61 protein-coding genes and 1 pseudogene (1 of these 62 cut by a window edge) are annotated in these 57,450 nt (G+C 44.6%); 50 read left to right on the top strand and 12 right to left on the bottom strand.

The features are described 5' to 3' along the window. A partial coding sequence (locus tag BBG47_RS30375; RefSeq protein WP_217492494.1) for a hypothetical protein occupies positions 1 to 201 on the bottom strand: 201 nt, incomplete at its 3' end. A gap of 233 nt (positions 202 to 434) precedes the next feature. Here BBG47_RS30375 and BBG47_RS28865 point away from each other — a divergent pair. The 24 genes from BBG47_RS28865 (at position 435) to BBG47_RS03880 (ending at position 22,007) form a co-directional block, all read left to right on the top strand. After that, positions 435 to 1,193 (top strand): SMI1/KNR4 family protein, encoded by a 759-nt coding sequence (locus BBG47_RS28865; protein WP_083189069.1) that lies wholly within the window; start codon positions 435 to 437, stop codon positions 1,191 to 1,193. Positions 1,194 to 1,352: 159 nt separating this feature from the next. Next, positions 1,353 to 2,450, top strand: a complete 1,098-nt coding sequence (locus BBG47_RS03985) for a DUF4303 domain-containing protein (protein ID WP_065290614.1) — start codon at positions 1,353 to 1,355, stop codon at positions 2,448 to 2,450. A gap of 298 nt (positions 2,451 to 2,748) precedes the next feature. Next, a complete protein-coding gene (locus BBG47_RS03980; RefSeq protein WP_065290613.1) occupies positions 2,749 to 3,114 on the top strand; it encodes a VOC family protein in 366 nt (121 codons plus the stop codon). 86 nt (positions 3,115 to 3,200) lie between these two features. Continuing rightward, entirely contained in the window at positions 3,201 to 3,671 is a 471-nt protein-coding gene (locus BBG47_RS03975) for an NUDIX domain-containing protein (protein ID WP_065290612.1), read from the top strand. 5 nt (positions 3,672 to 3,676) lie between these two features. Next, positions 3,677 to 4,243, top strand: coding sequence for a GNAT family N-acetyltransferase (locus tag BBG47_RS03970; RefSeq protein ID WP_065290611.1), 567 nt, complete (start codon positions 3,677 to 3,679; stop codon positions 4,241 to 4,243). 102 nt (positions 4,244 to 4,345) lie between these two features. Then, positions 4,346 to 4,777, top strand: coding sequence for a hypothetical protein (locus BBG47_RS03965; protein ID WP_065290610.1), 432 nt, complete (start codon positions 4,346 to 4,348; stop codon positions 4,775 to 4,777). Positions 4,778 to 4,793: 16 nt separating this feature from the next. Then, positions 4,794 to 5,789, top strand: a complete 996-nt coding sequence (locus BBG47_RS03960) for a 5'-nucleotidase (protein ID WP_083189067.1) — start codon at positions 4,794 to 4,796, stop codon at positions 5,787 to 5,789. After that, complete coding sequence (locus BBG47_RS03955; protein WP_065290627.1) at positions 5,789 to 6,232, top strand: NUDIX hydrolase; 444 nt, start codon at positions 5,789 to 5,791, stop codon at positions 6,230 to 6,232. Before BBG47_RS03960 ends, BBG47_RS03955 begins: the two co-directional genes overlap by 1 nt. 230 nt (positions 6,233 to 6,462) lie before the next feature. After that, a complete protein-coding gene (locus tag BBG47_RS03950) occupies positions 6,463 to 7,011 on the top strand; it encodes a GNAT family N-acetyltransferase (RefSeq protein WP_065290609.1) in 549 nt (182 codons plus the stop codon). Positions 7,012 to 7,050: 39 nt separating this feature from the next. Next, positions 7,051 to 7,533 carry a GyrI-like domain-containing protein gene (locus BBG47_RS03945; RefSeq protein WP_065290608.1) on the top strand — a complete coding sequence of 161 codons (483 nt, stop codon included), beginning with the start codon at positions 7,051 to 7,053 and terminating at the stop codon, positions 7,531 to 7,533. Between the two features lie 240 nt (positions 7,534 to 7,773). Then, positions 7,774 to 8,727 carry a magnesium/cobalt transporter CorA gene (gene corA / locus BBG47_RS03940; protein ID WP_065290607.1) on the top strand — a complete coding sequence of 318 codons (954 nt, stop codon included), beginning with the start codon at positions 7,774 to 7,776 and terminating at the stop codon, positions 8,725 to 8,727. A 56-nt stretch (positions 8,728 to 8,783) separates the two neighbouring features. Beyond that, positions 8,784 to 9,209, top strand: a complete 426-nt coding sequence (locus BBG47_RS03935; protein WP_065290606.1) for a GNAT family N-acetyltransferase — start codon at positions 8,784 to 8,786, stop codon at positions 9,207 to 9,209. Between the two features lie 123 nt (positions 9,210 to 9,332). Continuing rightward, positions 9,333 to 10,205: a GNAT family N-acetyltransferase gene (locus BBG47_RS03930; protein ID WP_065290605.1), complete on the top strand. Its 873-nt coding sequence runs from the start codon at positions 9,333 to 9,335 to the stop codon at positions 10,203 to 10,205. A 79-nt stretch (positions 10,206 to 10,284) separates the two neighbouring features. Then, a complete protein-coding gene (locus tag BBG47_RS29805) occupies positions 10,285 to 10,434 on the top strand; it encodes a hypothetical protein (RefSeq protein WP_155987193.1) in 150 nt (49 codons plus the stop codon). Between the two features lie 13 nt (positions 10,435 to 10,447). Continuing rightward, positions 10,448 to 11,002 carry a GNAT family N-acetyltransferase gene (locus BBG47_RS03925; RefSeq protein ID WP_065290604.1) on the top strand — a complete coding sequence of 185 codons (555 nt, stop codon included), beginning with the start codon at positions 10,448 to 10,450 and terminating at the stop codon, positions 11,000 to 11,002. Positions 11,003 to 11,113: 111 nt separating this feature from the next. Next, a complete protein-coding gene (locus tag BBG47_RS03920; protein ID WP_065290603.1) occupies positions 11,114 to 11,848 on the top strand; it encodes a YfjL-like protein in 735 nt (244 codons plus the stop codon). 205 nt (positions 11,849 to 12,053) lie between these two features. After that, complete coding sequence (locus tag BBG47_RS03915; RefSeq protein WP_065290602.1) at positions 12,054 to 13,628, top strand: hypothetical protein; 1,575 nt, start codon at positions 12,054 to 12,056, stop codon at positions 13,626 to 13,628. Further along, positions 13,625 to 15,580: a TOMM precursor leader peptide-binding protein gene (locus tag BBG47_RS03910; protein ID WP_065290601.1), complete on the top strand. Its 1,956-nt coding sequence runs from the start codon at positions 13,625 to 13,627 to the stop codon at positions 15,578 to 15,580. The genes BBG47_RS03915 and BBG47_RS03910 overlap by 4 nt, the downstream gene beginning before the upstream one ends. Before the next feature lie 271 nt (positions 15,581 to 15,851). Then, the gene (yqeK, locus tag BBG47_RS03905) at positions 15,852 to 16,475 is read left to right on the top strand and encodes a bis(5'-nucleosyl)-tetraphosphatase (symmetrical) YqeK (RefSeq protein WP_065290600.1); all 624 of its coding nucleotides are present in this window, start codon (positions 15,852 to 15,854) and stop codon (positions 16,473 to 16,475) included. 260 nt (positions 16,476 to 16,735) lie between these two features. Next, complete coding sequence (locus BBG47_RS03900; protein ID WP_065290599.1) at positions 16,736 to 18,052, top strand: J domain-containing protein; 1,317 nt, start codon at positions 16,736 to 16,738, stop codon at positions 18,050 to 18,052. A gap of 15 nt (positions 18,053 to 18,067) precedes the next feature. Beyond that, the gene (locus tag BBG47_RS03895; protein ID WP_065290598.1) at positions 18,068 to 18,730 is read left to right on the top strand and encodes a DUF1266 domain-containing protein; all 663 of its coding nucleotides are present in this window, start codon (positions 18,068 to 18,070) and stop codon (positions 18,728 to 18,730) included. A 67-nt stretch (positions 18,731 to 18,797) separates the two neighbouring features. After that, positions 18,798 to 19,847, top strand: a complete 1,050-nt coding sequence (locus BBG47_RS03890; RefSeq protein ID WP_065290597.1) for a helix-turn-helix transcriptional regulator — start codon at positions 18,798 to 18,800, stop codon at positions 19,845 to 19,847. Positions 19,848 to 19,976: 129 nt separating this feature from the next. Beyond that, on the top strand, positions 19,977 to 21,464 hold the full coding sequence (locus BBG47_RS03885; protein ID WP_065290596.1) for an MFS transporter: 1,488 nt from the start codon (positions 19,977 to 19,979) through the stop codon (positions 21,462 to 21,464). Positions 21,465 to 21,515: 51 nt separating this feature from the next. Continuing rightward, positions 21,516 to 22,007, top strand: a complete 492-nt coding sequence (locus tag BBG47_RS03880) for a GNAT family N-acetyltransferase (protein WP_175400475.1) — start codon at positions 21,516 to 21,518, stop codon at positions 22,005 to 22,007. 161 nt (positions 22,008 to 22,168) lie between these two features. Here the strand turns inward: BBG47_RS03880 and BBG47_RS03875 are convergent, their stop codons facing one another. Further along, positions 22,169 to 22,624 (bottom strand): Lrp/AsnC family transcriptional regulator, encoded by a 456-nt coding sequence (locus BBG47_RS03875; protein WP_065290595.1) that lies wholly within the window; start codon positions 22,622 to 22,624, stop codon positions 22,169 to 22,171. A 109-nt stretch (positions 22,625 to 22,733) separates the two neighbouring features. Between BBG47_RS03875 and BBG47_RS03870 the strand changes: the two genes are divergently transcribed. The 3 genes from BBG47_RS03870 (at position 22,734) to thyX (ending at position 24,916) form a co-directional block, all read left to right on the top strand. Next, positions 22,734 to 23,612 (top strand): sulfite exporter TauE/SafE family protein, encoded by an 879-nt coding sequence (locus BBG47_RS03870; RefSeq protein ID WP_065290594.1) that lies wholly within the window; start codon positions 22,734 to 22,736, stop codon positions 23,610 to 23,612. Further along, positions 23,609 to 24,019 carry a DUF1634 domain-containing protein gene (locus BBG47_RS03865; RefSeq protein ID WP_083189066.1) on the top strand — a complete coding sequence of 137 codons (411 nt, stop codon included), beginning with the start codon at positions 23,609 to 23,611 and terminating at the stop codon, positions 24,017 to 24,019. The genes BBG47_RS03870 and BBG47_RS03865 overlap by 4 nt, the downstream gene beginning before the upstream one ends. 180 nt (positions 24,020 to 24,199) lie before the next feature. Beyond that, positions 24,200 to 24,916: an FAD-dependent thymidylate synthase gene (thyX, locus tag BBG47_RS03860; protein ID WP_065290593.1), complete on the top strand. Its 717-nt coding sequence runs from the start codon at positions 24,200 to 24,202 to the stop codon at positions 24,914 to 24,916. Between the two features lie 118 nt (positions 24,917 to 25,034). Here the strand turns inward: thyX and BBG47_RS03855 are convergent, their stop codons facing one another. Continuing rightward, positions 25,035 to 25,640 (bottom strand): undecaprenyl-diphosphatase, encoded by a 606-nt coding sequence (locus BBG47_RS03855; RefSeq protein ID WP_065290592.1) that lies wholly within the window; start codon positions 25,638 to 25,640, stop codon positions 25,035 to 25,037. 224 nt (positions 25,641 to 25,864) lie between these two features. Here BBG47_RS03855 and BBG47_RS03850 point away from each other — a divergent pair, with 224 nt between their 5' ends. After that, positions 25,865 to 26,449, top strand: coding sequence for a hypothetical protein (locus BBG47_RS03850; protein WP_065290591.1), 585 nt, complete (start codon positions 25,865 to 25,867; stop codon positions 26,447 to 26,449). 269 nt (positions 26,450 to 26,718) lie between these two features. Here the strand turns inward: BBG47_RS03850 and BBG47_RS03845 are convergent, their stop codons facing one another. Next, positions 26,719 to 27,615 (bottom strand): alpha/beta fold hydrolase, encoded by an 897-nt coding sequence (locus BBG47_RS03845; RefSeq protein WP_065290590.1) that lies wholly within the window; start codon positions 27,613 to 27,615, stop codon positions 26,719 to 26,721. Between the two features lie 174 nt (positions 27,616 to 27,789). Between BBG47_RS03845 and BBG47_RS03840 the strand changes: the two genes are divergently transcribed. The 12 genes from BBG47_RS03840 (at position 27,790) to BBG47_RS03785 (ending at position 41,255) form a co-directional block, all read left to right on the top strand. After that, complete coding sequence (locus BBG47_RS03840) at positions 27,790 to 28,212, top strand: hypothetical protein (protein WP_065290589.1); 423 nt, start codon at positions 27,790 to 27,792, stop codon at positions 28,210 to 28,212. An 848-nt stretch (positions 28,213 to 29,060) separates the two neighbouring features. Further along, positions 29,061 to 29,522 (top strand): GNAT family N-acetyltransferase, encoded by a 462-nt coding sequence (locus BBG47_RS03835; protein WP_065290588.1) that lies wholly within the window; start codon positions 29,061 to 29,063, stop codon positions 29,520 to 29,522. Positions 29,523 to 29,648: 126 nt separating this feature from the next. Further along, positions 29,649 to 30,254: a histidine phosphatase family protein gene (locus BBG47_RS03830; protein ID WP_065290587.1), complete on the top strand. Its 606-nt coding sequence runs from the start codon at positions 29,649 to 29,651 to the stop codon at positions 30,252 to 30,254. Between the two features lie 86 nt (positions 30,255 to 30,340). Further along, a complete protein-coding gene (locus BBG47_RS03825; RefSeq protein ID WP_065290586.1) occupies positions 30,341 to 30,796 on the top strand; it encodes a GNAT family N-acetyltransferase in 456 nt (151 codons plus the stop codon). A gap of 35 nt (positions 30,797 to 30,831) precedes the next feature. Next, positions 30,832 to 31,713 carry a GNAT family N-acetyltransferase gene (locus BBG47_RS03820; RefSeq protein ID WP_065290585.1) on the top strand — a complete coding sequence of 294 codons (882 nt, stop codon included), beginning with the start codon at positions 30,832 to 30,834 and terminating at the stop codon, positions 31,711 to 31,713. A 358-nt stretch (positions 31,714 to 32,071) separates the two neighbouring features. Continuing rightward, entirely contained in the window at positions 32,072 to 33,088 is a 1,017-nt protein-coding gene (locus tag BBG47_RS03815; RefSeq protein WP_065290584.1) for an NAD-dependent epimerase/dehydratase family protein, read from the top strand. Between the two features lie 2 nt (positions 33,089 to 33,090). Then, positions 33,091 to 34,155 carry a dihydrodipicolinate synthase family protein gene (locus tag BBG47_RS03810; protein WP_065290583.1) on the top strand — a complete coding sequence of 355 codons (1,065 nt, stop codon included), beginning with the start codon at positions 33,091 to 33,093 and terminating at the stop codon, positions 34,153 to 34,155. Between the two features lie 228 nt (positions 34,156 to 34,383). After that, positions 34,384 to 36,015 carry an extracellular solute-binding protein gene (locus BBG47_RS03805; RefSeq protein ID WP_065290582.1) on the top strand — a complete coding sequence of 544 codons (1,632 nt, stop codon included), beginning with the start codon at positions 34,384 to 34,386 and terminating at the stop codon, positions 36,013 to 36,015. 112 nt (positions 36,016 to 36,127) lie between these two features. Further along, entirely contained in the window at positions 36,128 to 37,054 is a 927-nt protein-coding gene (locus tag BBG47_RS03800; protein WP_051240292.1) for an ABC transporter permease, read from the top strand. After that, the gene (locus BBG47_RS03795) at positions 37,048 to 37,911 is read left to right on the top strand and encodes a carbohydrate ABC transporter permease (RefSeq protein ID WP_021257906.1); all 864 of its coding nucleotides are present in this window, start codon (positions 37,048 to 37,050) and stop codon (positions 37,909 to 37,911) included. The genes BBG47_RS03800 and BBG47_RS03795 overlap by 7 nt, the downstream gene beginning before the upstream one ends. 69 nt (positions 37,912 to 37,980) lie before the next feature. Beyond that, positions 37,981 to 40,230, top strand: a complete 2,250-nt coding sequence (locus tag BBG47_RS03790) for a helix-turn-helix transcriptional regulator (RefSeq protein WP_065290581.1) — start codon at positions 37,981 to 37,983, stop codon at positions 40,228 to 40,230. Positions 40,231 to 40,247: 17 nt separating this feature from the next. After that, a complete protein-coding gene (locus BBG47_RS03785) occupies positions 40,248 to 41,255 on the top strand; it encodes a zinc-dependent alcohol dehydrogenase (RefSeq protein WP_065290580.1) in 1,008 nt (335 codons plus the stop codon). A gap of 503 nt (positions 41,256 to 41,758) precedes the next feature. Here the strand turns inward: BBG47_RS03785 and BBG47_RS03780 are convergent. Together BBG47_RS03780 and BBG47_RS03775 are read right to left on the bottom strand one after the other, a co-directional pair. Further along, positions 41,759 to 42,460 (bottom strand): transglutaminase-like domain-containing protein, encoded by a 702-nt coding sequence (locus BBG47_RS03780; RefSeq protein WP_065290579.1) that lies wholly within the window; start codon positions 42,458 to 42,460, stop codon positions 41,759 to 41,761. Positions 42,461 to 42,503: 43 nt separating this feature from the next. Further along, complete coding sequence (locus BBG47_RS03775; RefSeq protein ID WP_065290578.1) at positions 42,504 to 43,286, bottom strand: helix-turn-helix domain-containing protein; 783 nt, start codon at positions 43,284 to 43,286, stop codon at positions 42,504 to 42,506. 239 nt (positions 43,287 to 43,525) lie between these two features. On the opposite strand from BBG47_RS03775, the gene BBG47_RS03770 reads away from it, so the two are divergent. The 6 genes from BBG47_RS03770 to BBG47_RS03745 all read left to right on the top strand — a co-directional run bounded on the left by BBG47_RS03770 (position 43,526) and on the right by BBG47_RS03745 (position 48,120). Continuing rightward, entirely contained in the window at positions 43,526 to 44,035 is a 510-nt protein-coding gene (locus BBG47_RS03770) for a GNAT family N-acetyltransferase (RefSeq protein WP_065290624.1), read from the top strand. 38 nt (positions 44,036 to 44,073) lie between these two features. Next, on the top strand, positions 44,074 to 44,472 hold the full coding sequence (locus BBG47_RS03765) for a RidA family protein (RefSeq protein WP_065290577.1): 399 nt from the start codon (positions 44,074 to 44,076) through the stop codon (positions 44,470 to 44,472). Between the two features lie 13 nt (positions 44,473 to 44,485). Then, on the top strand, positions 44,486 to 44,863 hold the full coding sequence (locus tag BBG47_RS03760; protein ID WP_083189065.1) for a GrpB family protein: 378 nt from the start codon (positions 44,486 to 44,488) through the stop codon (positions 44,861 to 44,863). A 225-nt stretch (positions 44,864 to 45,088) separates the two neighbouring features. After that, the gene (locus BBG47_RS03755; protein WP_065290575.1) at positions 45,089 to 46,993 is read left to right on the top strand and encodes a DNA translocase FtsK; all 1,905 of its coding nucleotides are present in this window, start codon (positions 45,089 to 45,091) and stop codon (positions 46,991 to 46,993) included. Between the two features lie 88 nt (positions 46,994 to 47,081). Further along, entirely contained in the window at positions 47,082 to 47,375 is a 294-nt protein-coding gene (locus tag BBG47_RS03750; protein ID WP_028531575.1) for a hypothetical protein, read from the top strand. Positions 47,376 to 47,385: 10 nt separating this feature from the next. Further along, positions 47,386 to 48,120: a YdcF family protein gene (locus BBG47_RS03745; protein WP_065290574.1), complete on the top strand. Its 735-nt coding sequence runs from the start codon at positions 47,386 to 47,388 to the stop codon at positions 48,118 to 48,120. A 64-nt stretch (positions 48,121 to 48,184) separates the two neighbouring features. On the opposite strand, the gene BBG47_RS03740 is transcribed toward BBG47_RS03745, so the two are convergent. Next, a complete protein-coding gene (locus BBG47_RS03740) occupies positions 48,185 to 48,811 on the bottom strand; it encodes a phosphatase PAP2 family protein (protein ID WP_065290573.1) in 627 nt (208 codons plus the stop codon). A 312-nt stretch (positions 48,812 to 49,123) separates the two neighbouring features. On the opposite strand from BBG47_RS03740, the gene BBG47_RS03735 reads away from it, so the two are divergent. From BBG47_RS03735 to lepB, 4 genes and pseudogenes are all read left to right on the top strand, one after another. Continuing rightward, complete coding sequence (locus tag BBG47_RS03735; RefSeq protein ID WP_065290572.1) at positions 49,124 to 50,323, top strand: MFS transporter; 1,200 nt, start codon at positions 49,124 to 49,126, stop codon at positions 50,321 to 50,323. Positions 50,324 to 50,463: 140 nt separating this feature from the next. Continuing rightward, positions 50,464 to 50,598, top strand: a pseudogene (locus BBG47_RS30595) (DinB family protein); the annotation flags it as partial. Between the two features lie 34 nt (positions 50,599 to 50,632). Further along, positions 50,633 to 51,283 carry a hypothetical protein gene (locus BBG47_RS03725; protein WP_083189064.1) on the top strand — a complete coding sequence of 217 codons (651 nt, stop codon included), beginning with the start codon at positions 50,633 to 50,635 and terminating at the stop codon, positions 51,281 to 51,283. Positions 51,284 to 51,298: 15 nt separating this feature from the next. Then, entirely contained in the window at positions 51,299 to 51,796 is a 498-nt protein-coding gene (gene lepB / locus BBG47_RS03720) for a signal peptidase I (protein WP_065290570.1), read from the top strand. 290 nt (positions 51,797 to 52,086) lie between these two features. Here the strand turns inward: lepB and pgtP are convergent, their stop codons facing one another. The 5 genes from pgtP to BBG47_RS03690 all read right to left on the bottom strand — a co-directional run. Then, the gene (gene pgtP, locus BBG47_RS03710) at positions 52,087 to 53,430 is read right to left on the bottom strand and encodes an MFS transporter (protein WP_021255145.1); all 1,344 of its coding nucleotides are present in this window, start codon (positions 53,428 to 53,430) and stop codon (positions 52,087 to 52,089) included. A 3-nt stretch (positions 53,431 to 53,433) separates the two neighbouring features. Then, positions 53,434 to 54,483, bottom strand: coding sequence for an ABC transporter substrate-binding protein (locus tag BBG47_RS03705; RefSeq protein ID WP_397376515.1), 1,050 nt, complete (start codon positions 54,481 to 54,483; stop codon positions 53,434 to 53,436). Beyond that, positions 54,474 to 55,298 (bottom strand): DUF3919 family protein, encoded by an 825-nt coding sequence (locus BBG47_RS03700; protein ID WP_065290568.1) that lies wholly within the window; start codon positions 55,296 to 55,298, stop codon positions 54,474 to 54,476. The genes BBG47_RS03705 and BBG47_RS03700 overlap by 10 nt, the downstream gene beginning before the upstream one ends. 73 nt (positions 55,299 to 55,371) lie before the next feature. After that, complete coding sequence (locus BBG47_RS03695) at positions 55,372 to 56,814, bottom strand: sensor histidine kinase (RefSeq protein WP_065290567.1); 1,443 nt, start codon at positions 56,812 to 56,814, stop codon at positions 55,372 to 55,374. A 36-nt stretch (positions 56,815 to 56,850) separates the two neighbouring features. Further along, a protein-coding gene (locus tag BBG47_RS03690; protein ID WP_065290566.1) for a response regulator transcription factor crosses the window boundary here: on the bottom strand, positions 56,851 to 57,450 show its 3' portion. 81 nt of this gene lie beyond the right edge of the window; only the last 600 of its 681 coding nucleotides appear in the window; its start codon lies beyond the right edge, outside the window — the gene reads right to left on this strand; its stop codon occupies positions 56,851 to 56,853.

Genomic DNA, 57,450 nt, shown 5'->3' with positions numbered 1-57,450 from the left:
TCTATTTACACAAGATATTTTACGCTCTCCTAGTGGGAAACAAATTTCAATATTCACACACTTGTCCCAATCTATGCTTTGCGGATTCTTCAATGGTATAGCACCAACTTCAACTTTTACGCCATCAGATTCTGTATAAACTACCTTTAGGTCAGTGGTGGATATTTTGAATTCGGGCATTACAGGTTTTAAAATTAACATACTTTTAAATCCTCGCACTATATAATTTCTCAACGATTTCTATCAACATTCAACTTCATTAATTACACCAGATTACTCCAAAAAGTTCAATCGGTTGTATGCACTCAAAAATCAAAATTTGAGTATAAATAAGGCTTTCAACAGATATAAAAACATTGACAGACAGTCTAGATGTAGATTTTAGTAGGTGGGTATGCTACCGTATTTGCAATACAGACAGGAGGTTTTAGAGGATGAAGGATAGGCCTAACCGTGTATGGGTTGATATCGTGCTTGTTAAGTTGCCACCTGATGGCTTGAAGGGGTTTGTACATCTTAGAGAAGCCTTGCAACTCACCACGAATGCCACACATTTATACCAACAATCTAAGTCATTGCCATATACGCTTATGGAAAAGGTGTACTTTGGTACAGCCGACTATTTAGTAAAGCGACTAAAGAACCCAGAGATCCTTCAAATCATCGAAAGGGATGATAGGGAGGAAGTGATATCCGTTGAAGCTCGGATCCCCGAGGAAGCCAAACAGATTCCAGAATTGCCGAAGCAACTAGTAGAATTTATAAATCTTGATATCTGCTTTGATTATATAGGAATGCTTCCAGCATATTACGCAGACGTAAATGATTTTAATAAAATGCAGGAAGGCTATCGCTTTAACTCTCTCTCAGGGGAATTTCTCGTTTCAGATAAAAACGGCGATTGGCAAGATGGCTGGTATGTTTTCGCGGTGAACACGATGGACGATCCTTTTTATATTGACTTTACTCAAAAAGATATTGGCTTTCCTGTTTACTTTTCATATCACGGAACGGGAAAGTGGGTTCCGATTAAAATTGCAGATACGTTAGAACAATTTGAACAGATTTCGAGAGTACTCAAAAGTAAAGATTTAGAGGTTCCCTTTGATTTAAACGAACTGTCTTTAGAAATTGATTTGAATAATGAATTTTGGGATGAAGTGAACGGAACGTGCAAAGAACTGGATCAGTAGTAAGGGCATATATTTACATACACCTAATAAGCAATATGGCGTAGGTAGTTCAATTTTAGCGAACGGCAATAATTATATTTTGCGTGGCGACGTTTGTGTACGACTTGTTTTGGATGTTTTGGGCGAACGCAAAGAATGCTTGTGAAAAGGGGTACCTGGATGAGTTATTTTACTAAAGCTGATTTTAAAAACTTATGGAAGAGGGAAGGATCAGCGTATTTTATCCTGCCACTGCCATCCGATGAAGAATTAGCAGCGTTGGAGCAACGGCTTGGCGTTAAACTTCCCGCTTCTTACATTGAGTTTGTGTCCACATCGCAAAATGGTGGATTACTTAAACGCAATGGCTTTCCTATTCTTGATGGATCCGGCAATACGATTCGGCATGTAAAAATTGATTATATTAATGCAATCGGTCACCGTCCTGGAGATGAAAGTCTTCCAACGCACTATGCCGGACACAAGGCGCGTGATATGCCCCCACTCTTCTATGACATTCCAAATCTATTGGAAATTGGCGGCATCTTGGGTGCACCTTATTATGATTTCTTTGTTTTAAACTATTTGGAGTGTGGGACAAGCGGGGAGCCGTCTGTAGCTTTCATAACTCGAAAAGTTCGACGTGGCAAAAACGGCGAACCTGTCAATGGAAAAGAAGACTGGCGGAATATTAACGAAACATATTATTGGGAATTGACAACCGTTGCCCCTACTTTTGATGCATATATCAAAGACCTTATCGTTATGCCCAAACTGCCCGCCTTTGACTTTGCAGCACTAAAAGCACCATTGAAACAAGCCGCACAAAAATCATTCCGCGAAATAATAAAAGCGCATGGACATGAAGTAATTATCTCTTTTGGCCTGTACGTTGATGATGAAGGCTCTATGGTAGCGGACGCGGCAAATACAAAAGCACATTTCGAAAAACTTGTGGCTGAAGATCCCTCAGATAAGGATTATTTTGCTTACGCCACTAACGAATGGCGTTATGAAGGCACAGATTTTACGCTCGATTTGTTCGAGCCGATTTGCAACGAACTTGCCATGTATAGTGCGGCTTTGGGATCAGATGGAAAAATGAAACGTTTCCGCGATAAGTTGCTTGATCTTTGTACGGACGTATTGGTGGAATTAAAAGCAGAGGATTTCTTCTCCGAAGAATATAATTCACCAGTCTTGCTTAGTGTCGGCGCTTCAAACGGCGATGTTTCTACTGCAAAAAGGAAAAAGGTACGCGCACTTTTGGCATATTGAAAGAGTTCAACTTTTCGCAAATCTATTAAGGTCGTTGGAGCTAAGAAAGATTTTGAACAGCAGAATTAATAAAATTCCGACAAGCCCGAGCAATACGCTCTGGCTTGTTTTTTTGCCAAACCCCAAAAGGTTCATTGACAAAACAGTCCAAAATTACGATGCATATGGTTATCATCGCTTCATCGAAATGATAGTATATACTTCCTTTTGTAGGTAAAGTACACTTGAGAAAGGAAGTTCATGGTAGTCTAAGGCGAATGCAGAGGATAAGATCTGATTTCTTATGATGGAGGTACCTATGACGGTTAAACGAATCGTTGCCAATTTAGATATAGCCGCGTCGAATCTATCGGAAGCCAAGCGTTTCTACGAGGAAATTTTGGAGCTTGATCTCATGATGGATCATGGCTGGATCGCTACTTATGGTTCTAACGACCAAATGAGCATCCAGATAAGCATTGCTTCACAAGGAGGTTCTGACACGCCTGTGCCGGATGTGTCGATGGAAGTGGATGATGTCGATGCTGTACTAGAAAAGATGGAGCGTGCTGGTTTCTCGATTGAATACGGGCCTGCAGATGAGCCTTGGGGAGTGAGGCGCTTCTATGTGCGAGATCCTTTCGGGAAGCTTGTAAATATTTTGGCACATGTGGATCATTCGTAATTGAGCTATCAATGGAAAGATTCTTGCGTGCATAATTGCATACAGGTAGCAAAAGAGCGATAACCTCGGAGAGGAATGAGCTTGGAATGCAGTGTGAGATGCAACAAAAATATCACGTGTTAGCCAGAGGCATTATGTTATCAGGGGAATACCTGCTAGTGGCACATTGTATTGGGATGGACAATACGTTCCTGCCAGGTGGACATGTTGAATTTCGTGAAGGAATGCAGGAGTCGCTGTCTCGTGAAATATTCGAAGAGATGGGCCTACAGTGTGAAGTGAAGCAGTATATTGGTGCGGTTGAAGCGGGTTATGAAGACAACAATGTTTATCATCAAGAAATCAATCATTTATTTATTGCGGATGCGCAGGGCATTGATCATTCTCGAAACCCGGAATCGAAGGAACAACATTTAGAATTTTATTGGATTCATGTCAATGAAATGGACAAGCATAATCTACTCCCGTATCCTGTTCGGGAAGCGATTACACATTGTAAGAGTGGCAATCGAACTCCCTTCTGGGGGAGCGACATTGCATCATCAGGGGAGAGCTGACTAGAATGACAGAGTTAACAATTGATTGTGGCGACATATTACTGCGTGAGTATCGAATGGAAGATGTGGATGCAATATGTGCATTAACGCAGCAGCCTGCTATTTTGGAATTCTTACCGGATTGGAACGCGACGAAGGAGCAAAGGTTGGATTGGATGGCCAACTACGAGTTGGTAGAGAATAAACATTTTCTGCAGGCGGTCGCAGAAGACGGACATATTGGTGATCTTTGCCTACGCTTGGGAATTGTGCTGAAGGAGACAGGTGCATTTATAGGCTGGTGCGTAACAGGGATGAAGGATGAATTGCCGTCTCCGAATCGGGAAATTGCGTATGCAATCTCCCGAGATTATTCCGGGAAGGGATATATGACGCAGGCGGCACGAGCGCTTATCGCCTATTTGTTCGAGAATACGGATGTAACAGAGCTGAATGCTGTAGCGCTATTGAACAATATTTCTTCAAATAGAGTGATCCAAAAGTGTGGGTTTATTCAATATGGTGAGATCGATATCGATGGGAAGGCGCATTTGTATTACAAGCTGCGCAAGTCTGAATGGACTGGGAAGTAGAAGTGTGAAGAAATGAATGTTTAGCACCTGGGGCTTGAAAAGGAACTGGTTCATGATAAGAGAGAGAATAACAATAACGAGAATAAATTGGAGGATCATAATATGGGTACAAACAGCTTGAATGAAATGGTCGCACATCATACGAAGTTGGCCATTCAAATTGCTGAAACGATGGGGCACACGCTGGACTTCAGCAGCGAGAGTATTCATCGGGTGGAGGACATATTGGATAACTACGCGAATGATTATGCGAGTCATGATGATATGATTAAGCCGCTCGATCGAGAGGTGTGGTCAATAGCGGCGATTTGGGGCATCTATGTAGGAGAGATTATGAGGATTGAGCTGGGCGAAGAATGCAGATGGGAAGAGGTTGATGGAGGGTACCTGTTAAATGCTCATGGAGCCCAGGCCAATCCGATAGGGAAGGCATATAAACGCATTGTCAACGGTCCCGAGGATAATATCGTGTCGTTCTATGACATCATTGGGGAGAAAATGCGCGAGCATATCCAAAAAGGACAGGAGATCTAGCAGAGAGGAAAATGATATGGGGTATCACATCCAAGATAAATTGGTAGTGGCTGTAGCGTCGAGTGCGTTGTTTGATTTGACAGAATCAGATGCTGTGTTTCAGGAACATGGTGAAGAAGAATATCGGAAGTATCAGCGTGAGAATGAGAAGCGAGTGCTGGATAAAGGTGTGGCTTTCCCACTTATTAAAAGATTGCTCGGTCTGAACGATGCGGATATCGGCGCTCAAGCCGTTGAGGTCGTTCTGTTGTCCCGCAATGATCCGGATACTGGTCTACGCGTATTCAAATCGATAGAGCATTATGGTCTGCCTATTACGCGCGCGGTATTCGTCACGGGAAATGATCCGTTTGTATATATGGATGCTTTTAATGCGTCGCTCTTCTTGTCTGGCAATAAGGATGATGTGAAGCAGGCCGTTGAGTTGGGATTGCCAGCGGGCTGCGTGTATCCGACTGATTTCGTTGATGATGAGGAAGATGAAGAGCTCCGTATTGCCTTTGATTTCGACGGAATTATTGCAGATGATTCGGCAGAGGCTGTATATGAAAAGGGAGCAATTGAGCTGTTTCATCAGCATGAGCGGTTGAAGGCGGGAGAGCCGCTCCCTGCCGGGCCGTTGCTGCGTTTCTTTCTTGAAATATCCAAGCTGCAGCGGAGAGAGATTAATCGCAGAATCGAGAATCCAGATTACCGGCCGAAAATAAGAGTCGCCATTGCGACGGCACGGAATGCTCCTGCGCATGAACGGGTGATTTCCACTCTACGAAAGCTGGATATTCGGATTGATGAAGCATTTTTCTTGGGCGGAGTTGAGAAGGAGCGGGTACTTAAAATCTTTAAACCGCACATCTTCTTTGATGACCAGGTTGGGCATATAGAAGGAGTTGCGAGAATCGCGCCTTCCGTCCACGTCCCGTTCGGAGTAAAGAATGTTGAGGCAGCAGGCGAGACACGACAGAGCAGAGAACTTGCATCGATCCTCTTAACAGAAGGGACTGGGATGCAGTGATGCAGAGCAGCGTAATAAAACATACTCATCTTGGCGTATATGGCGTGATGATGAGAAATAATGAAATACTGCTAATCAAAAAAGCAAGAGGCCCGCATGCAGGGAAATGGGATCTTCCGGGAGGAAGAATCGAGTTCGGTGAAGAGCCCTATGCAGCGCTTTTGCGGGAAATAGAAGAAGAAACAGGCGTCACGAATTGTTCGGGAACGATACGAACCGCGCTCTCTTACACCCTGATTTATCCCTATGCCGAGGATACGTTAGAAGAGCTCCATCACATCGGCATCATTTACAATGTAGACATACCTAATGATCATGAATTGAGAGTGGGCGGAGATGGGGAGGATTCACTTGGTGCTTGTTGGATTGCCATTGAAGATTTGCCCAAGTGTAAAGTTACTCCTTTTCTAGCCTTATTGTTCGAGCTTGATGCTGACATTTGAATGAAAATGCGAACATTCGTTCTTTTATTTTGTTAGAGAATGTGGTATAGTTAAAATCTGGGATCGGAAGAAAAGAGCGCATCGTGAGATTTCTATCCCTTATATTCCGTTTTTGAATAGCTGCATAACTAAACGTACTGCAACCCACCTTTCGATATTCGCTAGATGTGGGTTGTTTTGCATCCTATTATCAGAAGAGGAATAAGTGAACATCAGACGGGGTGACAATAATGGAAAATACGATCATCAAGCAACATTACATAGCTCAGGAATATCTGATTTGCCAGGCGACATCTGAGCATTTTGAGGCAATGCTGAACATATTTCTAGAGACGGCCGAGTGGCTCAACAGCAAGGGAATAAGACAATGGGGACATTTTCTTGACGGATATGGCAGAGATGATATTACAGCGAGCATTGACAGTGGTTCTGCCTATGTCGTCTTGCAAGGAGATACTGTGATTGGCACGGTTTGTGTTCTCATAGAACCAGAGGAGTGGGATCACCATATTTGGCCTGATACCAATCTAGAGGATTCTGTAATGATTCATCGATTGGCCGTGTCACGGGACTATGCCGGGACGGGGATAGGCAAGCAAATCATAACGTGGGTAGAGAATGGCTTGCAATTTCCTTCTGCAAAGAAGTATATAAGGCTTGATTGCGTTGGTGATAATGAGAAGTTGAATGCATATTACTTGAAACAAGGCTTCGAAAAGGTAGGGAGTACAGACGGTCATAGCAAATACCAAAAGGAAATTGGAGTTGTAGTTTCATAATCGTTGTTTGGATGCTATTTATTGAGGGGAGATGCGGGCATGGAGGCAATACTTGTTGATAAAGGGTCGATGATGGCAGTAGGTGTTTCATTACAAGCGATCTTGCCAATTGAACGGGAAGAAAGAAATATCCCGAAGCTTCACGATGCATTCGAAAGTCGGATAAGTGAAATCGAGCACAGAATGAATAATGATTCGATTGGTATCTTTATCGATCCACCCAATTATGATTACAGAACGGATCCCTTCACATGGATGGCTGCTGTAGAAGTATCTTCATTAGAAAACATTCCCGAAGGAATGAGTTCGATTACCCTTCCTGCCAGCACTTATGTTCGAGCTGCCTATCAAGGGCAACCTCATGAAGCTTATCAAGTCTATGACTTTTTATATAACTGGATTGAGCAATCAACCTATGAACTTGCTGATTCATACGGCATTGAAATTCGAAGAGTATCTGTCGCAGCCTATCAAGGAGAAGAAGTTATCGAGCTGATGCTGCCTATAATATCAGAATCGTGAAGAGCGTGGGGATGAACGCTGTTTGGAATAGCAAAAATCAAATCTTAGATCGAATCGGTACAAACTATGGCGAGCAAGTCTCGAAGTGAGACTGTATTTCATCTATCGAAAGGTATGGAAAGCATATCGTCTGAATGGTCGTCCGATTTATACGCAGTAAGTTATGATTATGACACATAATACAACTGGATCCTATTTTATCTGAATGTCATTTAACTAACTTGAGGGGATCGATGCACTATGATTCGTGTATTGGCTGTGACGGATAAGTTAGAATTGAGAAGGGATATCACCTTAGAGGAGCTTAAGCAGATACAAGCAAAGTGGTACTGGGTCGACTTCAATGAACCTTCGCCTGAAGAAGCGTTGCTCCTGGAGCAGTATTTCCATTTCCACCCGTTGGCAGTTGAAGATTGCTTGCACCATTTGCTGCAGCGGCCGAAAGTTGATCATTATGAAAACACTCATTTTTTTGTTCTGCACTCACTCCACCCTCATACATTTGCGGCGGAAGAAGTGGATTTATTTTGGGGAGACAATTTTATTGTAACGTTTCATTTGAATCCTTCACAGGAAATCGACGACGCATGGAATCGCATTGCGGAGAATCAACAGTTGTTCGAAGCTGGCCATGTGTATGCGGCTCATTTGGTTATCGATAAGTTAGTCGATCAATATTTCCCTGCGGCCTATCAGCTTGAAGATCAATTGTCTGATATTGAATCCAAAGAGGGGAAAGACTCTATCCAAAGCGTGATGGACGACATATTTGAAATCAGATCCAAGCTGTTAAAACTGCGAAAAACGATATTGCCGATGAGGGAATTGATGTACCGAATCATTAATTCCGAGCGTATCGAAGGCGTAAAGACCAACATGCTCTACTTCACAGATATTTATGACCATTTGTTGAAGCTCTCCGAAATGATCGAATCGAACCGTGAGATGACTGCTGATATGAGAGACAGCTATATGTCCTTAAACTCCAATCGAATGAATACGATCATGAAGACATTGACAGTCATAACGACCATTTTTATGCCACTAACTTTCATAGTTGGAATATACGGTATGAACTTTGATAACATGCCTGAGCTTCATTGGAAATGGGGTTATTTTATCGTTTTGGCAGTTCTCGTTGGCGGCGGCATTGGAATGTACGCATGGTTTAAAAGAAAAGGCTGGTTTGATTGAAAAATGGAGCAGGGAATTCAAGAACATAAGAGTCGATATAGGGAGGTCGCAACAACATGAATACACCAGTTAACCTCAAGAGGGATTCGGATTGGGAACAGGTGCGAGAGCTGCTTGCAGCATGTATGTACCCGAACGAAGAGAAGATCAATAGCCAGGTTGTTCTCTACCGGAGCGATGAGTCCCTGTTATTGTATGGAGTTGTCATTCAAGCAGAGCTGGTTGGATTAATTGGTGTACGTGCAGATGCAACCGGAGAAGGCGTACTGCGTCATATCGCGGTAAAGCCGCACCTTCGTGGTCAAGGAATTGGACATGCGATGATCAAACATGTGATGCAGATCCACAATCTTGTTAGACTTGAAGCAGAAACGGATCGAGATGCGGTTGGATTCTATCAGAGAGCTGGCTTTGATGTTACAAGTCTTGGTGAAAAATATCCAGGTGTGGAGCGATTTTTATGCGTGTTAAAGAGTTATTAGGTGTATAATAATGGAATAATTGAATTTCGACTTCAGACCCAGTCCTACAGAAGCATGATCTTGTAAAGCTGGGTTCTTTTATTTCTATTTCTAAAGTGTGTGCTCAGAAAGGTGATAGATTTGATGCCGAATCAGACATTAGCTGTAGAGCAATTGCGTATAACAGATACGCAGGGATTGATAGACCTATCCGCTTCGATCGGTTGGGATTATGATGAACAGGATATTCAGACGATTATGTCATCGGGAACGGTATGGGGACATCGCAATGAGCAAGGCGACATTATTTCTAGTGCCGCTATTCTTACCTACAAGCCTGGATTGTCTACCATTGGTATGGTTATCGTTGATCAACGCTATAGAGGGATGGGCTTAGGGAAGGCGGTTGTTCAAGCTTGTATGGACGCTGTTGATAACAGCGACACCATTATGCTGATTGCAACGGAAGAAGGCCGACCTTTGTATGAAGGCATGGGATATCATACCGTGTCGTACGTCAATAAGCTTGTATGTTCTAGCTACAATTCCACATTATCTAATCGGAGTGACTATGACTCTGAAATGCGTACCATGCCGCTAGGGTTGGAACACTTCCCCGGGATTCGTGAGCTGGATCAGTTGGCCATTGGAGCAGACAGAGAGACATTCCTATCTGCTCGCTGGAAACAGGCGAAGCAGGGGGTAGTTGTACTGGATAACAAAGGTACTCTGATCGGGTATGGATTTGCCGTTCAAGGCCCGAAGTATCTCGTTCTTGGACCAGTGATAGCTGTACGGCAGGAAGCGGCATCAGCCATGATTCATTACTTGGCCGGAGATAACCGGGGCAAGCTGCTTCGTATTGATGTGCCAGAGGAACAACCTGAATTTATCGAGCTGTTGAGACAGGCTGGTTTTGAGAGAGAGACCCATCCTCCGGTGATGATTAAGAATGCACAACAGCTGCCGGCAAGAAATCGTACACTATACGGGATTGCAGCGCAAATATTTGGATGACGGGTGGAACTAGGTCAGAAGTGTCTTGCCCATACGCGTGTAGCTGGTCAACGACAATGTAAACTGAGGTGAAATGAATATGGAGTGGTCTGCTCTTATTATTTCGTTTTTCTTCTTAGCTACACTCGTCAGAATTGAAATTAACACCAAGAAGAAGCTTGATAATGATAAGAAGATAATGAAACAGCTTCAGGATATTTTGGATGAATTAAAGAACATGAAGAATTGAAAGAGGAAGCAAGATGATATCAACATTTCCTAGATTAGAAACGGACAGAATGATTCTACGGCAGCTCAGGTCGGAGGATGCGCCCAATCTATTCGAGAACTTCTCAACGGACGAAGTAACGCAGTATTATAACTTGGATAATTTCGTGGCGATTGAACAAGCCGAACAATTAATAGAGAGATGGAACCAACGATTTGAGGAAGGACAGAGCATTCGCTGGGGAATTGCACTTCGATCGGAGGATAGAATCATTGGGACTTGCGGCTATCACAACTGGCGGAGAGCAGATTGCAAAGCCGAGATAGGATACGAATTGAATCCAAGTCATTGGAATAAGGGCCTGATGACGGAAGCATTGAACCGCATAGTCGCATTTGGATTTGAGGAGATGCAATTAAACCGAATCGAAGCCTATGTGTTTGGAACAAATACGGCTTCACAAAAACTGCTTGAGAAGTCCGGATTCCACCAAGAAGGATTGCTGCAGGAGTGCTATCGCAAAAATGACAGGTTTATAGATGCTATTCTATTTGCCAAGCTTCAAAAGGATCATGCAGAAAACATATAAAAGATGAAGTGATACTGTACACCCCTCACTCGCATGTAGTACACGAATCAGTTACGCGGAGAAGTGAGAACAATGAAGCTAGTGTGTACAATTTGGTTAGGTAGGTGTTGCATGAAGAAAATAATATCGATTGTGGTTGTTGTCTTGCTTTTGTCCTTTGTGTTTTTCGTCTATACGGAAATTGAAGGATTACCTTGGAAACATGCTGAAGTAAAACGGAAGGCAATCGATTATATGAAACAAAAGTACAATATGGATGTTGCAGCGGAAGGAAGTTCTTATAATTTTAAATTTAAAGTATATACAGCGAAAGTATATAACGTGAAGGATTCGAACAAAGCGATTATTCGTGTGGACGATGATAGTGACTTCGACGACGAGGGCAACTATGTTGGGAAGCGATTGCAAGACGATTATACCCTTGTGTATTGGTCTGAATCTATTCGCGATGGACTGCAAGTAAAGCATCCTGATCTGTTCAAGCTTCAAGATATTGAATCGATTCAGATTGAATACGCATATTACACATTATCACTTACCGAAGGGCTCAGCGGTGATCAGGATCAGAACGGGGTGCACATTCCTGTAAAGCCCAAGGATGTTCCTGAATTGTTTATTCGATTGAAGTCTGTCGAAATAGGCGACCATGTGTTGGAGCAATTGCGTGAGGTAATCAATGATATGGTGAGAACCTCCCAACCCATGGGTGTCTTCGTAAGGGCAGCTGAGACGAAAGGGGCTCAACAAAATAAAATGTCAAAGAACGAAATTCTTCATCTAGAGCACGATCAACTCAAGTTTATCCAGTCTATAGAGGATTTGAAGAAGAATATAAAGCTCTTGTAAGGGAACGCAGAGCTGTCTCAACTGTCATTACGCTAATGACATGAGGCAGCTCTTTTTTTTGTTGCAGTAGGACTGGGCCGTAAGCGAGTCATAGTGAAGCAGACGTCGACATACGTTAACAATGACATTTCTAGGTCGGATTCACGATAACGAAGCGAATCGAATTCAATGAAATATAGGTGTTTGTGGGAAAGGAGGATTGTTTATGTCTAAGCAAGAGAAGGGAGTACTTGCTATTGGCTCGGGATCCATGCTGGATTCATTGGTTAAAACCTGGCATGAAGCGGGAGACTTCACACTGACGGTTTGCACAACTGACACGGAAACTCCCGATCATGTTGCATTTGCGGTATATCAGGAGCCTGACGAACAGGGAGGATTGACCCCAAATGTCACGATGAAACGGAGAGATCTCAAACAAGATTGGCGCAGTATTATTCGACCATACCGTTTTATCCTATACGCTGCCCAACTTGATAATTTGGCTGAATGGAGAGACCTTCAGGATGCATGTGAATTGGAGGGGAAACCCCTTCTGCCTGCGATAACCTTACGTGGGGTTGGATTAGTTGGGCCATTGTTAGATGTGGACGGATCAGCACGACCAGAAGCGGTGTGGCGGAGCCTGCACCCGACCGTGTTCCGAAGTGAGAATGAGCAACAGAGCTTCTCGTTAACGGCACTTCATATTCTTACAAATCTGGTTGTGCATGAATATCATCGGGAAGTGACAGCAGGAAGAGACGGGAATTGTAGAGATCAATGCTATATTTTTGATCCGAACAGCTTAACAGGGAGCTGGCATTCCATTCGTTCACATCTCTTCGATGTTGAACGAGGGAGTAAGGCGGCTTGCCGTATATCTACAGTGGATGAAATCATCACAGCAAGTACTGAGCGAATGAATGATTCAGATTGGTATACCAGCTTCGCCGATATGACTTCCTCTTCAATTGGAAATTTTCACAAATGGGAAGAGGCGGGAATTGTGCAGCTTCCTCTCGCACAATGCATGGTTCAGCCGATTGATCCGGCATCAGAATCATTTGTCCGACTACTGCCAGCAATCATATGCAGTGGATTGACACATGAAGAGGCTCGGCGTGAGTCGGGGCTTGCAGGATTGGAAGCGTATGCGGCACGTTTATTACCGTTTCTGTTCCCTGTATCGGGGAATGACCATGTGGCTGCTATCGGTGTAGGTGCAGGTTGTGAGGCAGCTGAAGCTGTTGGACGGGGAATTAGGGCATGCTTGACGAAACGATTGCAGGATCGTATTGACCGCAGCCGACACGGGGCGAATCAGATGATCGTATCGCGACTGCGATTTGAACATGTAGCAGACAGCCGATGTCAGTATTATTTGCAGTCGCTAGGTATCATGGGAGGTGAGTCTATTATTGCGGTGGGGGAGCCGCTGCATGGTTATCCGGTAGTATGGGTCTATTCGAGGGATAATTGGTATGGAAGTGTGGATGTAGATTTCACAATTGCGCTTCGCCAGTCCCTTCAGAAGGCGCTAACTCAGGTTGAGGGGCATGCGTCCGATCTATTTCTAGTTCAATGCGAAGAAGATAATTCAATGAACACGACCGCAATCCCTCATATTTCCTATCCGTTCACATCTGCTTATTGGATAGCAACGGTGCAAAGAGTATTGGAGAAGAACAAGAAGAACGATTCATGCTTCGAAATATATGATTTGCACAGCAGTTCTTTCCTTGGTACAGAGGCATTCTTCGTATGTGGAGTGCGGCTCAGAGAGGAGGGCTCTACGTGAACACTGTCCTGGTGATTGGAGAGGGATTACTTGCGGATGTCGTATATGCACAGTTAATGGATCAATGCGATTACACCGTAACAAGATTGACGAATCACAATGAAGAAATTCCAAGTACAAGTATGAGCATCGCATTGGTGCTTCAGGATCAAGAAAACCTTGGCTTGCTGTTGGAAATGAATGAGAAGCTTCAGCAATCGGGAATTCCGTGGATATCGGCTTATTTGAGTGGGGAAGAAGGGTTCGTTGGTCCAATGAACTGGCCAGGTGCATCCGGATGCTTCCAATGCGCAGACATTAGAATGTCGATAGCGGGCAGCAATACTAAAGCAACTGATGACATGCTTTTGATGCTGGTTAACCCTGACTATGTCCCTCGAGTTGAATCGGACATTGAAGTGACAGGGTATCGGTTTATGGCTCAGTTACTTGTTGAGGAGACATCGAAATGTGTAAACGGACACAGTCTGTGTACCGACAGTCACATTTATATGATCAACTTGCACAGCTTGAACTGTACGCGGCATTATATTCTTCCTTATGGTGCTTGTCCAGTATGCGGGCAGCTAGATGAAGATTCGCCGGAAGCAGCGAGTATTGTGCTTAAACCATCTCCCAAGCTGGATAATAGCTATCGGTGTCGATCCATGAATGAATTACAGGGGGTTCTGTTCAACGACTATTGGGATCGTCGATCCGGCTTATTTAACGACTTAGAGCTGCATCTTTCTTCTGTATTTGCAGATGCAGTCGTCAATCTCCCGCTCGGCTATTACGATGAGGTGACAGGGGGACGTTCCCATTCGTTCACGAACAGTCAGCTTGCTGCCATATTAGAGGGATTGGAACGTTATTGCGGCATCACACCCCGCGGTAAACGTCCAGTTGTGTTCGATAGTTACAACCAACTGAAGGAAATTGCTATGGATCCTGCTACAATTGGGCTTCATGCACAAGAACAATACGAACAGGAAGGTTTTCCGTTTGCCTCCTTTGATCCAGATACCCCTATTGAATGGGTGTGGGGGTATTCATTTTTACAGGAGCGCCCGATTCTAGTTCCTCATCTAGTAGCCTATTACAGCTTAGGGCACGAAGGGAGTTTCGTGTATGAAACCTCTAACGGCTGCGCATTAGGAGGCAGTCTGGAAGAAGCGGTGTTGTATGGCATATTTGAGGTAGTTGAACGAGATGCCTTCTTAATGACTTGGTATGCGAAGCTCCAATGCCCAAGGCTTGATCCATATTCCTCAGGGGATGAGGAGCTGATCCTCATGATTCAACGGATCAAGGCTGTCTTAGGATATGAGGTGTTGTTGTACAACATAACAACGGAGAATGGGATTCCGAGCATCTGGTCGATTGCTCGGGGAACACCAGAACATGAAGTGAGTGTAGTCTGTTCTGCGGGAGCTCATCTTGACCCGATACGAGCAGCTAAGAGTGCTGTCCATGAACTTGCGGGGACGATCTCCATGGTTGAAAAACGTTGGAAGGAACGTGGTTCGGAAGCACTGTCTATGTTTATGGATCCGTATGAGGTACAGCAGATGGAAGATCATACCTTGCTGTACAGTTTGCCAGAAGCAGCGGAAAGACTTCACTTTCTGTTAGAGGAGCAGCGTCCAGTCCGTTCCTTTGCAGAAGAATTCCCAATCCCAGTGGTTCCAGTCAGTACAGATGTAACAGAAGAGCTGAAGGACGTTCTGGAAGTGTTCACTCGATTGCAATTAGAAGTGATTGTTGTTGATCAATCGTCCAGCGAGACGCTACGCAATGGCCTACATTGTGTGAAAGTACTGATTCCAGGCATGCTTCCAATGACTTTTGGCCACCATCTACGACGATTAGAGGGGATTGACAGAGTGTTGGAAGTACCGATGAAACTTGGATATGTGGATCGCAAGCTTACACGTGAGGAACTGAACCCTTATCCGCACCCATTTCCGTAAGGGTTGAACGAATGGCATTCGGATTGACTCCAATGATTATTCATGATTCATGCATGAGGTCGCAAAAACGAGGTGGTATTGAAATAAACATACTGGTAAAATAAGTGAATGAGAAGTTGATTCCATGAAACAGCGATTGGGATATGTTGAGCTCAATCGCTGTTTTGATCTATTTCTAAATGCTATCTGATAAGAAGCCGACCATTTCTTTTTCAAAATAGAAATAAATGATTAATAGGGATGACATTCCATAGTGAGAGGTATATCTAACATGCATCTATTATTTGAAAAGCTTGTGCAAGAAATTGAGTTCACGGGAAATATGAAGCAGGATATTCAACAGTTTCTAACCGCAAATCATAGCCCGGGTACTGCAGAGCATTGTATGGATGTAGGGACAGAAGCTAGAAGAATTGCGCAATTATATTATGCTGATCCGGAGAGAGCGGAATTGGCGGGATGGCTGCATGATATAAGCGCCGTATTTCCTAACGAGGAACGAATTGAGGCGGCGAGGCAGCTAGGAATTGATATACTGCCCGAAGAAGAGCAATTCCCGATGATCATCCATCAGAAGCTATCCAAGGTGATGGCCCGGGACATATTTGGCGTTCAGGATGCCGAAGTGCTGGATGCGGTGGGCTGCCATACTACGCTGCGAGCCGATGCCTCGCAGCTTGATCTTGTCCTATTTGTTGCCGACAAGATTGCATGGGATCAGCAAGGCATTCCCCCTTATATCGAGGAATTACATCATAATCTCGCAATATCGCTGGAACATGCGGCGTTTGCTTACATTCAATATTTATGGGAGCGCAAGGACACACTGAAGGTCATCCACCCTTGGCTTGCAGATGCTTATGAACAATTACAGGTACAATTGAATGCGGAATGAAGTTGCAATGTGGAGTGGTCTGACGCAGTAGGCGTCAGACTACTCCATTTTTCGTTGGCTGCTACCGGAAATTTGAAAGAGAAATGGGGCTCCCACTTAGTTCGAATCTAGTATAAATTGGATTATCTCTTGTGGTATTGGTAGAATAAAGAATGGTTGAAGGAAGTTTTTCGATTTTACTATTGACTATCGGAATATTGAAATAGCCACCAAAGCATATTGGGAACGGCTGGAGTTGAGGGAAAGGTGGATGGAGTAACTTGAATGTATGGGATGTATTAGGGATTGAGCCAACGGAAGATGATTCTGTCATCTCAAGCGCTTATGCGAAGAAGCTGACGCTAGAGCATCCGGAAAATGACCCACAGTGGAAAGAAATGCTGCATGAAGCGTATGAAGTAGCGTTGAAGCTGGCGCGCAAAAGGTCAGCAGCAACAGAAGCTTCTAACATGAGGCTGAACGATCATGGTGAACGGTTGGAAGATCCATTTGTACATAAGACGATTGCAAGAGAAGAGGTTGCTGTGAGCACAGCTTATCCTTATGCCGCAAATCCGATTCAGGTATTTCTAGCCCGAGTATCTGAGCTGTATAGCAATTTCGCAAATCGAATCCAGCCTTCATCTTGGAAAGCCTTGTTCCAGGAGAACGCGGAATGGGATATTAAGAATCCGCAGTTACGTGATGAAATGGTGATGTTTCTTGAGGAGAAGCATTATTTTCCGATAGCGGTATGGATCGTGCTGGAGGATACTTTCCGTTTCCATGAGCATGAGGAAGAATTAAGGGAACGCCATGCCGGGGAATTCATTGATTACATATTTGAACAGGTTAACGGTACGATGGAGCTGACCTATGATTGTTTCATTGATGCGGACATCGATTTTGATATTGACCGTTATCTCTACCTGCGTGAGATGGCGCAGTATATGCTTATGCAAGGAGAACTGGAAGAGGTAGGCGCATATTTGAGTGAGGCCCATGAATGGTTCCAAGACGATACTGACCTAGAGCTCATGCGCGGCAAATACTTCGAAGCAATCGGCGAGATGGAGCAAGCATTGGATTGCTTCAATCAAGTGATTGCGATGAAACCCGATGAGTTTGAGGGACGATGGCACCGTGCACAGCATCTGTACAAGGTTGAACAATATGAAGCTGCCTTGGCGGACTGCAACCGCTTGCTGGAGATTGAGGAGAATCAGCAAGATGCGTTGTTGCTGTCCATTCATTGTTATACGCAATTAGGGCAGATGAAGGAAGCGCGTATGAAGCTCCAGCAATCCAATGACATTGACAATGTTCATGACATTTTACGGTATGTTCACGGTATTAAGTTTTTCAACAAATATAGATATGCACAAGAAGTGGAAGAAAAGGGACAGAGACAAGCACGCAAACAAATTTCATCATTTCTCCTCTACTTCTATCTCCGCTTGACTTGGCTATACATACTCGTCTATGTTGGACTTCAATTATTCATAAGCGTACCTATCGCCGTTACAGTCCTGTGGCTTGCAGTAATGGTGTGGAGCGGTTGGAAGACGTTCAAGACTTATCGAATGATGACTACCTAGAAGGAGGGCTCCAATTTGCCAAGCGAATACAATAACCAACAAAGAAAGCAGCTGGAGCTGTACTTCCGTTGCCTTTCTTCTGTATGTACGGACAGTTTAATAGTGTACCACTATATCCCGTTCGGATTCCCATTTACGGATCGAATTCTGCGCAGAGGATCGATGAAAAAGGCGTTCGCCGCTTGGGGAGTTACGGACAAGGAATCATTGCTCAGTCGAGCTCAGTGGCTGCTCGAAGATGGACTGCGCGAGGAGTATAAGAAGCTGCATACGAGTCTAGCTGCACGCAACGAAGTCTCTCGCAAGCGGTATGTGGAATCCTCTGTGGATCATCCTGACCATGCCAAGGTCGTAATCGTCAATGCATTTTTGCACCAGCTTTCTTCCGGAGAAATTGCGGCATTTGGTGGGGCTTGGGCAATCTTTATGTGCAATATGGGACTTACCTACGGCTACTTAACCAAGGATGAAGCTTGGGGCTTGAAGATCAAGGCTGCTCGCCATTTGCAGCAATACTATAACAGCTGGGAAGATTATCTCACTGCTTTTGTTGCAGGAAATAGCTACTCTGACTCGGATAGTGAAATGAAGATGCAGGCTCACATTACGAGTATAGCCTCGATGCTGCTTGGCTCAAGCACATTGGCCATGGATAAGGCACAATGGGGGTTAGCTTGACGATACAATGAATGTGGATGATAAAGATTCTCATTCAGGCCAATAAGGCGGAATAGAAGGTGATCAGATGGCAGCTGAAGTTCATGTAGCCTGCATCCATGATTATTTTGAGCGCTATTCTGAAATGATTCATGGTGATATGAAAAGCAGTGCTTGGGAGCAGCAAATGTTCCTTCCTCCTCACATTGGAACGGGTAGTGTGACCCGGATGCGCGTCCGTGAAGGTATGGAAATTATGGTGACGGATGTCACTTATGCGGAAGATATGAGGCTCTGTATCCAAGAGGCATGCCGTCTGTTTGAGCTGAGTTATTGCTTGAGCGGTGAAGTGTATTGCGAGTGGAGCGGAAAAGAAAGCTATACGGAACCGCAGTCTGGCAATGTGCTGCTATTGGAAGATGTGCGGGTATATGAGGAGAAAAAGGCAGGAATGCACCATCATATGGTTGAGGTGAGATTTTCTCCAGATGAACTGTATGCCTATGCCGTTGATGCGGCTGAGAAGCAGAACATGGAAAGATTGCTTCATCGTCATCTTGGCAGTATTGACACCTATTCAGTCACACCAGACATTCATCGATGCGTAACGGATATGCTTCAGTGCGATTATCAGGGGAAGATGAAGCGGCTATACATGGAGAGTAAAGCCATCGAATTCCTCGCCTTATTCGGAGAGGCGGACGAAATTCATGATCGAACTGTAAAGCGAAACGTTCGTCGCGATGACATCGCAAAGCTTCATGAGGCACGGGAGATTGTGATGAACAATTACGAACAGCCCTTTTCGATACGAGAACTCTCCAAGCTTGTCGGGATCAACGAATTCAAGCTGAAAACAGGATTTCGCGAGCTGTTCGACACAACAGTATTCGAACTGGTGCGCAAGCAGCGGATCGAGAAGGCGATATGGCATATGGAGATGGAACATCTGAATGTTGGGGAAGCTGCCGTCGCGGTCGGGTACAGTAATGTTAGCAACTTTACGGCAGCCTTTCGCAAGCATTACGGCTGCAATCCAAGCTCGTTCCTCAAGCAGCTGGAACAGCAGGATCAAGTTCGAAGGTCGTCTTCGAATGGCGGCGACGCTTCCATTTCGCAAGGGAACCCTTTGGCCTAATGTAGGTAGAAGGGTTCTTCAATTAATTCCGCTATAGGGGCAAAGACTCCCTCTTCAGGTAGAGCGTATGAACATGATTGGCTCATAATCAGAGTATTCATGTGATTCTAACTACTGGAGGGAATCGTAATGTCTCCTATTTTGACAATTACATCACAACGCACGGATGGTAATCAGCAAATGGAGGGGAATCCGAAACGATGGATTGCACTCGTTATCGTACTGCTGCCGACGCTGCTTATCTCACTGAACACTTATATGATTCAGGTTGCTCTGCCGTTGATGCAGCACAACTTGAATGCAAGCTTCGCTGAAGCGCAGCTAATCGTTACAGGTTTCTCCCTTGGCTTGGCGGTGGCTTTGATCATTAGCGGGAAGTTGGGTGACATATACGGAAGAAAACGGCTGCTGTATGTTGGAGTGAGCGGATTCACAATCATGGCCATGCTTGGCGGCTTGACCTCGGATCCTTCCCTGCTTATTGCTATTCGGATCGTTCAAGGCTTGACTGCTGCGCTCATTCAGCCCCAGGTGCTTTCTACGATGCAGGTCAGCTTTCCGCCACGGGAAAAGGCAATCGCGTTCAGCATTTATGGTGCAATCATTGGATTTGGATTTGCTTTTGGACTCATTTTTGGGGGTCTTATCGTCAGCTGGAACCTGTTCGATCTTGGCTGGCGGATGGTGTTCTTAGTTAACGTTCCATTCGGCATGCTGGTTCTGATGCTGATGCCAATCATTCCGGAATCGCGCAGGGAGAAACAGCCTATTGATTGGAGTGGTGCACTTCTGCTCATAAGCGGCTTATTTTTTCTTGTATATCCTTTATCGGAAGGGCAGAGGCAGGGGTGGTCGTTGTGGGTTTGGTTTTGCTTGCTGATCGGTATTGGTGTACTCATTACTTTTGTGGTATTCGAGTGTCGTACGAAGAGAAGAAACGCCTTTCCATTGGTGAATCTTGATGTATTTCGGCATGCTTCCTTTCGCGTAGGTATGTTGGCTGTGCTTGTCGTGTACCTGGGCATGTTCGCCTTCTTCTTCCTATTAAGCTACTATGTCCAATACGGCCTTCATAAGGATGTTCAATCTACAAGCATGGTGTTTCTGCCATTGGGGGTCGGATTCTTTCTGTCCTCTCTCTTATCCTCCCGTTTCGTAGAGAAATGGGGGATAGGTACATTGAAGGTCGGCTCAATCGGCATGGTAATATGCATATCGCTGCTGATTGTTTCTATCCTGTATGACGCGAGGGCTATGTTTGATTACCGTAATCTTCTCCTGTTATGGCTGTACGGATTCAGTCTTGGCATGGTCACGACACCACTTGCGAATATCGTTCTAAGCACAGTTCCGAAGGAGGATGCGGGATCGGGATCAGGATTATTCACGACCTGTATGTACTTGGCGAATTCGCTAGGGGTGGCATTGATCGGTATTGTGTTTTCCGGCGTACTTGGACATGTGCTCGTAGAAGCAGAGCTGTCTGATTATGTACGCGCATTTTCTGTATCAGTTGGTGCTTGCGGAGGGCTGGCACTGGCGACTTTCGTCTGCCTCTGCTTTTTACCGGATCCAAGTCGAAAAAGCCGAATGGCAAAAGCGAAGCATACATTGTAAAAAATGATAGCGTAAGAGAGAAAACCATCAGAAATGAAGGAGGGCATGAGTATGATCACGCTGCATCAGGTCGAGTACGGGCAAAAATCTACGCTTCGTAATTTGCTGGAGCTGTATAAATATGATTTCAGTGAATACGATCCTGAGGACGTCAACGAGAACGGTCTATATGAATATATGTATCTGGATCATTACTGGACAGAGAAAGGGAGATATCCTATCTTCATTCGAGTGGATGGGAAGCTTGCGGGATTAGCGCTTGTAAGGGAGTTGGGAACGGATGATGATAAGCGAACGGTTTATTCGATGGCGGAATTTTTCGTAATGAAAAAGTATCGGCAATCGGGAGTGGGAAAATATGCGGCAACGGCTTTGTTCGATCAGTTTCAGGGAACTTGGAAGGTTGGCCAGATTGACGAGAACGTACCGTCGCAGCATTTTTGGAGAAAGGTAATTGCAGCGTACACAAACGATAACTATGAAGAGATTCGAGAAAACGGCTGGGACGGCCCGATCCAATACTTCTCCACTGTGCTTCGGTAGGAGAGAGTTTCCATATATTGTGTCCATAAAAGAAGTATTTTGAAATAGCGTCATCAATTTTACGCCCCGCTTGTGGCTTCTGGATCGCTGCATTCACCAGTAGCAAGCGGGGCGTTCTATATCGATTCATATGATCTCGGTGCACTATTTAAAGCACCTGTTTAAATTAACAATCCGCCTCTTTCTTTATGCCGCGCAATGAGTACCTCACTAGTGACGGAAGTGATACCATCAATCGTTTGAAGCATCCTCAAGCACTGCTCAGCATGCTCGGGATCATCCAGCAGAGCATGGACATGCAGATGCGGCTTGCCGCTCATTTGATACACGTTCGTAATCTCCTCAGCTAATCTTAGCTGTTCTACGACATGCTGCAGCTTCACCCAATCCACTTCAATATCGAAATACATCGACAAGGTTTTGCCCGCCTTGAGCGGATTCACGACAATGGTGAACCGATCAATAATCCCCTCCTCCATCAATTGATGAATTCGTTCGCGAACAGCCGCTCGGGTCAAGTTGACCATTCGTCCAAGCTCCGCATTGCTTAAGCGTCCATTCTCGGATAACAGCTGCAAAATCCGTGTATCGATTTCGTCTAAATTACGGAACTGCATTTGATCAACCCTTTCGACTTGTACTTGTCCTATTAAGCCCATTATAGCACATACAATGTAAAGTAAATGATGCAATCTATTGATCGAATGTATAAAAAGGTGTATACATATGTATGAGGAAGAACATGGCGCGGAAGGGGAGAGGATGTTGTCTTTACTAGCGATTGAAATACTGTTGATCTCCGTATTGGCTGGAATCGTCGGGGCAGTGCTTGGTCTGGGTGGAGGGATTATAGTTACGCCAGCATTGACCTTATTGTTCGGCGTTGATATTAAGACGGCGATTGGCGCAAGTATTATTTCGGTCATTGCAACCTCCAGCGGGGCAGCGATCGCTTATATCCGAGATCGGATTACGAATGTGCGAGTAGGCATGTTCTTGGAGGTTGCAACAACGGTGGGAGCGATAACCGGTGCATTTCTAGGCGGAATCATGACGCCTACGGTACTGTATATTATCTTCGGTCTGCTGCTGCTATACTCGGCGGGGACTATGCTTAAGAAGCGGAATGATGAACTGCCGAAGGATGTAACTATGCATCCGGTTGCGGAGAAGCTGCGCTTGCAAGGTGAGTATTATGATAAGGCTTTGAATCAGACGGTTCCGTATAAGGTGGACAATGTATACGGCGGATTCGGCGTCATGTACGGGGCAGGGGTGATATCGGGTCTGCTTGGAATTGGCAGCGGCAGCTTCAAAGTGATGGCGATGGATGTCTTCATGAAGCTCCCGCTTAAGGTATCCAGTGCGACGAGCAACTTCATGATGGGCGTTACGGGCGCTGCAAGCGCGGGGGTTTACCTGTTCCGTGGCGACATCGATCCGGCAATCTCGGCTCCAGTGGCGCTAGGCGTTCTTGTGGGGGCAACGGCTGGCGCGAGAATCATGCAGAAGATGAAGAGCAAGACGATTCGCAAATGGTTTATTCCCGTATTGGCGTATGTGGCCATTCAGATGATTGTACAGGGATTGGGGGGACTTCTATGAGTGAGCTTGGGCGAGAAGGCAGCGTACAGCAGTCCGAGATCGAACAAATGCGCAATGACAAATCGGAAGCGGTAGAGATTGTTGTCAGCAAGTGGCTTCGGGTAGGGGTACTTGCTAGTGCAGCGGTGATCCTTGCTGGCTTGCTGCTGTTCCTCATTTCTGGAGACAGTGGATATCCTGAGCAGACCTTTCCAACCAGTCTGGCAGGAATTTATGCCGGTCTATTATCAATGAAGTCGTATGCGATTATCCTGACAGGGCTGCTTATGCTCATTGCAACACCAGTACTGCGGGTTTTTATCTCTATTTTTGTTTTTCTGCACGAACAAGATTATTTGTATGTAGGAATAACAATGGCAGTGTTCTTGATCTTAGTCGCCAGCTTTTTCATTGGAAGTGCAGGGTGATCTATTGTGTTAGGAGTGCCTGAACAGAGAAAAGTCAGTCAATAATATTCGCCAGGAAATACCTGTTCATCCACTTGGATTCATGTATACTAAAATAGAATATGTATCCAAATGAAGAGAGCATTGAGTGGGAACTTGATGTTCTCTTTTCGTCTCATTTACTAGATAGGAGTGGTTGCCATGTTTATGCTGCAAGTATTAGATAAGGGGTATGTCCGGTTAGTCAACACGATGGGTTCGGATTTGACGGTTGTCAACTCCGCACGGGTATCCTATGCCAAGGAATCGATGGAGCTAAGTGAACGGGATATTCGATTGATTCAATTTCTGGCTAGAGAAGGACACACCTCGCCATTTCGACATGTCATGCTGCAGTTCGAAGTGTACGCGCCGCTTATGGTTGCAAGGCAGTGGTGGAAGTATGTCATAGGTTCTTCCCATATGGAAGGCACAGGCGACAGCTTGGAGGCTTGGAATGAATCGAGTCGTAGATATATCACTGAAGATCCTACCTTCTACATACCGTCTCAGGGGGAATGGAGAAGCAAGCCGAAGAATTCGAAGCAGGGCAGTGGAGACATTGTATCCTGGGAAATCGGGCAGAAGCACACGGACGAGCTGATGAACTACATTGAACTTGGAGTTGCCAAGTATGAAGCGGCACTAGAAGATGGCATATGCGCGGAGCAAGCTAGATTATTTCTGCCTTCTTATGGCATGTATGTGCGCTGGTATTGGACAGCCTCCCTGCAATCGGTAGCCCACTTCTTGAATCAACGCCTGGAGCATGATGCTCAGAAGGAAATTCAATCTTACGCGAAGGCGATATTGGAGCTTAGCAGACCTATTTTCCCACATTCCTTGCAAGAGCTCTTGAAGCAGGATATTGGGGAGTAAATGCAGGTAACAAGTGCATGTAAATGGCCTTGAGGGGAATAAGCAATGGACGCAGTCATATTGTTGTTCGACTTCTCCAATACGGTGCGTCCATTCTCATTTTCTATGAATCTCTTACTTATAGACCCTTAGATTTATTGCTCGCAGGTAGTATGCGTCGTTCCACGCTCTCGTACACATCAAGCAAGCGAGACAACCAAGCAAATCTAGTGGATGACCAATACACGAGTACAGCTGAGAAGATTCCGATCATTGCACCTACTGCTATATCTACTGGATAATGTACGCCAACCCATACACGAGATAACGCTACACAACCCGCCAGCATGAGCCATAACCAGCCCCAGCCTGTTTTTTTGCGCATCAGCCAGAACGACGCACAGATGGAGAAAAACAATATCGTATGATCACTGGGAAATGAATTATTGATGCTGTGATCGATTAATTTACTAACATGCGGGAGTTCCGCAAATGGTTGATGATGCGAATGGAACATTCCAACCGCTTTGCCAAGGAGCTCTGCGAGAATGAATGCAAATCCGCCCTGCAGCACCATCATGCGATTGGCCGTTGTACGGGTGAACCAAAATAACAGCATGCAAGCTGCTAACAGATAGATCGTATATTCCGCAATGAATACGACGGATGGATTTAGAAAGGAGAGCTGCTTGCCTAAGTCGTTAATTCCACGAAACATTTCAATATTTAATTGGGGTAATGACACGTATGTTCTTCCTCCTTGTGACCTATATCAATTAGATCTAGTATTTATTCCATATGCTTAGTATAGGGAGAGGGCTTTAATTGCTCCTTAATAAATTCTTAATATTACATAAAAATCTGATCAGAATCAGCTGGTTATTTATGGGTTATCGCGTATTTGCTAATATGAACCGAATGGGGAACACGATTGTTATGATTCCTATGTTGAAATAGGAGGCTGTCAAAATGGACTTCAATCTTTTGTGTCACTATTACGAAGCCGCAAGAGGGCCATTTCACAATTTGTCTGCACTGTCTATTGAAGAAGCGAACAGCATCTTGTCCGAGTTAAGAGAGAATGGAAGAGGCTTTGCAAGCAAACGATCTGAAGATTACATGCAAATTAGGCGTCAATTAGAGAAGCAGGCAAGAATGATGTTTGTAGAGCAAGGCGGCAATCCTCGGACGCTATATCCTCACTATATGACATTAGGGCAATGCCACTGGCTGCTGGAGTGGTATGAAGAGGGAAGAGAATTACAAATCTATATTGATGATTTCGACGCAAGTACCATTAGTTTTACTTATGGAGACTTATTTCCTACGATGCGAGTTGAGGACGGGAAGCCATATCGCAAAAAGGTATATACCCGAGATGCTATTCAACAGGTAGTTGAACAGTTTGGCTGGCCACAGCATTGGAACGCGCACGGTCAATATGGCCCTGAGCGATATATTGAAGTTCAAATATGGGATGATCGGGTCATAGAACGATACAGAAACAAATGGATAAATACTGAACATGCAGGTATCCATGATTTTGAAGAGTGAATAATGGTATGAGTGTAGCGTCGCTTATTACTTTGCAGCCTGAGTGATCGAGGGGAAGCCATGTATTCAGGTTCCGGACGAGTTCATTAATGACATGGATTGGAATGATAAAGGAGAATTGAGAATATTGATGATGGCCTATGAGGAGGATGTGACATCTTCATTCAATTGTTGGAGACAAGAATGAGAGAAATATCAAGCCATAAGGTTCCTATTAGGTGGATTATTGTGACAAGGAATAATAATCCACCAATAAGACGATATCGAATCTATGTAACTTTCGTTACGTAATAAGTTTGCAGAAACATAGAGATTTCATCGTTAATGGAGAGTAAATCCGTTTCTGAAGGGAAATGTCCCATCTCGTATGATTTGATTGCGGTCAGATTCGGGATGATTGCGCGTGCTGTTTGATTGACCTGCCGTTCAGGGAAAAAGATGTCCTTTCGGCCTGTAATAAGAAGAGTCGGCGCATGGAAATGCTGGAGTTCCTCTTTTTCTGTAAGCTTAGGCATATTTTGCTCAAGTTTCACATATCGAAAAATGTCTCCAATCATTTTCTTGTCTATTGCCTTCATCGTGTTGTCAGACATGGCATTGGTTAGCTTATCAAGGTATCGATCTGAGGAAGTTGCATGGAACAGAAGCAGTGGCAAAAGGATATCCTTGATCATTTTGAGCTTCGATCCTAAACGTATTCCTGCTGGTGACACAAGCACGGCGCAGTCTATTTTATGCGGCATATAGGCGGCTAGTCTTAATATGATTCCTGCTCCATAAGAGGTGCCTATAAATCCACATTTATCGATATCAAGACCGTTCATGAGTTCTTGAAGCCATAGGGCGAAGCTATTATCCTTAGCTGACACTCTAGTTTCTGCACTAAACCCAGGATGACCAATCGTATCAGGCGCATAAATTCGATACTGGCTCGTTAATGGAGAAAACCAAGACAATGTCATTGGGTTGATGCAGTTTCCCCCTTGTAACAGGAACAACGGTTTTCCATCAGTGGGTCCCACAGCTAATAGATGAGTTGAGCCAAAGCTCGTATTCAGATACATGCGTTCAACGGGAAACGGCAAAGCTTGTATATAGTTTTCATAATGATTCGCAATCAAACTCTTACCCTTTTCGCTTTTATAAATCGTTACTATGCTGCTCATCGAACGCCTCCTCCGTACTTAGCACCATCCTATAGTTACGTTACATATCGAAATTGGATGCAGATGGGGCGAGAAAGTTTAATTCTCTAATTGAAGATGTAGCGAGGCTGATCTTTGTCAGGTTGAAGACGTAGGTGGTTGCTCGGCATTTGAAAAAAGAAGGAGTGTTGGTTGATGGGACGTGTCTGTAGAAGTGGGTTTGTCGTTCGGACAGTGTGGCTTGTTATACTTCTCATTCTGCTTCAAGGCTGTACATCGAAATCTGGTCCTGCGTATTTGGAAATAAAGGGATTGAATCAGGATGAACAAGAGATTATACAGCTCATCAACAAACGAATGCAATATTTGCATGAGGGCAATGCGGAGGAATATATGAAGCTATTCGCACCGAATAGTCCGATAACAGGCATGCCGACCTACCAATTGGAGGCGGTGAAGCTGCACACTCCCATCCATATTCAGGAGCAGAAAAAGGGATATCAAGTTCTTATCCTAGCTGATGATATGCTGACCAACGATGATTTTTTCACGTCACAATACGTATTTATCAAAGGGAAAGACCCCGACTCGAAATGGTTAATCTATGATATCGATTAAAGCGATTACGAGAGGAAGACTGTCTGATATGAGGAGATTGGTGCAGGGCATATTTAGGTGATGTGCAGGTACCCATTTGGACGATGTAAACAGATTAGGAACGGACAGGAGGAAGGGGATGAGATTCTTCTGTTTAGACTCATTTTATAACCGATAGGGTCTTTTAGGTGCCTAATGCCAGCTTGCCTATTCAGTTAGGGGGGAACGGATTATATCGGCGACGGTTTGATGGCAGAAGCTATTCTGTTCGTGGTATCATTTTTTGCATGGAAAAATAGAAGGCAGGTATCTTACCGATTGAATTCACGATCCTTGATGGACGACTGTACATCAAAATGAAGCAGAACAGTTCACAGTTTATTCCGTTTCAAGGAGATATCGCGCGATTAGCGGAGTCAATCGGATTGCAGGTAGACGATATCGATCTGACCGCATCTATAGCTTATGGAAGCACAGGCGTACGGACTCTTCTAGTACCAAAATTCCCGCAAGCGTCCGTGCATCCATTTTGTATAGAGACTTATCATCCTGATGCGTTCATGCATGGAAGACATTTCTCCTCTCCGTATATCAGGACAAAGCCGAATTCTTCATTGAGCAGGTCTAAAGATTGATCGCGATGGCAAGGTTAAGGTTCAAGCAGTTCGCCATGAGGAGCGGACAGATGTCTTCATTGAAAGAACAGCCGTATTCGTCCAAGAAATTGAAGTTGAACATAACCCTTCTATTTGAATTGATAAATGAAGTGTATAATAATGGAATCTAATCCTGTGTAATAAGACACCATATGGCCCGACTGAAAACTCGTTTTTGGTTGGGTCTTATCATGATAAGGAGAGAACTTCGAGATGAAAATGAGATTAGCCGGCGAACAAGATATTGATCAGCTTATTCGAATGCGATGGGACTTCACGAATGAGTATAACGAAGAGAAGGTTGGAGAGGAACTATACGAAGATTTTTACAAGGAGTGCCGTTCTTTTCTACTAGAAGCAATGAAAGGGGGAAACTGGTTTATTTGGGTAGCTGAATTAGATGGCAGCGTCATCTCCCACATCTACTTGGAATTGATTCACAAAGTCCCTCGACCTGGGCGAAAGACAAATCCATTTGTTTATATGACGAATGTATATACCGTACCAGAGCATCGCGGCAACCAGATTGGAAGCAGGATGATGAAAGAGATAGAGGCTTGGTCGAAGCAGCAGGAGCATGAATTCATCATCGTATGGCCTAGTGAATGGAGCATTCGCTTCTATGAACGGAACGGGTACAGTCTATGCAATGATCCGATGGAGTTGCATTTATAGTGTAGTTCTCAATCAATGAAAGAGGGCTATTCATGAATTGGGCGAACCGAACAACCGTAATCAGAATTGCGTTCGTATTTAGGAAACAACTGGCATCGTCTGAACTTACAAATGGAATGAGGTGAGATGATTTTGACGACTACACTCTATTTTGTGAGGCATTGTGAGTCCCCATATGTCGAAGGGGAAGAGCGCTCAAGGGGAATATCTGCTGCAGGAGAACAGGATGCAATGAAGATCGCCGAATTGCTGCGAAATTTCCCGATTCGAGTGTTTATATCAAGTCCCTATGCACGGGCGATCCAAACGATTCAGCCTCTAGCTGATGTGATGAATTGTCCGATTCAATTGTATGAGGATGTAAGAGAACGGCATATTGGTGTGTTTGGAGGTATGAGCTTCCAAGAGGCCAAACGGAAGGTATACGAAAATTTCCATGTTTCTTTTCCAGAGGGAGAGACTAGCCATGATGCACAGCAAAGAGCGGTTGCTGTACTACAGGAACTGATAAGCAAGTATGAAGGTCAGCATATTGTGATCGGGACACACGGGGACATTATGACGTTGATGTTGAATCACTTTGACCCGACTTACGGATTCGAGTTCTGGATCTCCACGACTATGCCGGATATCTATAAGCTTGAGCTTCAGGATATGCGGCTTCTACGAGTTGAAAAGCTGTGGTATTCCATTTCGAATAGTCGGATCGATACTACCCCTAGTAAGAAGTGAGAGAGATTAGACCTTGAAATACTTGTAATAGAGAAAATTTAGATATCTGTTTCTGCAATAAGAATGCTTATATTTAGGAGGATAATATGATTACATTACAAAAAATAGGAAGAAACAACTGGAAAGAAAGCATACAACTCCAAACGCATGAGGATCAACGCGAATTCGTTGCTCCAAATGTATATTCCATAGCAGAAGTACAATTTCTGCCGGATTTTGTAGCGAAGGCCATTTACAACGAAGATCAAATGATCGGTTTTGCAATGTATGGATTGGATGATGCTGATGGGAATTATTGGATTCGACGCTTCATGATCGACGAAAAATTCCAAGGAAAAGGATATGGCAAGCAAGCATTACAATTCATTATCGAAGAGATTTGCCAAGAACAGGAGACAGACACAGTCTTAATTAGCTATAACCTTAATAATGAGAGGGCAAAAGGGCTTTATGCGAAGCTAGGATTTGTGGAAGAAGGAATCTCTTCCTGTGGAGAAAGGATTGCCAGATATCAACTCGGATCGTCTATTGTTATAAATTAGCTGGAATATGAATAAGGCGATGAGGGAGAGTTATTATGAATGAACTCGTATTCATTAAGGATTATAAGGACATAGACAAATACCGTGCAAGCTTCAATGCATTGGCGCAGGAATCGTTCGGCATTCAGTTTGAAGATTGGTATCAGCGAGGATGCTGGAATGATCGGTATATTTGTTATTCCTACGCCGATGGAGATAGAGTCGTTGCGAATGTATCAGTTAATGTAATGGATATCGTTGTAAAAAATGAGATTCATGAAGCCATTATGATCGGCACGGTCATGACGGATGAAGCATATCGGAATCAAGGACTGTCGAGAAAGCTAATGGAAATCGTAATCGATGAGTATCAGCAAAAATGCAGCTTTATGTACTTATATGCGAATCGAACGGTTCTCGATTTCTATCCGAAGTTTGGTTTTCATAAAGTACAAGAACCGGAATTCTACTCCGTGATAAATACGCTAGAGGCACACAGCGATCGTCCTCATATGCGGAAGCTGAACGTAATGGACGTTCAGGATTGGGAGCTTGTCATGCGATACTATTCTTCACGGAACGTAAGATACTCGACGTGTGACGCCATTCATGCAGAAGGAATCTTCTCTTGGTATTGCTTGCATGTGTTTGAGGATCATCTGTATTTTATTGAAGAATTAGACGCGGTCGTTATCTTTATGCAAGATGGAAATTCAATACAACTATACGATGTCCTGTCTCCGAACCAAATTGATCTTTCGCAAGTTGTCAATAAGATTGCAACAGAACAGACGGAACGGGTGTACTATCAATTTCATCCTGAGCAAGGTGGGTATAGGGTCGAGTACCCAGAACTATCAGATGATAATTTGTTTATGTTGCCAAATCGTCTTCAATCCCTTGATCACATAAAACTCCCAAAAATCGCGCAGGCGTAATGAGGAGTGAAATGAGTGAAATGCAGTAAAGTTATAACTCCTAACATGAAAACACGATTATGTTTGCTTCTTTCATAAAGTGACTCGCGATCCATGCGCCACGTGCCCATCGATCGTGAGTCACTTTATTTATTTCGTCTACTTGATGATTTTCAACCTACATAATCGCCCGAGAGTTAGGCTGTATAACATTGGGAGATACCCCTATCCCGAAATACGTAAGACGTGGGAAAAAGCATGATATACACGATCTTCTGTCTGGTATATATATGGTTTCATGGAAGCTTGTCGGTTTCGCAGGATCAGGTTCCATACGTAGATGGTGAAATCGAATAAATCCAGAAGGGGGATGACGGATATGAAATCAGTGCTTGAACTGGAGAAGAGACTAGCTGAGCCTTCAGATGAATGTATTCAAGATCTGGCGAAAATCGACGGAGATATTGTTATTCTTGGTGTAGGAGGGAAAATGGGGCCGAGTCTCGCTAAGCTGGCGGTCAATGCGGTTCGTAAGGGCGGGCTGAACAAGCGGGTGATCGGGGTTTCTCGGTTCACTGGAGGAGATGTACAGCGCGAACTAGAGGAAGCGGGAGTGGAGACGATTGCATGCGATCTCCTTCATGATGGAGAATTGTTCAAGCTGCCACATGCAGCGAATGTGATCTATATGGCCGGCAATAAATTTGGCACAACGGGGAAAGAACATTTTACTTGGGCGATGAATGTGTACTTGCCCGGAAGAGTGGCAGAGAAATACAAGGATTCACGCATCGTTGTGTTCTCCTCTGGTAATATCTATCCATTCATGCCGATCGGCAGCGGAGGGGCTGATGAGTCTGTATCACCAGAACCAATCGGTGAGTATGCGCAGTCCACATTAGGCCGAGAGCGAATCTTCGAGTATCATGCGCATAAAAATCAGACGCCAATGCTGTTCTACAGACTGAACTATGCAATTGATCTCCGTTATGGTGTCCTATTAGAGATTGCTAAATCCGTGATGGAAGGGAGTCCGATTAACCTGAGTATGGGGCATGCAAATGTAATCTGGCAAGGTGATGCGAACGCAATGGCTCTTCGCTCCTTGACGGAATGCACGAGTCCGCCCACCATCATGAACATCACAGGGCCAGAGACGATGTCGGTGAGATGGGCCGTGGAGCAATTCGCTAAGCGATTCAATAGGAATGTGCATTTTCAGGGCGAAGAGTCTGAACTGGCACTGTTGAATAATGCATCCAAGTCACATCAGCGCTTCGGGTATCCATCTGTATCATTGCTGCAGATGATCGACTGGGTGGCGGAATGGGTTCAAGCAGGAGGTACTACATGGAATAAACCGACACACTTTCAAGAGAGAAGGGGGAAATTCTGATAATGGCCGGTAAGAAACTTTCTATTACACTGCATGAGGCTCTCCATCAGGGCTTAGTTATTCCCGCGCATCCACTTGCACTCAATGAGGAGCGTCAGCTGGACGAACGCCATCAGCGCGCGTTGACGAGGTATTACATTGCATCCGGAGCAGGTGGAATCGCAGTAGGAGTTCACTCCACACAATTTGAGATTCGCGACCCTAAGCATGATTTATTTGGGACGGTATTGCGCATGGCCGTTGAAGAGGTAGAACGAGCTAACATAGAACGTCCTTTTATTAAGATTGCCGGTGTGTGCGGCAGTACTGAACAAGCGATGAGGGAAGCGGAACTGGCACATCAGGTGGGGTATGATGCCACATTGCTAAGCATGGGCGGACTCTCCAGCATGAGTGAAGAGGAATTGCTTGAACGTACTGAACGGGTTTCTGCTATTATGCCGATAATCGGATTCTATCTGCAGCCGTCTGTTGGAGGACGTGTCCTCAGCTTTGATTTTTGGCGCAAATTCGCGGACATCCCGAATGTTGTAGCAATCAAAATGGCTCCCTTCAATCGCTATCAGACCATCGATGTTGTACGAGCGGTATGCTATTCTGACAGAAGAGATGAGATTGCATTGTACACAGGGAATGACGATAACATTGTTAATGATCTGCTTACAACGTACCGCTTCGATGTGAGAGGGCAGTCAATTGAGAAGAGTATTGTGGGCGGTCTTCTCGGCCATTGGGCTGTATGGACGAAGAAGGCAGTCGAATTACTGGAGGAGATCAAGAAGGAGAGAGAACGCGGCGAAATCTCTGGGGAATGGTTAACTAGGAACATCCAGATTACAGACTGCAATGCTGCATTTTTCGATACTGCTCATCAATTTCATGGATGTATTCCAGGGATTCATGAAGTGTTGCGCCGCCAAGGGCTGCTCAAGGGCATTTGGTGCCTGAATCCGAATGAGACGCTTTCTGCTGGGCAAGCGGACGAAATCGATCGAGTATATAGACAATATTCGCATCTTCATGATGACGAATTCGTTGCTGCCCATCTACAGGAATGGCTGGAATAAACATTAACTGTATTTCATCAAATTCAACCACTTTATCATTTTCCACTCGGGGGAAATCCTTGGTGCATAAGGGTTTTACGTGAACTTTTATCCCGAGGAGGGTCTATTAGAACAACTTATGAAAACGCTTTATTTATTAAATGGTGACTACTTCTTATACTGAGAGAGAATTAAGTTGGAAGCTGCCAGCAGGGAATGCGCAACAATACAAAGGGGGAAATGATCGCAATGTCAAAAAGAGTCATAAGTGTTGTCGTCATGATGACAATGGTCTTCACGTTTCTTGCGGCATGCGGAGGCGGAGGGAGTGCAAGCAGTCAAGAAAGCAGCACAAATTCCAACAATAACAGCAGTAACAGTGGTAATGCAGGTTCCGGTTCCACAGTCACGGGGGATAGTGAGCAATATGGGGATACTGGCGGGCTGAAGCTTCCGATCGTTGATAAGCCTGTAACGTTAACATGGATGCATCCCGGTAATGTCTCCATTACGAATGAAATGCTCGTCGTCAAGGAAATTGAGAAGCGAACAGGCATTAAGGTGGTGTTTCAGACATACTCCAGCCAGACTTACGAGGATAAGCTGAGAACGACCGTTGCCTCCGGAAAGCTTCCAGATATTTTCAATGGATTAAAGGGTGCCGAACTGAAGGATATAGGCAAGCAGGGCGGTGTTGTGGCCATTAATGAGCATGTCGATATGCTGCCCAACTTCAAGAAGCTGTACATGGAAGAAAACCCGTGGGTAATCAAGTCATTCGGCGATCAGAGCGGGAACTTATACTCATGGCCGATATACAAGTTGAATCGGGACGTCAATCACGGTTTCATGTATAGAAAGGATATATTCGATAAAAACGGCATCAAGCCATGGACGAATACAGATGAATTCTACACTGCTATGAAAAAATTGAAGGAGCTGTATCCGAACAGCTATCCTTACGCTTCTAAGACGAAAGAACACATTTATGGAGACTGGTCTTATGGTTGGGGAATAGGCGGTGAGAACTATCCAATTTATTATGATGAAGCAGATAGAAATTGGAAGTTCGCCTCCGTGCAGGATGCGCACAAAGATATGCTTGACTTCATGAAAAAGATGTTCAACGAAGGGCTGCTCGATCCTGAGTTTTTAACGAATACGCAGGATTCTTGGACAACGAAAATGACAACAGACAAGGCATTTGTAACTTTCGACTGGATTGGCAGATTGGATCTGTTCTACAACCAGGTGAAGAGTGCGATGCCAGATTACAACTTGCGATATGCACTGCCAATTGGTCCGACGGGGCACGTAAGATCGCTGCCTGAGGTTAGCGACTTCGGTATCGCAGTAGCGGATAACGACAATAAGGAAGTTGCGCTGAAGTTGCTGGATTACTTAACAAGTCCATCTGGTGGGGATTTAATGACACTTGGTGTAGAAGGTGTGAACTTCAAGTGGGGTGAGGATGGATATCCTGTGTATCCAGAATTGGCTAACCTGCCGCTAGTGGATATTAGTGTTCTCGAGGATCGCTATGGGATGTGGCAGGAAAGCGCCTATTTGCGACCGAATCCGAAGAGTGTCTATTTCAAGTTCTCGGAAAAAGAGCAGGAAGCCCAAGATCTAATCATGAAGGATAATCGAAGAGAGCCGTTAGATCCAACCCTTAACTTCACAGATGAAGAAATTGCGATCCTATCAGAGCTGCAGACGTCGATCCAGAAGGCAGCGGAAGAGTTCAATTCGAAGTATGTGATGGATAAAAACTATGGTGAGAAGCAATGGGAGGACTGGAAAAACACTGCGAAAAAAGCAGGGATTGATCAAATGCTTGCCATATTTAATGAAGCACAAAAGCGTTTTGACTCCAAGTAAGCTGCGGATCATTTGAAATCGGAGGGGCACCTGGATTCTGATTCAGGTGCCCATTCCTCAAGGGGGAACAATTGTGCAGCAATCAGAGCTTGAGACTAAGCACCAGCGAACAATGACGCCAAGTCGCATGCGTTGGGCGAACTTCTGGAAGCATATCAAGCGCGATAAGCAGCTTCTTGTGCTTTTTATTCCTTGTATTCTCTTCTACGCAATATTTCGATACGGGCCCATGTATGGGTTAATCATCGCATTTAAGGATTACAGTGTGTACAAAGGCGTATTCGATAGCAAATGGGTAGGACTGAAGCATTTTATTAAATTTTTCAGCAATCAGGACTTTCTTATTCTCTTTACAAATACATTCCTGCTAGGCTTCTACACGTTAATATTCGGGTTTGCGTTTCCGATCCTATTTGCCGTTTTCTTAAATGAAGTTCGAGTAAAATGGTTTAAGAAATCGATTCAAACCTTTAGTTATTTACCCTCCTTTCTATCAGTAGTCATTATTTGCAGTATGATCATTGACTTTCTCTCACCAACGAATGGGATCGTCAATCAAGTTCTTTCCTATTTCGGATTTGAAAAAAAGCATTTTTTGATTGATGCTGCATGGTTTCGGCCGATCTACGTCATATCCGATATTTGGGCCACGATGGGTTATCAGGCGATTATCTATTTGGCGGCTGTAGCCGGTATTAATCCTTCGCTGTATGAGGCAGCTAAGGTAGATGGTGCGAAGCGGCTGCAAATGATGCGGCATATTACGATACCAGGAATCATGCCGACGATCGTCGTCATGTTCATCTTAAATATGGGGAATATGTTTAGAATCGGTTACGAAAAGGTGCTGCTGCTGTACAACCCAATGACATATAGTGTCGCCGATGTGTTCTCCACCTATGTGTACCGAAAGGGCTTCCTCGAATCAAGCTACAGCTATGCAGCGGCTGTTGGGATGTTCGAATCTGCCGTAGCTTTGGTCATGCTGCTCGGAGCGAACTATGTAAGCAAGCGATTTGGAGGTAACAGTCTATGGTAGGAGAACGTAAGCTGTCGATCTTCAATGTTGTCAATACGATCCTATTGCTTCTCGTTGCAGTGTGTACTCTTTATCCGGTATGGTATATTGCTGTCATTTCATTTAGTGACACGGTTTCTGTATTGCAAGGGGAAGTAACCCTGTTTCCGAAGGGCTTCAATATAGATGCTTACGTTGAGGTGCTGAAGGATGACAAGATTCCAAGGGCGTATCTGAATACAATCTATTATACGGCGCTTGGCACATTCATCAACCTGTTGTTTACGGCCATTTCCGCTTACCCATTAGCGCAGCGCAATTTTGTCGGCAGAAAGTTCTGGATGCTTGCGATCGTGCTGACGATGTTCCTGAATGCAGGAATTATCCCAACTTTCATGGTGGTCAAAGGACTGGGCTTAATTGATACAGTATGGGCACTCGTGCTGCCTAATGCAATCTGGACATTTGAGCTCATCATACTCAAGAGCTTCTATGAGAGCATGTCGTCCCAAATTCGGGAAGCGGCCAAAATCGATGGGGCTTCAGAGTATCGCATCTTGTTCAGCATCGTAATCCCGTTGTCGAAGCCCGCCTTGGCGTCGATTGGACTCTTTTATTTCATGGGGCATTGGAACAGCTTCTTCCTCCCGTTAATTTATTTAAATGACAAGGATATGTTCCCGCTTCAGATTGTCTTGCGAGACATGCTCATCTTCAATGCAGAGTCGGATGCTTCGCTCGTAGATCGTGCAGCTCTGGCTCCACAGGCGATGAAGAACGCGACAATTGTATTGTCTATGATCCCCGTCTTGCTTATTTATCCTTTTGCACAGAAATACTTTGCAAAGGGGGTTATGCTAGGAGCGGAGAAGGGATAGTTGATCACGGTGTAGAATGTAGTTGGAATCGCTTCATGCGTATGAGAACATGACAAGGGGAAGAGCGAGATGAAAAGATTATTGATGAACGTCGGCCTGCTTCAAATTTTCATGGCTTTGTTAATCGTGATCATGGTCATGTTTGTCTCCAACTATATTGTACACAAGAACTCCATCTCAGAAGTCTATGACGAAGTAGCTCAAAATAATGCGTTAGTCGTGAAAACGATGATTCAATCGATCGATAACAGCTTCAGGTCCCTAGACAGCATGAATCATTCCATTCACTCCTTACCCTATAACAACATTGTAAATAGTGATGGAAGCCTGGATATGGCGAAGGTGTACGATTTACAGAAAAATGTTACCGCACTCGTCTCCAAAGCTGATTTTATCGAAGATATTATTGTATTTCATGACAATTCGAATCTTGCAATAACCTTGCACGGTACGACTGATTTAGGAGAGCTATTTGAGCAAAAATATGTACATTCCATCTACAATGCAGCGTATTGGAAGCGCTTTATGTCCATGCCGCATGAATCGAAAGTCTTTCCGGCCGATACATACAAGGTCATGAACAGCGGTACGACATGGCAAAAAAAGAAACTGCTGATTATGGTGGGAGGCAATAAATTTCGTCTATCTGATAAACATATCATGTTTTTGATTAGTGCCGAAAAGTGGATGAAATTCGTTGACCAAACTGCTATTATACCTGGTGCATCATTTATTGTGCTTGATTCGAATCGCAATGTGATACTCAGCACGAATGATGATTTTGACTTGGTAGAGGTATGGAATCAGTTAACCTCTAATTTCAATTCGGAAGGGACGATCACGGGCAAGGATTTCGAGTACAATTTCTACAAATCGACGTACAACGGATTTATGTATATCAATAAAATTCCTTATAAGTTTAAGAACATCAACTCCGTAAGCAGTGCGAATCTTACGATCATGATCACTGCCATAATTGGAGCTGTCACTTTATCTTACTTGCTCAGTATGTACTTATACCGACCCATCCGTAACATTATTCAGCAGCTGGGAATGGAAACGAGTAAAGGAAATGATATTCGCAATATTCATAAGGCTATTCGTGTGCTCCAATTAGACAACGGTAAGCTCAGAGAGCAACTTGAAGTCGTACGTGTAGGAAATCGAAGAACTGCCTTCCTTCGAGCGATTGATGAGTATGCAGATCCGAGTGAATCGGAGCAGCTTATCCGCAAATACTTCCCAGAAAGCACTGTGAAGAAACAATTTGTGATGGTTCTGATCCAACTGCTGCCTAAGGAGGAAGCGGAGTCACATGAGCGTATCCATGTTGATGAGCTGGAATCACGTATTGCTGCTGGATTGAAGCGAGAGTCGATAGAGGCACTTCTATTTCATGCCGATAAGCTGCAATTTGTCGCTTGGATTGGATTGGATCAGCCTTTAACTAGGCGTACACTATTCAAACAGCTTCGTGCTTACATTGCTGCTGCAGGAAATAATGAGCTGAGCCGCTATGAAGTAGGGGCTTGTGTAAGCAGTATGTACAGCACTGATGAGGTACATTGGAAACGCGCTTTTCAAGATGTAAACCATGGGATGTCACATCGGTCGGTAAGCAACGATGAACCTGTGATGGATGCAGAACAGATACGATACACCTATAATATGTACTATCCGATGGACAAAATGGAGAAGCTCTCTAACTATGTGTTATGCGGAAGGCTGGAAGATGCCGTCCAGATCATAGAAGATACATTCGAAGCGAACAACAAGCGAAATATTCATATGCATCAGATGGTGCACGTGGCGCAAGCGATGTTCTATGACTTGTTCCGCATGATCGGCAATCCGTCGCTGGAACAGGAGGAATGGAGCAAGCTTGAAGGGGATTTTCTTCGAAGCATTTCACGGGCGAATCGATATACGGAGATGAAGCAGGCGCTTATTAAGGTTGCTGCATTTTTGGCAAAGCAGTGCAAGAGTGAGCCGACAAATAAGTTGAATCCTGCTTTCATTGCACAATATATCGAGCTTCATTATATGGAGAATTTGTATTTGGATTATATTGCAGAAGTCTTCCATACCTCGCCGAAATACTTCTCTAGTTATTTCAAAAAAACGTTTGATATCAATTATGTGGATTACTTGAACAAGGTGCGACTAGCCCATGCCAGAGAACTGCTGAAGCATACCTCATATTCGGTAACTGAGATCGGAGAAAAGACAGGATATTTGAATGCGTCAACATTTGCTACCACATTTAAGAAATATTACGGAATATCGCCTAGTGAGTATCGAAAACGGCAGACAGGTTAACGATTGGGGGAATTAAAGTGAAGGCTGTGGCGACACAATCCGGCACAATTGTCATTGCTGAAGTGGAACCCAAGAAACTGGAGTATGGACATGTCAGAATTCGAACGGAATATTCAGCAATCAGTCCGGGCACGGAGCTGAGTATGGTGAACTGTTCATCGGAGTCGCGGATCCTATTGGGATATAGTGCAGTTGGCATCGTTGAGCAGGTAGGGGATGGTGTGAGCAGTGATTTGGTTGGGCAGCGGGTGGCCTGCTATGGGGCGCCGTACGTATGTCATGCGGAGTGGCTGACTGTTCCCACGAATTTGATCGCACTTGTGCCGGATAAGGTTGATCCGAAGGAAGCCGCGTTCGGGGGGTTAGGTGCTATTGCGGTGCATGCGCTGCGTGTAGCTGACTTACGATTCGGGGAATCTGCCGTTATCGTCGGCCTTGGGACATTAGGCAATTTGATTGCGCAGATCGCTCATGCTGCCGCCTATCGAACGGTTGCACTGGATATGGACGCCCGCAGGGCAGAGATGCTCAGACAGCACGGGTTAGACCAAGTGTATGCGGATCAAAATCAAATGGAACTGGAATTGTCTGAAGCAGTTGGAGAGGCAGGAGCAGATGCCGTATTGCTCTGTGTGAGCGGATCGGGAGAGGAAGTGACGAACAGTGCGCTTACATGGATTCGGGATCGGGGGAAGGTAGTCATTGTTGGCGATCTGTCGATGTCCTATTCCAGAGAGCTCATGTTCCAGAAAGAGGCTCAAGTTCTCATTTCAAGGGCAGGAGGACCCGGTCGGTATGACAAGCAATATGAGCAGGAGAATCGAGATTACCCGATCGGTCATGTGCGTTGGACAGAGGGGAGAAATCTTGAAGCCTACATACGGCTGCTCGCTGATGGACGCATTTCGATGAAGAAATTGATCACCCATGTGTATCCGGTAGCAAGAGCCGAGGAGGCTTACGATAATTACAGGGAACGTAGAGACGTGGTTGCGACCTTACTTCAATACGGGAATGAGACGTAATATTCGTGCCTATATATACTTGTATTCTTATAAGTACATATGAGTCGTACGACGAATCCATGATTTGTGATGTACGGCTTTTTCTGTTGAGAGAAAGGCAATTCTATAATAGACTAGTATGGAAAAATGAACCATTGATTCTCTCTGTGGTTACTGGGCTGATGTATCAATACATCCAGATTGCCTACTAATCGCGACTGTATGATGTCGCCATTCAATTGTGGGATAGTGAGAACTATGCCGAGTATGTAGCTAGCTCGCGAGAAGCGCTGAACTATGAATTGTCCGAAGATATTTTCGATCAGAAGTTGATCTTCGTCGAGCAATTCCAAGCGCGATTTCGTGCAGAATGCAATGGTGAGATCTTGTTGCATCATCGATGACATAATGCCCGCACTGCTTGCTCATCCCGAAGCAATGCGGGCACGGGTGTTGAGGTTTCATCTAAGCCTACTCTCTTTGGGGATAGGCTATTTATGTTTGGGGTCAGGTATAGTTGCTAATTATAGTTTGCCTTCCCGTAATTCGTCGGTGCGTCGATTTACCCGCTTCCGAAGCAGATTCAACACGGCTTTCTTAAACCGACTCTTCGTATTGTTGTATGCCGCGAAGAATTCATCTGGGTTATCGTAGTAGCCTAAATCCTCAGTAATCGAGAAGTTCTGAATATAGGTGCTGTCGCCACGCCAGCATAAGTTGATGTTCTTCACGTCTTTCACTGCTATACCGTATCCGATATGACCATCGTTGTAGCTGCACAGTCTATCTTTTACTTGATGAAGGTACATATCATCGATAATGACACCCTCAAGCGCCATCCATTTGCCTTGGAAATGAACTTCCGTCCAGGCATGAACGATATTGCGGGGGGCGAATGTATAGATGATGCCAGTCAATGCTCCCTTTTGCATTTTCTTATCGATATAGAAGCCGTGAATGCGGCAAGGGATTCCGACTCCACGCAGCAAGGCCATCAGCAGGATGCTCTTCGTATTGCACTGGCCATATCCATCTGCTAATACCTCCGAAGCGGGAATATCGTCTCCGCGGTTGTAACCGAACTTGATCTGGTTGCGCACATAATCGTATATATCACGAATCTTATCGTACTCTTTAGCTTCTTTCCAGGATCGCTCTATGATAAGCTTTTGAATCGATGGATGGTTATAATCAACTAATGCCGTTGCTTCTAAATAGGATGTCATGGTCATTCCTCCTTCTCCTTCAACTATAAAGGAGAGGAGGAATTCATACTTTCAAATATCTGCTATGTTGAACAATTGTACGGGCAGTCATGCCAAGTTTGTCTCGAACGGTCTTAGAGAAGTGGGAAGGGCTATTAAAGCCCGCTTCCATTGCTGCGTCTGTTATGGATTTTCCGCTAAAGACAGCATGGAATGCGTGTTCTAATTTATGATGAACGATATAGCTGGCGAGTGATATGCCGATCTTGTCTTTGAATAGATGAGATAGTCTGCTCTCGGACAGAAATAACTTCTTGCTGAGTGTTGTTACAGTCAATTGAGGGAGAGAAATGCTCTCTAGTGCTTGCATAATGTGATGAACTCGTCCGTCAAGAATAGGCGGCAGATTGTCATCCGTCATTTTCAATATGTGCTTGCACTTGTTCCAAATCTGGTCGTATTCCATTGCTTGCTGTAGCGAAAATAAATGCTGGATTGCAAGCTGCTGCAGTTCCTCGACTTGATAGCTTGTTAGGATATAAATTGGTGAGTGCTGTAAGTAGGTTCTCTTCAGATGCTCACCGAATGCAGATTCAGGGTTGATGAGCATATACCATTGCCACTGTCCATGGCCTTGCAGTTCATGAACGATGTTAGAATGCAAGATCAAGCCGGAAGCTTGATAGGCGACTCCGTCTACCGTTATCGCTACATCCTCTTCAAGGCCGATCGTAATCTGAATGTAGTTATGGCTGTGATTGTCCGCATCTACTTTTTTCGTGAGAAAAGATACATGGTCAGAGCCAAAATACACGATTAGGTCGTAGGGGCTCATGATTGCAGACATCTTGCTTACTCCTCCTTTGCGTGTCATCATCGTTTGACCAATGGAGCATTGGTTCGAATTATACCTAGCGGTACGGTTGAAGTAAAGGGAGGGACTCTCAGAAAGAATGGTATTTTTGTAGCGCTTCTTGCTTTGACAGGTTCTATTGAGGTGGATAATAATAGATATCTAGAGGTATTGTGGAAGCAATTGTGGAGCATGTTCTTAAGATTAATGACAGACGAACGGAGTGGAAGTCTATGGACAGTCGTGTTCAAATTAAAGAGATAGAGCAGTTGGATGGAGAAGTGCTTCAAGGGCTATCAACGTTGTTATTGGACGTCGTGAATGATGGTGCATCAATAGGATTCCTCCCTCCACTGGATCGCAAGATGGCTGACGATTATTGGGCAGCGGTATTGCAGCCGGAGGTGCACCTGTGGGTTGCGCTAGTTGATAATCAGGTGTGCGGTACAATCCAGCTTCATCTCGCTCAAAAGCCAAATGCTCTTCATCGTGCAGAAGTGGCGAAGTTGATGGTGCACCCTTCCCAGCGCAGAATGGGAATTGCCAAGGGGTTGTTGCGAGTTGTGGAAGATTGCGCGCACCATGAAGAACGAAGCCTGCTGGTGCTTGATACGAGAGAAGGAGATCCTTCCAACTTGTTGTACCAATCGAATGGGTATATGGAAGCTGGACGGATTCCGGAATTCGCCAAGTCTGCAGATGGAGGTTATCATGCAACCGTTATTTATTATAAGAAGTTCTAATGTTAACGTGGGACATGATATAGAGGGAGTGGGATACAATGGCTGAACGAGTTCGGGTAACTACAGGATCACCTTGGGAGCCATTGGTAGGCTATTGCCGAGCGATACGAGTGGGCAATCAGGTCGAGGTTGCGGGTACAACAGCGATGCAGGAAGGCCAAGTGGTCGGTGTAAATGATGCCTATGCGCAAACTACATATATTTTGCAAGTTATTTCTAACGCTCTGAACCAAGTTGGAGCAAGTTTGTCCGATGTTGTTCGAACAAGAATGTTCGTCACAGACATAACCAAATGGGAAGAGATTGGCAGAGCTCACGGTGAATTTTTCCGCGACATTTGCCCGGTAGCTACCATGGTAGAAGTGAAGGCCCTTATCGATCCCGCTTTGCTCGTTGAAATCGAAGTACAGGCGATTTTGACGGATAAGGTTGTATAGATGAGTGTACTAGATAGGTATCTGCTACTGTTGGAGTGATTCGATCGGCTATGTTCATCGCGCAGATAATTCGGACAAGACGAAGCGTTATTTTCGCGAAGCTCCTGGAGGGAAGCGTACGCATATCCATGTGAGAGAATTGGGGAGCTGGGCGGAGCAGTTCCCGCTCCTGTTCAGAGATTACTTGCGCTGCCATATTGATGAATGTGAGTTGTATGCTGCGGTCAAATATGAGCTGATGAAGAAGTACCAGAAGGACAGGCATGGATATGTTGATGCCAAAGAACCTATCATCTGGGACATTATGCGAAGAGCGAGCAGTTGGAGTCAGGAAGTTTGGTTGGAGGGCTGGAGAAACAGATGTGTAAAATCGAAGAATCGGAGCGAATGACATGCAAATCATTGATCTGATATCAAATCAAGCGGAACATATAGAGCCCTTCTATCCTTAGATTAGCCTGATATAGGCAATCATGGTTCCATGGAAGTCAGCGAGCATAATTGATCCTTTTTTGGATTCGGAACATATAGCTTCGACCGTATCAAGAATTCATCATCGCATTACCGCAACTCGAATTAGAATAAGGAAAAAATAGAGGGAGTATGGGGTGTACGTGTGAATCTACCATGGGCCATATTTTTTATTGTTTGGATGACAATTTTCTTTCTGACAGAATACTCTCTGTTATTGGGTGTATTATTTGGCAGTGTATCAAGCATCTATGTTATATACCGTTATTTTAGCGATAAGAAAGAACGCGAGGCAGAAAGGCAGAAAATGATTGCCGATGCGACAAGCTATGAAGAAGACTACGAAGATAACGAGGAAGAGGAATATGAGGACGATGAGGAAGAAGAAAGTGCGGATGGTGATGAAGAGGACGAATTGCTCGAAGATGCAGCCATTATCGTAGCGGAAGTTGGATACGCGTCAACGGCTCTTCTTCAATCAAAATTAAATATAGGAGCACAGAGAGCTCGGCTCATTCAGGAGCAGCTAGAGGTGGCGCAAATTGTTGGCCCGCCATCAGCAAGTGATAGACGGCAAGCGCTCTTAACCCCAGATGGAGTAACTGCACGTATCAAAGAGGTGTATTCCAATGAGGAGGACTTGACTGAAGAAGAACAGGCTGAAGCGGATCGAAATATAGAAGCCCTTTTGCAGGAGCTTCATGAGTTAACGGGTCTTGATGCGATGCATCAGAACATTCAGCGCCTCGTTCGACTAATCCAGAGGCTTAATAATCGCTATGATTTGGGACAAGACATTTATTATCCGAGAATTCATATGATATTCGCTACGGAACCGGGTACTTGGGAGATGAGGGCTGCTGATCTCATTTCTTCTCTCTTTCACGAACTGTTCTACTTGTCTGAACGAACGGTAACTGAGGTGAATTATAAACAATTAATTGATCCGTACCGCCGAAGACGCTCACAGTCTACGCTCGATATTGTTGAACAGGCACGCGGAGGCGTACTTGTAATACAAGATGCCTACAAGCTGCTTGAAGACGATCGAACCGGACAGGGGCGGGAAGCGCTAGATATGTTATTTTGTTGTTTGGAAAATGAGACTGAAGAAGATGATGAAATTCTCGTCATTTTAACGGGAGCGCCAGCGAAAATGCACCGCTTCTTGGAGGAACATATTGAAATAGGACTTTATTTCACAAGTGTGTATGCGCTCAACATTGAGGTTCCATCCGCTAGTCGGACGACTTCTCCATCAGTAGAGAAGCGGAATGAGTCAACATCGCTGAGCGATACTGAGCAGTCATGCAATCACACGGCAGAAATGCATTCCAATATGAAGAGTAGCGAGATATCGAATGCTGATGAATCCCAGCAAACTGATAAATTTCAACAGCCAGATGAATCGCTGCAGGGACGAACATTATCAGCAAATCCAAACTACTCTAAGGCACAATCAGATCAAACGGGGGAAGCAAGGTTCGATTTACAAGGTAGTTTGAATGAATTCCTATCCAGTGGAGTACTTGGCGAATATGCAGAATCGCTACGCCAACTTGTCCATCGGTTGTCACAATATCAAGAAGGGAAGGCAAAAGGATTGTACGTCGATATGCCTCCTATGTGTCTTGCAGTTATGGGCGGTATCGATCCTGCTAGAGTACAGGTAATTGAACTCTTGTCTCAGGTTTATAAGAAGTGCGGCATTCTATCATGGGGGCAAATCGTACCTGTATCAATAGACAATATGGAGGATCAGGACCCAAGTTCCATAAGCAGTAACGTAATATCGAATCTCCAACATGCGAAGAATGGTATGCTTGTGCTGCGGCTTCCTGCACAAGATAGAAATCGTACACATGCAGACAAGGTGCGTGCATTAACGGAGTCTCTGGTGAAAGCTACGGATCGCTATTCCTCCGAAACCGTAATCATCATCGAAGGGGATGCCAACGATGTTGCCGTCTTTTTGAAAAACAGCTCAGTACTACGGATGCGTTTCTCAGAAATCATTCAATTACCAAGTTTGTCGGAAATCGGCTCTTAACCATGTGATGCACCATATTGGATTAGCGTAAGATGAGGACTGGGTGTCATTCTATTTTCTGCAAATAGAACAGGGGGGAATGTAGCGCATGGGGATTGTTGTCGTTATCATTATTGCAGGTATTGGTTTATATATTTGGTACCATCTGATTCAATCTGCCATTGAACAGTCGAAGATGGCCCAACATATCAAAGAAATTCGAGATTTGTTGGTTGAACTGCATAAGGATAAGATACAGACCCAGACGCAAGTACAAGAAACCCCTGATTCTGTTCAGCCAAGCCATGATACTGAATGTTGTCCGGCCTGCGGCATACGGGTAAGTATGGATGATACCGTATGTCCTGAATGTGGGTTGACCCTGGCGAATACGGAGAATTAGGAGCGTGAAGATGAAAAGCTGGAGTCGTAAGTCAATGCTCGTCGATCTTGGTTTGATTGGGCTATGTGTTGTATTGTTTATCGTTTATGGAAGAACTTTCGAAGTCGCCTTCGCGTGTTCGCTTAGCTTCCTGTATATTCTGTTGCGTAAAATAGACTTTCAAAAGTATAAATGGTTGCGGAATCTATTCTTGATCTGTGTGTCCATAGGTTTAATGCTGTTCGTTGTAGTGGAATCGCTCATTATATCCGAGATGGGGACAGATGATCGTAATCAGGCACAAGTCGATTATGTAATTGTTCTAGGTTCAGGATTAAGAGGCACGAAGCTCTCAACAACGCTGCAAGATAGACTTGATGCAAGCTTGCCTTATATTCGAGCCAACCCTCAAGTTCCCGTAATTGTATCGGGAGGTCAGGGGCCAGGTGAAGATATACCTGAAGCAAGTGCAATGGAAGATTATTTAATACAGAATGGAATACCTAAGGAACGTATACTTGCTGAACGGAAGTCAACCTCAACGAAGGAGAATCTACTCTATTCACAGAGTCTGCTTCGAGAACAAGGTGCATTAGGCAACAAGTTAATGATTGTCACAAGTGATTTCCACATGTATCGCTCGAAGATGCTCGCCAGAAAGGTTGGGTTTGAGCCGTACGGAATATCAAGCAGTTCCCCTAATCATCTGAAACCAACGAATATGATTCGTGAATTTTTAGCGATGGTGAAGGCGGTTCTATTTTGAATAAGAAAGCGGTAAGGGAGATTCCTCATGCACAAGTGCTTGGGGATCTCCCTATTTGTGTATGCTAGGGAACGATGTTAAGATACGATAGCCATTTTCGTATAAGATTGTATACCAACTCTGCAACTACAATCCCTGCCGCCACATCCATAAATACATGCTGCTTCACAAACAATGTCGATATTATGATTGCCCATGAGAGGATGAGGACAATGGCTCGTAAATAGGGGAAGCGATGCTGTGAATCTGGGTCGGATACAGCCTTAATCATAAGATAGGATGTAAAGACGTGAATGCTGGGGAAGCAGTTGAATGGCGCATCTGTTAGATAGACAAGCTGTACAAGATCTGTCAGCAATCCAGGCTCTCCTATTTCAGGACGTGGTACAGTCGTTTGATATACTGCATAGACCATATAACAGATGACCAGTCCGGCACAGAGGGAGAGCAGCGTTCGATAGTACACATTTCTTTGCTTCCTGAAGACCAGCACAAGTACGGTGAAAATATAGGGATACCAAATCACGTAGGGAATGATAAATGCAGGGATAAAGGGGATTTCCTGATCCAAATCAGTCGATAGGTCATGAACGATCGTATTCCCATGGTTTAATAACCCGTAACAGATATTAAGCACCGGGATTGCTAATAGCCACAGCAGGGGAATATATGCCGAGAGCTTTCGATTCATCTTCGCTCATCCTTTCTTTTACGAACTTGAACTCATCGTAAATCATAAAACTATAGACGAACCGCATAAAAAGCTGAAGAATGTATGAAGAACGGATGAGAACAATACAGCTTTTCTTTTTGTGATGAATAAGGGTTGTAAATACGGGGATATCGTAGTAAACTTTGGTTATTGTTTCAAGTGCAACAATATTGGCGGTCTCATTTTAGATGTCTATTTCATTTTCATACCCATATCGTTACATATGTAACAATAAATCGAGATTGGATTACGTAATGAGCAATAACAGAGATCTGATGAGGAGGAAAGCGAATGCAATCAAATTCTAAGCTAATTTTATACGTAGTATGTCTAAGCACGTTCTTCGCATCATTGATGCAAAACATCTATTCTCCGATTATTCCGTTGTTACGAGACACCTTTCATGTGTCGCTATCGATGGTGAACGCATCGGTCTCGATTTTCATTTTTATCATTGCGATCATGCAAATTGGATGTGGGGCACTCATTGATGTGAAGGGAGCAAGGTATATATTAATGCCTAGCATTGCTATATCGATTGCTGCTAGTATCGGCTGCGCAGTGACGAAGGATTTTACTTGGTTTCTCGTATTTCGTGCATTGCAAGCTGTAGGGACAGCATCGATTCCGTTAATTGCAGCTACCACCATTGGGAAGCTATACCAAGGAGCGGAGCGGGGCAGTGCAATGGGGACTTATCAGATGCTAATGTCAATTGCTCCCGCTGTTGCCCCCGTGCTTGGCGGATGGATAGGAGGGAAATATAATTATCCCGGCATCTTCTGGTTCCTCACTGGCGTGTCGCTATTATTGCTGCTTGGGAATGGATTATACTTTCCGAAGGACCAGAGGAATCGGTCAGCTTCCATAAATATTCGCAGGATGATCGTTCAATATGGTATTGTGTTACGAAGCCAAGTCGGGAGAGGAATTCTTATGATTAGCTTCTTGTATTTCTTCCTGTACTTCGCACTCATCGTATATTTGCCTACGCTTCTGACAGATCAATATCACATGAGCTTGACGATTGTCGGCTTGCTCTATCTACCTATGGCGGTCAGTATGATACTGGGAACTGTGGTATACAAATCAATTCAAGCTAAAATCGATCAACGTCGTTTACTGCTCTACAGTAATCTAATGGCAGCATGCAGCATTCTTATATTTGCTCTGACTGAATCGTACTCTTTAGTAGGGCTGTCAATTGGTTTGTTCTTGTACGGTACAGCAGGGGGGGTGATTGCGCCTCTCTATTCAACAATGATTAGCAGCGAGTTCGAAGAACAGAGAGCAAGTGCATTAGGCTTGTACAATCTGATCCGCTATGTTGGGATGTCGGCCGGGCCGCTTATTTGTGGTCTGATTATCGTGAACTTTGGTTCAAGCATGACATTTGCTGCCTTCGGCGTACTGTTTGTCGTGCTCTCGATATGGATGGTGAAACGGGTATCTACCCAACATGCTACCCAACCAGTTGCCAAAGAAATATAACGATTGCTTCCGTCTCTGTTGATTTGTATGTATAATTATGGGGTGTGAAACTGATTGTTACATTCTGTTCGCTTTATATGGACATCATGACCTGGCTTTGTTACGAGACCGGGTTATTTGTCTATTCTGAAACAGTGCCTTTCGAGAACGGGCATGAAGCCACTATTCGCTGGGGGATATGGCATATTGCTGATCATAGCAGACATCATTTTGCAAATATTGTGTTCATGAAGAAGCTCAACGAGCGGGAAGTTTTACATCGTGACCATACATGAGAGAACCCCGAACAAAAGAGAGGGAGGGAGATTGTTGCTGAAGCCGGGGCCAATTTATTTGGGGGCGACATTTGTTGGTATCGTATTGATATCCATGCATCACTTAGGACGTTCCTTCGGAGATGAGATCTTTCTCTTTCTTGGTCTATCGCCGTGGGTACAAATGGATGGTGGGAGTTGGCATCCGCCTGTTATTTTTGGTATCCTTTTATTAATTGTTGGAATTCGGGGTGCGTCTCGCTCTTATGTTCATCCAAAGCTAGCAAAACGGCTGATTATCGGGTGTATTTTGTTTGCGATGGCATCCCCTACGGTTAGCAAAGGTGTGATGTTCACCGTGAAATATTTCGCATCGGGGATATCTTCGTTAGACTACGCAAAGGAGGGCAGCAGCTGCTCGACTGTGCAATATTCTGAAGATGTGAAGCAGCTGACCACTATTTGCACATTTACCGTATATAATTACGGTGAAGAAACAAATGTCCGCATTCGTCCCATACGATTGATGAATGACGAAACTATTGAGTTTGATTTTCAAAGTGTAGAGCTGATCCCTCACCAGAAAAATAGTGTGACTGCGGAATACCGTGTCTATGCGAGAGATTCTACGGCTTTTTACAGTGGGAGATCGAACGAGATTGGAGCGGAATTGGAGTTGTTTGGTGAAACTAAAAGTGATAAATAAGAAAGGAACCGAACTATGTGGAAAACGTTGAAGCAGTGGATTCCAAGTGTAATTGTCGCAGTCGGTCTGTCATTATTCATTAAAGCATATGTCGCGGAAGCGATGAGTGTCCCGACTGGCTCGATGATCCCGACGATAGAGAAGAAGGATCACTTGATCGTTGAGAAAATGATGTGGTTAACCGATCTAAAGCATGGGGATATTGTTGTATTTTATCCGCCAGTTGCGGAAGACCGGTATGTAAAACGGCTTATCGGCTTGCCGGGAGATCGCATTGAAGTTAAGAATGGACAGCTGTATCGGAATGATGTTCCAGTCGAGGAGCCATACATTCAGGAGAAGATGAACTATTCCTATGGGCCGATTACGGTACCACAGGCTCATTATTTTTTCCTTGGAGATAACCGGAACAACAGCTTCGATTCCCATCTTTGGGATAAGCCGTTCGTGAGCACAGACGAAATAATCGGCAAGGTGCTGGCTGTTGTACCGACACATATTTTTAGCCAATAGGCGTCGCCATTTATCCATTCATACAAGTAGAAGCTGTAAGACCTCACCTGTGATTACCTGTTATTAATCAAGGGTGGGGTCTTTTTATGCAAGGTATGACCCTCGATATGTATTTGGAACCTCTGTTGCAGAACATCAATATTTCCCATAGCTATTCAAGCATAGATGGGAGGATTGAGATTGGCTTTGGTAGCGGGGAAAAGAAAACCCTCTGTATGCTGAGCCTATTAGCTCGCAACAGAGGGTGTGTACATGGTAAGTTAAATAAGTAATTCTAAGTCTCGATTCACTTATGCTTGATTTGCAGTATTGCGAATATGCTTCTTGCGGCCGATCTGAATGAGCGTCAAGAAGAATGCTGCCAATACACCGCTTCCAAGCAGCATCAGGAAGCAGCCGTTCCAGCCGGAGGATTCAACGATAAATCCAACGAGTGCGCTTGCAGTCAAGTTACCGAACAAGTAAGCGAACAAACCAGTCAAACCAACCGTTGTACCTACAGCGAACTTCGGTACGAAGTCGATTGCGCTAAGGCCAATCAAGAACTGTGGTACATAGATGAGACAGCCGATAATGGATACGGCGATCGTAATTACGAGCACGTCCGAAGACTGCCAATATACGAGCGTAGCCAACAAGACTCCGACCATGCTGATGATACAGAGCGGCATCCGGTTGCCTTTGAACAACTTGTCGCTAAGGATACCGACTACGAGCGAGCTTACAATGGCTGCCCATTCGAATACAGCAAATGCAACATGAGATTGCGATTGTGTGAAGCCTTTTTCTTCCGTCAAGTATAATGGTACCCAGTTCAAGACACCGAAGCGAATGAAGTAGACGAATACGTTCGACAAGCACAGGAACCAGATAAATTTGTTTTTAAGTACGTATTTAAACAAGATTTCTTTCAAGGACAGCTTGTCGCCGTCTGGATTGCGTTCTACATCATCATAATCGTTGCGATATTCGTCGATTGGCGGAAGGCCGATCGATTGTGGCGTATCCTTACCGGAGAACCATACGAATACGGCGATAACCATGGCCATAATCGAAGGAACGACGAAAATTGCGGATTGCCAGTAAGCATTGCCGAGAACCCCTAATGCAACACCGACGATTGGTGCAATAAGGCCTCCGCCGATATTATGGGATGTATTCCAGATTCCCATATAAGTACCGCGCTCTTTCTTCGAGAACCAGTTCGCCAGTGTGATACTGCAAGGAGGAGCACCCATGCCTTGGAACATCCCGTTCACGATAAGAAGCATGAAAATGAGACCGAACGTGGAAGAAGAGCCCATGATAAGGTTAATAATGGCAGACAAGAACAAACCAACAGCGATAAAGCGCTGTGTATGGGCTTTATCTGCCAAGTTCCCCATGAAGAACTTGCTTATCCCGTAAGTGACGGCGAGTGCCGAGCTCAACAAACCAATTTGAGAAGTGGTAAACCCGAGCTCACTCTTTAAATAAGGTGTGGATAACGTAAAGTTGCTACGTACTAAGTAGTAGCCTGCATAACCGATAGAAATACCGATCAATGTACGAATCCGGAAGATTCGGTACAATTTCGCGATCATGTGCTCCGGCAATCGTGGTATGGCGGGAGCTTTTTTCAACCAAGCAAACATTCTTCATTCTCCTTGACCTTTTGTGTCTGCACGCAAGTTGTTCCATTGATTCAAAATCTGTTCATGTCTGCGTAGTGAGCTGTGTACGGGAAGTACAGCTGAATTCGAAATATCCTGTTCGTTCTGATGAACGGTAGGAGTACCGAACGATACTTGTTCCAGAACAGCTGCTGCCTCTTGGGACAAGCTGTAATTAATGAACCAGTCCGCAGCGGTCTCATTAGGTGCATTCCGAATTTTAGAGATCCCGTTCACAGATAAGCTCGTATCCTTCGGAACACTGCTAACAAGATCGAATCCTGCATCGCGCAGCTTGCGCTGATCTCCGAGGAAATTGATACCGATTACATACTCGCCTGAACTAACGTATTGAGCTGGCATGTAACCGTTCACTGTGAGAAGCCCAACATTGCGGGTAAGACCCTTGAGAAAGGCCGTTGTTCTCTGCTCGCCCCATGCCTCGTATAAGGAGGAAAGGAATGTATATGCCGTTCCGGAGTAATTCGGATCGGGCATAACGATCTTCCCTTGGTAAGCAGGAAGAAGAAGATCTTCCCACTTCTTAGGCATCGTTAAGCCTAATGGCGCAAATTCCTTATTCCAACGGTCACGATTGACAGCAATAGACAATTGTTCAATCTCATATCCTGCCCAATACCCATCTTCATCCTTGAAGGAGCTAGGAATCGCAGCGAGATTCGAGCTGCGGATAGGGGAGGAGAGCTTCTCCTGTTTCATTGTCAAATGCGCGTCAATCGTTCCGCCGATGACGAGATCCGCTTGCGGTTTGGCAGATTCCTGTGTAACACGCCGCAATATTTCTTCTGTGGACAAACGAATGTACTCATACGTACAACCTGTTCGTTGACAGAATGAGGATAGCAATGCGCTACCGACTTCCTCACGAGCAGCGACGTATGCAACGATATGGCGCCCATTTAATTGGGGCACACCTTGCTCATCTACGGTGATCGTATTTTGATCTTTGGTACAGCCTGCCTGCGTGAATAGGCAGATAAATAATAGAAGGTAAAGGAATCGTGTCATTTTGATTGTGCCCCTATGTTCTTCCCATGAAGTAGTGACCCCAATTTTGTCCGCAAATAGATTGAATTGCCGTTGTCATCCCCCATGTATTCCATGACGACGTAATCGGCGTATACGACCATATGCAGCAGATTGTTGCGGTCATTCAGCATCTCATTATCCTGTTTGAAAGCGGTAATATAAGCGAGCGGCTTTTGCTTGCGCAGCAGCAGCAGCTGTTTCATCTCTACCGGATCCTTAATTTCAGATGCCTGACTTATCTGAGATACCAAGTAACCCTTTTCATCATCTTGCAGACTTTCCTGAATACCATCTATACGATAGGTAAGCTCTTTGGAAGAGCGGATAAATTCCGCATAATGTTCTGGCGTATAGAACAGACTTAACAGCTGCGTCTGCATAGCAGACAGCATTGGAGTCTCATGTCCTGGGCCGTAAGACCATTTGCCAAGGGTTAAGGTATTTTCGAGCGAGAAGGTCTGCTCACTTCCGTTCAAATAGCGAATTCGTCCGGAGAACATGGCATGTCCTTCATCTCTCGCAGTCATTATCTGCTTCGGTTCATACTGCTGCTTAATGCGATCCACATAGGATACAAATGCATGCAAACTTACCTCGTCATTGACCTGGAGAGTTCCCCATTTCCCATGAAAGATAGTTGCCTGCACGGGAAGGGAATCGCTTACTTTTTGCAGTACTTCATGCTTATCATAGATAAGGCCGACTTCTTGATAGACTTGTTCATTCAAGTAATAGCCGGCGATCATCAGCACCAGAATGACACCTCCAAATAGGAAGGCATTCCTTAACATCTTGTTCATCCTTCATTATTCTCCTTGGACAGAATAAACGACTATCATTTCATAATCGCCTCGTAATTGTTTCGTAAATGTATTATTTCGTGAAAATCGGCAGCGGATGTGAATCAAGTGCTGCTGGTGAACGAAAATCCAGCGTAACGATAGTTCCGATTCCCTCCTCGGAATGGATAGACATCGAGCCGCCTTGTCTTGTCATTAGCTGTTTGCAGATGAGCAGACCGAACCCGTTGCCTTCGCTGGAGCAACGAAGGGAGTCATCTGCTGATGCGATCCTGAATCTCTCAATTAGTGAGTGACTAAGTCCGATACCATCATCTTGGAATGTAATGGATACTGTCTGCTCACTGGTGCGCTGTTGAATGATGAGTTCAGACGCATCGCTATATTTGATTGCATTATCAAGCAGATTCAACAAGATTTGCTTTGTCTTATCCGGGTCGGCTACGACCATAGTGGAGATTAGCTGATTCGTAAGCTTAATCTGATATTTATCTAATCGTGGCTGAACAATATAGACAGCCTCATTTGCAATGGTTGCGATATCACATATGGTAGGTGACACTGAGAATGGGCTGTCGCTATATTTCGACTGAGACAGTAGTTCCTCTACTAGGGTAAGCATTCGTTCGCTTTCGACGGAAATATGGCGCAGGCTCGTCTCAACATCCTTACTGTCCTTCAACCGCGGAATTAAATTTGAGTACCCCATAATTGCAGTCAGCGGAGTCTTCAACTCATGGGTGACCCGATCGAGGAAATCACGCTGCTTGTCCTTCTCCCGACTTAATTGCTGTACATGAAGCTCGATTGCATCGGCCATAGCATGGAAGGAATGGGCGAGTTGGCTGATCTCTTCATAGGCGCTTAATTCGATGCGTGTACTATAATTGCCGCTTGCCAGCTTCTTCGCCATATCTCGCAACTGCTCGATAGGCTTGCTTAATGATTTCGCGAAGCGATTCGCAATAAGCACAGCAACGGCAAGAATGAGAAGGAATGTAATCGCAAAGGTCGCATTCATTCGATTCAGTAATTGAGCCTCTTCTTCCAAGGGTTGAAGAAAACGAATCAAGCCGATGACTTGATTATCCACATAGATAGGACTCGAGAACAGGAGCAGCGGCGAAGGAGAAGCTTTTTGAATCATATAGGACTTGGTCCCATGCAAAGCTTGCTCCGTATCTTGATTTACATAAGACAGCGATCCGCGTTCCGTATCCGAAAGGACATGCTGCTGTGCATTCATGATCTGTACCCGGACACCCATCCGTTTGGACAAATAAGAGGCAATGAGCGTTGCTCCTTTTTGAAGCGTTTCTTTTGGTTCGCCCTGCTGCTCGCGTTCCACATAATTGATCGTATAGATCTGGGCCTCGATGCTGAGCTTCTGCAAGGAATGAACGGCTGATTGATAAATATTATTCTGCAGTGAGATGTCGAGCACAATATAAAGAAACAACATAACGGGTATGAAAAGGGCGAGTAGTGCCAAATAGATTCGTTTCTGTAAAGTCATCGGTTGTCCACCTTGTAATCATCATAGCCAACTGTGTCAGCAATCAATTTTATAGCCAACTCCATAAATGGTTTTGATACGATCACCTTCATTGCCGAGCTTTTTGCGAAGGCGCTGAATCATAATATCAACGGCTCTCGTATTTTCTGGATAGTCGAGCTTCCACACTTTCATGAGAAGATCGTCACGTGTAAATATGCGCTGCTTGTTCGAAATGAGCAGCAGAAGCAAATCATATTCACGATAAGTTAATATTAGTTCCTTGTCATTTACGTGGATGGATCGCTTCTCTGAATCTACCCGGAACGGGCCACATTGAATAAGGCAGCCATTGCTGTCATTTACTTGAATTGGCTTATTCAATCTGCGTTCGATAACTTTAATTCGAAGCAGCAGCTCCGTGCTATGGAAGGGCTTGACAAGGTAATCATCTGCTCCTAATTGTAGTCCGAGCAACTTGTCATTAATTTGTCCTTTGGCAGTAAGCATGATAATCGGAATATCCGCGTTGCTAGCGCGGAACTCGCGAAGCAGCTGATAGCCGTCTGTATCAGGCAGCATCACATCGAGAATAATGAGGTCGATATGCTCTTTCTGCCACTGCTCATTGGCTTCGCGGCCGTTAGCGGCGGTATG

The organism is Paenibacillus sp. KS1, assembly GCF_001680695.1.
Classification (GTDB): Bacteria; Bacillota; Bacilli; order Paenibacillales; family Paenibacillaceae; genus Paenibacillus_B; species Paenibacillus_B suaedae.
The sequence above is the reverse complement of the archived record's forward strand: the minus strand, read 5'-3'. Positions and strand labels throughout refer to the sequence as shown.

Excerpts from the sequence above, each read along its gene's own strand:
- BBG47_RS28865 (WP_083189069.1), top strand. The coding sequence starts at position 435 with ATGAAGGATAGGCCTAACCGTGTATGGGTTGATATCGTGCTTGTTAAG.
- BBG47_RS03985 (WP_065290614.1), top strand. The coding sequence starts at position 1,353 with ATGAGTTATTTTACTAAAGCTGATTTTAAAAACTTATGGAAGAGGGAA.
- BBG47_RS03980 (WP_065290613.1), top strand. The coding sequence starts at position 2,749 with ATGACGGTTAAACGAATCGTTGCCAATTTAGATATAGCCGCGTCGAAT.
- BBG47_RS03975 (WP_065290612.1), top strand. The coding sequence starts at position 3,201 with ATGCAGTGTGAGATGCAACAAAAATATCACGTGTTAGCCAGAGGCATT.
- BBG47_RS03970 (WP_065290611.1), top strand. The coding sequence starts at position 3,677 with ATGACAGAGTTAACAATTGATTGTGGCGACATATTACTGCGTGAGTAT.
- BBG47_RS03965 (WP_065290610.1), top strand. The coding sequence starts at position 4,346 with ATGGGTACAAACAGCTTGAATGAAATGGTCGCACATCATACGAAGTTG.
- BBG47_RS03960 (WP_083189067.1), top strand. The coding sequence starts at position 4,794 with ATGGGGTATCACATCCAAGATAAATTGGTAGTGGCTGTAGCGTCGAGT.
- BBG47_RS03955 (WP_065290627.1), top strand. The coding sequence starts at position 5,789 with ATGCAGAGCAGCGTAATAAAACATACTCATCTTGGCGTATATGGCGTG.
- BBG47_RS03950 (WP_065290609.1), top strand. The coding sequence starts at position 6,463 with ATGGAAAATACGATCATCAAGCAACATTACATAGCTCAGGAATATCTG.
- BBG47_RS03945 (WP_065290608.1), top strand. The coding sequence starts at position 7,051 with ATGGAGGCAATACTTGTTGATAAAGGGTCGATGATGGCAGTAGGTGTT.
- corA (WP_065290607.1), top strand. The coding sequence starts at position 7,774 with ATGATTCGTGTATTGGCTGTGACGGATAAGTTAGAATTGAGAAGGGAT.
- BBG47_RS03935 (WP_065290606.1), top strand. The coding sequence starts at position 8,784 with ATGAATACACCAGTTAACCTCAAGAGGGATTCGGATTGGGAACAGGTG.
- BBG47_RS03930 (WP_065290605.1), top strand. The coding sequence starts at position 9,333 with ATGCCGAATCAGACATTAGCTGTAGAGCAATTGCGTATAACAGATACG.
- BBG47_RS29805 (WP_155987193.1), top strand. The coding sequence starts at position 10,285 with ATGGAGTGGTCTGCTCTTATTATTTCGTTTTTCTTCTTAGCTACACTC.
- BBG47_RS03925 (WP_065290604.1), top strand. The coding sequence starts at position 10,448 with ATGATATCAACATTTCCTAGATTAGAAACGGACAGAATGATTCTACGG.
- BBG47_RS03920 (WP_065290603.1), top strand. The coding sequence starts at position 11,114 with ATGAAGAAAATAATATCGATTGTGGTTGTTGTCTTGCTTTTGTCCTTT.
- BBG47_RS03915 (WP_065290602.1), top strand. The coding sequence starts at position 12,054 with ATGTCTAAGCAAGAGAAGGGAGTACTTGCTATTGGCTCGGGATCCATG.
- yqeK (WP_065290600.1), top strand. The coding sequence starts at position 15,852 with ATGCATCTATTATTTGAAAAGCTTGTGCAAGAAATTGAGTTCACGGGA.
- BBG47_RS03890 (WP_065290597.1), top strand. The coding sequence starts at position 18,798 with ATGGCAGCTGAAGTTCATGTAGCCTGCATCCATGATTATTTTGAGCGC.
- BBG47_RS03885 (WP_065290596.1), top strand. The coding sequence starts at position 19,977 with ATGTCTCCTATTTTGACAATTACATCACAACGCACGGATGGTAATCAG.
- BBG47_RS03880 (WP_175400475.1), top strand. The coding sequence starts at position 21,516 with ATGATCACGCTGCATCAGGTCGAGTACGGGCAAAAATCTACGCTTCGT.
- BBG47_RS03875 (WP_065290595.1), bottom strand. The coding sequence starts at position 22,624 with ATGCAGTTCCGTAATTTAGACGAAATCGATACACGGATTTTGCAGCTG.
- BBG47_RS03870 (WP_065290594.1), top strand. The coding sequence starts at position 22,734 with ATGTATGAGGAAGAACATGGCGCGGAAGGGGAGAGGATGTTGTCTTTA.
- BBG47_RS03865 (WP_083189066.1), top strand. The coding sequence starts at position 23,609 with ATGAGTGAGCTTGGGCGAGAAGGCAGCGTACAGCAGTCCGAGATCGAA.
- thyX (WP_065290593.1), top strand. The coding sequence starts at position 24,200 with ATGTTTATGCTGCAAGTATTAGATAAGGGGTATGTCCGGTTAGTCAAC.
- BBG47_RS03850 (WP_065290591.1), top strand. The coding sequence starts at position 25,865 with ATGGACTTCAATCTTTTGTGTCACTATTACGAAGCCGCAAGAGGGCCA.
- BBG47_RS03845 (WP_065290590.1), bottom strand. The coding sequence starts at position 27,615 with ATGAGCAGCATAGTAACGATTTATAAAAGCGAAAAGGGTAAGAGTTTG.
- BBG47_RS03840 (WP_065290589.1), top strand. The coding sequence starts at position 27,790 with ATGGGACGTGTCTGTAGAAGTGGGTTTGTCGTTCGGACAGTGTGGCTT.
- BBG47_RS03835 (WP_065290588.1), top strand. The coding sequence starts at position 29,061 with ATGAAAATGAGATTAGCCGGCGAACAAGATATTGATCAGCTTATTCGA.
- BBG47_RS03830 (WP_065290587.1), top strand. The coding sequence starts at position 29,649 with ATGATTTTGACGACTACACTCTATTTTGTGAGGCATTGTGAGTCCCCA.
- BBG47_RS03825 (WP_065290586.1), top strand. The coding sequence starts at position 30,341 with ATGATTACATTACAAAAAATAGGAAGAAACAACTGGAAAGAAAGCATA.
- BBG47_RS03820 (WP_065290585.1), top strand. The coding sequence starts at position 30,832 with ATGAATGAACTCGTATTCATTAAGGATTATAAGGACATAGACAAATAC.
- BBG47_RS03815 (WP_065290584.1), top strand. The coding sequence starts at position 32,072 with ATGAAATCAGTGCTTGAACTGGAGAAGAGACTAGCTGAGCCTTCAGAT.
- BBG47_RS03810 (WP_065290583.1), top strand. The coding sequence starts at position 33,091 with ATGGCCGGTAAGAAACTTTCTATTACACTGCATGAGGCTCTCCATCAG.
- BBG47_RS03805 (WP_065290582.1), top strand. The coding sequence starts at position 34,384 with ATGTCAAAAAGAGTCATAAGTGTTGTCGTCATGATGACAATGGTCTTC.
- BBG47_RS03800 (WP_051240292.1), top strand. The coding sequence starts at position 36,128 with ATGACGCCAAGTCGCATGCGTTGGGCGAACTTCTGGAAGCATATCAAG.
- BBG47_RS03795 (WP_021257906.1), top strand. The coding sequence starts at position 37,048 with ATGGTAGGAGAACGTAAGCTGTCGATCTTCAATGTTGTCAATACGATC.
- BBG47_RS03790 (WP_065290581.1), top strand. The coding sequence starts at position 37,981 with ATGAAAAGATTATTGATGAACGTCGGCCTGCTTCAAATTTTCATGGCT.
- BBG47_RS03780 (WP_065290579.1), bottom strand. The coding sequence starts at position 42,460 with ATGACATCCTATTTAGAAGCAACGGCATTAGTTGATTATAACCATCCA.
- BBG47_RS03775 (WP_065290578.1), bottom strand. The coding sequence starts at position 43,286 with ATGTCTGCAATCATGAGCCCCTACGACCTAATCGTGTATTTTGGCTCT.
- BBG47_RS03770 (WP_065290624.1), top strand. The coding sequence starts at position 43,526 with ATGGACAGTCGTGTTCAAATTAAAGAGATAGAGCAGTTGGATGGAGAA.
- BBG47_RS03765 (WP_065290577.1), top strand. The coding sequence starts at position 44,074 with ATGGCTGAACGAGTTCGGGTAACTACAGGATCACCTTGGGAGCCATTG.
- BBG47_RS03750 (WP_028531575.1), top strand. The coding sequence starts at position 47,082 with ATGGGGATTGTTGTCGTTATCATTATTGCAGGTATTGGTTTATATATT.
- BBG47_RS03745 (WP_065290574.1), top strand. The coding sequence starts at position 47,386 with ATGAAAAGCTGGAGTCGTAAGTCAATGCTCGTCGATCTTGGTTTGATT.
- BBG47_RS03740 (WP_065290573.1), bottom strand. The coding sequence starts at position 48,811 with ATGAATCGAAAGCTCTCGGCATATATTCCCCTGCTGTGGCTATTAGCA.
- BBG47_RS03735 (WP_065290572.1), top strand. The coding sequence starts at position 49,124 with ATGCAATCAAATTCTAAGCTAATTTTATACGTAGTATGTCTAAGCACG.
- lepB (WP_065290570.1), top strand. The coding sequence starts at position 51,299 with ATGTGGAAAACGTTGAAGCAGTGGATTCCAAGTGTAATTGTCGCAGTC.
- pgtP (WP_021255145.1), bottom strand. The coding sequence starts at position 53,430 with ATGTTTGCTTGGTTGAAAAAAGCTCCCGCCATACCACGATTGCCGGAG.
- BBG47_RS03700 (WP_065290568.1), bottom strand. The coding sequence starts at position 55,298 with ATGAACAAGATGTTAAGGAATGCCTTCCTATTTGGAGGTGTCATTCTG.
- BBG47_RS03695 (WP_065290567.1), bottom strand. The coding sequence starts at position 56,814 with ATGACTTTACAGAAACGAATCTATTTGGCACTACTCGCCCTTTTCATA.